The organism is Alcanivorax jadensis T9, from assembly GCF_000756655.1.
Classification (GTDB): Bacteria; Pseudomonadota; Gammaproteobacteria; order Pseudomonadales; family Alcanivoracaceae; genus Alcanivorax; species Alcanivorax jadensis.
On the sequence record NZ_ARXU01000003.1, the window covers coordinates 115,343 to 171,849 of the forward strand.

Annotated in this window: 56 protein-coding genes (2 of these 56 running past the window's edge); 25 read left to right on the forward strand and 31 right to left on the reverse strand. The window is 59.3% G+C overall.

Going from position 1 to position 56,507, the window contains the following annotated elements; all coding sequences use genetic code 11:
• The 4 genes from lpoB to T9A_RS16775 form a co-directional block, all read left to right on the forward strand.
• Positions 1–284, forward strand: partial view of a penicillin-binding protein activator LpoB gene (lpoB, locus tag T9A_RS05155; RefSeq protein ID WP_035245737.1) — the end only. The gene continues 310 nt to the left of window position 1, outside the view; only the last 284 of its 594 coding nucleotides appear in the window; its start codon lies beyond the left edge, outside the window; its stop codon occupies positions 282–284.
• 61 nt (positions 285–345) lie between these two features.
• Positions 346–1,641: a CsgG/HfaB family protein gene (locus T9A_RS05160; RefSeq protein ID WP_035245740.1), complete on the forward strand. Its 1,296-nt coding sequence runs from the start codon at positions 346–348 to the stop codon at positions 1,639–1,641.
• A gap of 49 nt (positions 1,642–1,690) precedes the next feature.
• The gene (locus T9A_RS05165) at positions 1,691–2,098 is read left to right on the forward strand and encodes a DCC1-like thiol-disulfide oxidoreductase family protein (protein WP_035245743.1); all 408 of its coding nucleotides are present in this window, start codon (positions 1,691–1,693) and stop codon (positions 2,096–2,098) included.
• Between the two features lie 104 nt (positions 2,099–2,202).
• Positions 2,203–2,646: an REP-associated tyrosine transposase gene (locus tag T9A_RS16775; protein ID WP_035245745.1), complete on the forward strand. Its 444-nt coding sequence runs from the start codon at positions 2,203–2,205 to the stop codon at positions 2,644–2,646.
• Positions 2,647–2,768: 122 nt separating this feature from the next.
• On the opposite strand, the gene T9A_RS05175 is transcribed toward T9A_RS16775, so the two are convergent.
• Both T9A_RS05175 and T9A_RS05180 read right to left on the reverse strand, forming a co-directional pair.
• On the reverse strand, positions 2,769–4,028 hold the full coding sequence (locus tag T9A_RS05175) for a PepSY-associated TM helix domain-containing protein (RefSeq protein ID WP_035245747.1): 1,260 nt from the start codon (positions 4,026–4,028) through the stop codon (positions 2,769–2,771).
• A 73-nt stretch (positions 4,029–4,101) separates the two neighbouring features.
• A complete protein-coding gene (locus T9A_RS05180) occupies positions 4,102–4,704 on the reverse strand; it encodes an HPP family protein (RefSeq protein ID WP_035245749.1) in 603 nt (200 codons plus the stop codon).
• A 153-nt stretch (positions 4,705–4,857) separates the two neighbouring features.
• Here T9A_RS05180 and T9A_RS05185 point away from each other — a divergent pair, with 153 nt between their 5' ends.
• Together T9A_RS05185 and T9A_RS05190 are read left to right on the forward strand one after the other, a co-directional pair.
• Entirely contained in the window at positions 4,858–6,630 is a 1,773-nt protein-coding gene (locus tag T9A_RS05185) for a monovalent cation:proton antiporter-2 (CPA2) family protein (protein WP_035245758.1), read from the forward strand.
• 123 nt (positions 6,631–6,753) lie between these two features.
• On the forward strand, positions 6,754–8,874 hold the full coding sequence (locus T9A_RS05190; protein ID WP_035245759.1) for a TonB-dependent siderophore receptor: 2,121 nt from the start codon (positions 6,754–6,756) through the stop codon (positions 8,872–8,874).
• 140 nt (positions 8,875–9,014) lie between these two features.
• Here the strand turns inward: T9A_RS05190 and T9A_RS05195 are convergent, their stop codons facing one another.
• The 6 genes from T9A_RS05195 to T9A_RS05220 form a co-directional block, all read right to left on the reverse strand.
• The gene (locus tag T9A_RS05195) at positions 9,015–9,434 is read right to left on the reverse strand and encodes an SRPBCC family protein (protein WP_052042504.1); all 420 of its coding nucleotides are present in this window, start codon (positions 9,432–9,434) and stop codon (positions 9,015–9,017) included.
• Between the two features lie 216 nt (positions 9,435–9,650).
• The gene (locus T9A_RS05200; protein ID WP_035245764.1) at positions 9,651–10,685 is read right to left on the reverse strand and encodes an NAD(P)H-dependent flavin oxidoreductase; all 1,035 of its coding nucleotides are present in this window, start codon (positions 10,683–10,685) and stop codon (positions 9,651–9,653) included.
• A gap of 94 nt (positions 10,686–10,779) precedes the next feature.
• Positions 10,780–10,977: a hypothetical protein gene (locus tag T9A_RS05205; RefSeq protein ID WP_052042506.1), complete on the reverse strand. Its 198-nt coding sequence runs from the start codon at positions 10,975–10,977 to the stop codon at positions 10,780–10,782.
• 21 nt (positions 10,978–10,998) lie between these two features.
• Positions 10,999–12,672 (reverse strand): gamma-glutamyltransferase, encoded by a 1,674-nt coding sequence (gene ggt, locus T9A_RS05210; RefSeq protein WP_035245765.1) that lies wholly within the window; start codon positions 12,670–12,672, stop codon positions 10,999–11,001.
• 256 nt (positions 12,673–12,928) lie between these two features.
• Complete coding sequence (coaD, locus tag T9A_RS05215; RefSeq protein WP_035246259.1) at positions 12,929–13,423, reverse strand: pantetheine-phosphate adenylyltransferase; 495 nt, start codon at positions 13,421–13,423, stop codon at positions 12,929–12,931.
• Positions 13,424–13,519: 96 nt separating this feature from the next.
• A complete protein-coding gene (locus T9A_RS05220; RefSeq protein ID WP_035245767.1) occupies positions 13,520–14,584 on the reverse strand; it encodes an SDR family oxidoreductase in 1,065 nt (354 codons plus the stop codon).
• Positions 14,585–14,665: 81 nt separating this feature from the next.
• Between T9A_RS05220 and T9A_RS05225 the strand changes: the two genes are divergently transcribed.
• Both T9A_RS05225 and T9A_RS05230 read left to right on the forward strand, forming a co-directional pair.
• Positions 14,666–15,049, forward strand: coding sequence for a MerR family transcriptional regulator (locus T9A_RS05225; protein ID WP_035245770.1), 384 nt, complete (start codon positions 14,666–14,668; stop codon positions 15,047–15,049).
• A 254-nt stretch (positions 15,050–15,303) separates the two neighbouring features.
• Positions 15,304–15,882 (forward strand): DUF4334 domain-containing protein, encoded by a 579-nt coding sequence (locus tag T9A_RS05230; protein WP_084573399.1) that lies wholly within the window; start codon positions 15,304–15,306, stop codon positions 15,880–15,882.
• Between the two features lie 210 nt (positions 15,883–16,092).
• Here the strand turns inward: T9A_RS05230 and T9A_RS05235 are convergent, their stop codons facing one another.
• From T9A_RS05235 to T9A_RS05250, 4 genes are all read right to left on the reverse strand, one after another.
• A complete protein-coding gene (locus T9A_RS05235; protein WP_035245773.1) occupies positions 16,093–16,956 on the reverse strand; it encodes a PA4780 family RIO1-like protein kinase in 864 nt (287 codons plus the stop codon).
• A 127-nt stretch (positions 16,957–17,083) separates the two neighbouring features.
• Positions 17,084–18,700, reverse strand: coding sequence for a GMC family oxidoreductase (locus T9A_RS05240; protein WP_035245775.1), 1,617 nt, complete (start codon positions 18,698–18,700; stop codon positions 17,084–17,086).
• Positions 18,701–18,793: 93 nt separating this feature from the next.
• Positions 18,794–19,375 carry a twin-arginine translocation signal domain-containing protein gene (locus T9A_RS05245; RefSeq protein ID WP_052042507.1) on the reverse strand — a complete coding sequence of 194 codons (582 nt, stop codon included), beginning with the start codon at positions 19,373–19,375 and terminating at the stop codon, positions 18,794–18,796.
• Between the two features lie 215 nt (positions 19,376–19,590).
• Entirely contained in the window at positions 19,591–21,033 is a 1,443-nt protein-coding gene (locus T9A_RS05250; protein WP_035245777.1) for a coniferyl aldehyde dehydrogenase, read from the reverse strand.
• 313 nt (positions 21,034–21,346) lie between these two features.
• Here T9A_RS05250 and T9A_RS05255 point away from each other — a divergent pair, with 313 nt between their 5' ends.
• From T9A_RS05255 to T9A_RS05275, 5 genes are all read left to right on the forward strand, one after another.
• Positions 21,347–22,048 carry a TetR/AcrR family transcriptional regulator gene (locus T9A_RS05255; RefSeq protein WP_035245778.1) on the forward strand — a complete coding sequence of 234 codons (702 nt, stop codon included), beginning with the start codon at positions 21,347–21,349 and terminating at the stop codon, positions 22,046–22,048.
• Between the two features lie 452 nt (positions 22,049–22,500).
• On the forward strand, positions 22,501–23,208 hold the full coding sequence (locus T9A_RS16555) for an HNH endonuclease (protein ID WP_052042509.1): 708 nt from the start codon (positions 22,501–22,503) through the stop codon (positions 23,206–23,208).
• A 77-nt stretch (positions 23,209–23,285) separates the two neighbouring features.
• Positions 23,286–23,624, forward strand: coding sequence for a hypothetical protein (locus T9A_RS05265; protein ID WP_035245779.1), 339 nt, complete (start codon positions 23,286–23,288; stop codon positions 23,622–23,624).
• Positions 23,625–23,710: 86 nt separating this feature from the next.
• The gene (locus T9A_RS05270) at positions 23,711–24,034 is read left to right on the forward strand and encodes a hypothetical protein (protein ID WP_035245780.1); all 324 of its coding nucleotides are present in this window, start codon (positions 23,711–23,713) and stop codon (positions 24,032–24,034) included.
• Positions 24,024–24,431: a hypothetical protein gene (locus T9A_RS05275; protein WP_035245781.1), complete on the forward strand. Its 408-nt coding sequence runs from the start codon at positions 24,024–24,026 to the stop codon at positions 24,429–24,431. The genes T9A_RS05270 and T9A_RS05275 overlap by 11 nt, the downstream gene beginning before the upstream one ends.
• Before the next feature lie 134 nt (positions 24,432–24,565).
• On the opposite strand, the gene T9A_RS05280 is transcribed toward T9A_RS05275, so the two are convergent.
• Positions 24,566–25,552 carry a YheT family hydrolase gene (locus T9A_RS05280; protein ID WP_035245783.1) on the reverse strand — a complete coding sequence of 329 codons (987 nt, stop codon included), beginning with the start codon at positions 25,550–25,552 and terminating at the stop codon, positions 24,566–24,568.
• Between T9A_RS05280 and T9A_RS05285 the strand changes: the two genes are divergently transcribed.
• From T9A_RS05285 to T9A_RS05315, 7 genes are all read left to right on the forward strand, one after another.
• Entirely contained in the window at positions 25,551–26,366 is an 816-nt protein-coding gene (locus tag T9A_RS05285) for a 16S rRNA (uracil(1498)-N(3))-methyltransferase (RefSeq protein ID WP_232222020.1), read from the forward strand. The two genes, T9A_RS05280 and T9A_RS05285, sit on opposite strands and share 2 nt — an antisense overlap.
• A 135-nt stretch (positions 26,367–26,501) precedes the next feature.
• On the forward strand, positions 26,502–27,671 hold the full coding sequence (locus T9A_RS05290; RefSeq protein ID WP_035245787.1) for an AAA family ATPase: 1,170 nt from the start codon (positions 26,502–26,504) through the stop codon (positions 27,669–27,671).
• 12 nt (positions 27,672–27,683) lie between these two features.
• Positions 27,684–28,346 carry a DUF1294 domain-containing protein gene (locus tag T9A_RS05295; RefSeq protein WP_052042511.1) on the forward strand — a complete coding sequence of 221 codons (663 nt, stop codon included), beginning with the start codon at positions 27,684–27,686 and terminating at the stop codon, positions 28,344–28,346.
• Positions 28,347–28,409: 63 nt separating this feature from the next.
• Positions 28,410–28,649, forward strand: coding sequence for a hypothetical protein (locus T9A_RS05300; RefSeq protein WP_035245789.1), 240 nt, complete (start codon positions 28,410–28,412; stop codon positions 28,647–28,649).
• A gap of 34 nt (positions 28,650–28,683) precedes the next feature.
• Entirely contained in the window at positions 28,684–29,109 is a 426-nt protein-coding gene (locus tag T9A_RS05305; RefSeq protein ID WP_035245790.1) for an MAPEG family protein, read from the forward strand.
• The gene (locus T9A_RS05310) at positions 29,109–29,435 is read left to right on the forward strand and encodes a TfoX/Sxy family protein (RefSeq protein WP_052042512.1); all 327 of its coding nucleotides are present in this window, start codon (positions 29,109–29,111) and stop codon (positions 29,433–29,435) included. Before T9A_RS05305 ends, T9A_RS05310 begins: the two co-directional genes overlap by 1 nt.
• Positions 29,436–29,726: 291 nt before the next feature.
• The gene (locus T9A_RS05315; RefSeq protein WP_198030619.1) at positions 29,727–30,302 is read left to right on the forward strand and encodes a DJ-1/PfpI family protein; all 576 of its coding nucleotides are present in this window, start codon (positions 29,727–29,729) and stop codon (positions 30,300–30,302) included.
• 33 nt (positions 30,303–30,335) lie between these two features.
• Here the strand turns inward: T9A_RS05315 and T9A_RS05320 are convergent, their stop codons facing one another.
• From T9A_RS05320 to pilG, 18 genes are all read right to left on the reverse strand, one after another.
• Entirely contained in the window at positions 30,336–31,409 is a 1,074-nt protein-coding gene (locus tag T9A_RS05320; protein WP_052042514.1) for a DUF3541 domain-containing protein, read from the reverse strand.
• A gap of 108 nt (positions 31,410–31,517) precedes the next feature.
• Positions 31,518–32,189, reverse strand: coding sequence for a YoaK family protein (locus T9A_RS05325; protein ID WP_232222021.1), 672 nt, complete (start codon positions 32,187–32,189; stop codon positions 31,518–31,520).
• 54 nt (positions 32,190–32,243) lie between these two features.
• A complete protein-coding gene (locus tag T9A_RS16560; RefSeq protein WP_052042516.1) occupies positions 32,244–32,729 on the reverse strand; it encodes a helix-turn-helix domain-containing protein in 486 nt (161 codons plus the stop codon).
• Positions 32,730–32,860: 131 nt separating this feature from the next.
• Positions 32,861–33,409 carry a lactoylglutathione lyase gene (gene gloA / locus T9A_RS05335; RefSeq protein WP_035245792.1) on the reverse strand — a complete coding sequence of 183 codons (549 nt, stop codon included), beginning with the start codon at positions 33,407–33,409 and terminating at the stop codon, positions 32,861–32,863.
• A 328-nt stretch (positions 33,410–33,737) separates the two neighbouring features.
• The gene (locus T9A_RS05340; RefSeq protein ID WP_035245793.1) at positions 33,738–34,697 is read right to left on the reverse strand and encodes an SPFH domain-containing protein; all 960 of its coding nucleotides are present in this window, start codon (positions 34,695–34,697) and stop codon (positions 33,738–33,740) included.
• Between the two features lie 58 nt (positions 34,698–34,755).
• Complete coding sequence (locus tag T9A_RS05345) at positions 34,756–35,229, reverse strand: NfeD family protein (RefSeq protein WP_035245795.1); 474 nt, start codon at positions 35,227–35,229, stop codon at positions 34,756–34,758.
• A gap of 266 nt (positions 35,230–35,495) precedes the next feature.
• Positions 35,496–35,984: an FKBP-type peptidyl-prolyl cis-trans isomerase gene (locus tag T9A_RS05350; protein ID WP_035245798.1), complete on the reverse strand. Its 489-nt coding sequence runs from the start codon at positions 35,982–35,984 to the stop codon at positions 35,496–35,498.
• Between the two features lie 71 nt (positions 35,985–36,055).
• Positions 36,056–36,604, reverse strand: coding sequence for a cytochrome b (locus T9A_RS05355; protein WP_035246274.1), 549 nt, complete (start codon positions 36,602–36,604; stop codon positions 36,056–36,058).
• A 64-nt stretch (positions 36,605–36,668) separates the two neighbouring features.
• Positions 36,669–37,667, reverse strand: coding sequence for a lysophospholipid acyltransferase family protein (locus T9A_RS05360; RefSeq protein WP_035245800.1), 999 nt, complete (start codon positions 37,665–37,667; stop codon positions 36,669–36,671).
• Complete coding sequence (locus T9A_RS05365) at positions 37,664–38,659, reverse strand: MBL fold metallo-hydrolase (protein ID WP_035245802.1); 996 nt, start codon at positions 38,657–38,659, stop codon at positions 37,664–37,666. The genes T9A_RS05360 and T9A_RS05365 overlap by 4 nt, the downstream gene beginning before the upstream one ends.
• The gene (locus tag T9A_RS05370; protein ID WP_035245803.1) at positions 38,656–39,111 is read right to left on the reverse strand and encodes a chemotaxis protein CheW; all 456 of its coding nucleotides are present in this window, start codon (positions 39,109–39,111) and stop codon (positions 38,656–38,658) included. Before T9A_RS05370 ends, T9A_RS05365 begins: the two co-directional genes overlap by 4 nt.
• Positions 39,112–39,153: 42 nt before the next feature.
• Entirely contained in the window at positions 39,154–40,179 is a 1,026-nt protein-coding gene (locus T9A_RS05375) for a chemotaxis protein CheB (RefSeq protein WP_035245805.1), read from the reverse strand.
• Positions 40,176–47,258 carry an Hpt domain-containing protein gene (locus T9A_RS05380; RefSeq protein ID WP_035245807.1) on the reverse strand — a complete coding sequence of 2,361 codons (7,083 nt, stop codon included), beginning with the start codon at positions 47,256–47,258 and terminating at the stop codon, positions 40,176–40,178. Before T9A_RS05380 ends, T9A_RS05375 begins: the two co-directional genes overlap by 4 nt.
• Before the next feature lie 64 nt (positions 47,259–47,322).
• Entirely contained in the window at positions 47,323–48,201 is an 879-nt protein-coding gene (locus T9A_RS05385) for a CheR family methyltransferase (protein WP_035245809.1), read from the reverse strand.
• Positions 48,202–48,232: 31 nt separating this feature from the next.
• Positions 48,233–50,257: a methyl-accepting chemotaxis protein gene (locus T9A_RS05390; protein WP_035245811.1), complete on the reverse strand. Its 2,025-nt coding sequence runs from the start codon at positions 50,255–50,257 to the stop codon at positions 48,233–48,235.
• Positions 50,258–50,316: 59 nt separating this feature from the next.
• Positions 50,317–50,865: a chemotaxis protein CheW gene (locus T9A_RS05395; protein WP_035245813.1), complete on the reverse strand. Its 549-nt coding sequence runs from the start codon at positions 50,863–50,865 to the stop codon at positions 50,317–50,319.
• 15 nt (positions 50,866–50,880) lie between these two features.
• Positions 50,881–51,249, reverse strand: a complete 369-nt coding sequence (gene pilH / locus T9A_RS05400) for a twitching motility response regulator PilH (RefSeq protein ID WP_035245814.1) — start codon at positions 51,247–51,249, stop codon at positions 50,881–50,883.
• Between the two features lie 32 nt (positions 51,250–51,281).
• Positions 51,282–51,665, reverse strand: coding sequence for a twitching motility response regulator PilG (pilG, locus tag T9A_RS05405; RefSeq protein ID WP_035245815.1), 384 nt, complete (start codon positions 51,663–51,665; stop codon positions 51,282–51,284).
• Positions 51,666–51,909: 244 nt separating this feature from the next.
• Between pilG and gshB the strand changes: the two genes are divergently transcribed.
• The 5 genes from gshB to T9A_RS05430 form a co-directional block, all read left to right on the forward strand.
• Positions 51,910–52,863: a glutathione synthase gene (gene gshB, locus T9A_RS05410; protein WP_035245816.1), complete on the forward strand. Its 954-nt coding sequence runs from the start codon at positions 51,910–51,912 to the stop codon at positions 52,861–52,863.
• A gap of 64 nt (positions 52,864–52,927) precedes the next feature.
• On the forward strand, positions 52,928–53,803 hold the full coding sequence (locus tag T9A_RS05415) for an energy transducer TonB (protein ID WP_035245817.1): 876 nt from the start codon (positions 52,928–52,930) through the stop codon (positions 53,801–53,803).
• A gap of 313 nt (positions 53,804–54,116) precedes the next feature.
• Entirely contained in the window at positions 54,117–54,677 is a 561-nt protein-coding gene (locus T9A_RS05420; RefSeq protein WP_035245818.1) for a YqgE/AlgH family protein, read from the forward strand.
• A gap of 175 nt (positions 54,678–54,852) precedes the next feature.
• Entirely contained in the window at positions 54,853–55,254 is a 402-nt protein-coding gene (gene ruvX / locus T9A_RS05425; protein ID WP_035245819.1) for a Holliday junction resolvase RuvX, read from the forward strand.
• 26 nt (positions 55,255–55,280) lie between these two features.
• Positions 55,281–56,507 carry the 5' portion of a hypothetical protein gene (locus tag T9A_RS05430; protein ID WP_156964834.1) on the forward strand. The gene runs 150 nt beyond the window's last position, so the window shows 1,227 of its 1,377 coding nt (coding positions 1–1,227); it begins with the start codon at positions 55,281–55,283; the stop codon falls past the right edge of the window.

Genomic DNA, 56,507 nt, shown 5'->3' on the forward strand with positions numbered 1-56,507 from the left:
GTTTTGTGGACATGTCCGTGGTCGATCGTGTGCGTCAGCAGCTGGACTACCAGAGCGATTCCGGCCTGGTGGATCCGTCCACTGCCGCCGCCATGGGCCGCCAGATCGGCGCCGAAATGATGATGTACGGTAACTTTTCCTCCATCGTCAAACGCGATGGCAGCACCAAGGACGTCTACTACAAGTTCACCCTCAAGCTGCTCAACATCCAGACCGGCATCATCGAGTGGACCAACGAAAAAGAAATCCGCAAGACTCGCAGCAAGAGCCTGTTCGGGTTGTAAGGACGCTGCACGCCACCGGTATTCCCGGTGGCGTGCATGCTAACCAGACATGGAGGCCGTTATGACCAAGCACCTGTTCGCTCCGTTGTTTTTCATCCTGTTGCTGTGTGCGTCACTGGCCCAGGCAGCCACGGAAACCATTTCCGTGTCGGCCCGGGGTTACGGCGACAACCCGGAACAGGCCATGACCAATGCCCTGGTGGCGGCGGTGCGACAGGCTGGCGGGGTCAGCGTGGCGGTGGACCCGAACTTCCGCACCAATGTGCTGGAATGGGTGGTTCGCCAGCAGGGTGACGTGAGCACCTGGATCGGCAACAAAACCTCCGTGCCGGAGCCGCAGCTGCCTACCCTGGGCAATATCAAGAGTTACCAGGTGCAGTCGGTGAAGCAGGTAGAAGACGGCCTGTGGCAGGCCAACGTGCAGGCGGAGGTGCTTCGTCCCAAGACCCTGGGTGCGGACCGCTCGCACCTGCCCGGCATTGCCATCACCACCTTCGACAGCCGCAAGCCCCGCTATGATCTGGGCGACCTGCAGGTGCCGGCCAGCCAGGTGCAGCGTCAGTTGCGCGATGATCTGGTTACCGCCTTTACCCAGTCCGGACGCTTCCGGGTGCTGGACCGGGCCAACCTGGATGCCATCGACCAGGAGCAGTCGGTGGTGCAGGAAGGCAGTGTGGCGCCGGAAGAGCTGGTCCGTCTGGGACAGCGCAAGGGGGCCGATCTACTGCTGGTAGGCACCATCGAGGACTTCAGCATTGGCGACAGCCAGCGGGAATTCTACGGTGCCAAATTCTCCGGCTACGAACCGCGTATTCGTGTTCGTTATCGGCTGATCGACACCACCACCAGTGAAATTCTGTGGGCAGATCTGTTCGACTGGAACAAGTCGGAAGCCTCCATCCGTGAAGTGGCCCGTCAGCTCAATATCGACGACCGCAACCACCCGGAACGGCTGGCGGATGAGCTTTACCCGGCCATTGCCCGTGCCATGGCCGGTGCCGCCACGGACGTGCTCTACCCGGTGCAGATCATCAAGGTGCAGGGCGATACCGTCTTCCTCAGTCAGGGTCAGGGCCGGCTGGAGCAGGATGCCAGCATGCAGGTCTACCGCCCCGCCGGGGAAATGAAAGACCCGGACACCGGCCTGACCATCAAGCTGGAGGGCAACGCCCTGGCCACCCTGACGGTCACCGACGTGCGCCCGGATTATGGCGTAGCCCGTCTGGAAGGCCCGGCCAGTAGTGCTCTACAGGCGGGAGACCGGGTGCGAACCTCGCACCAGTCCAGCGCCTCGACGGCTCAACCTGCCGGGCAGCCGCCCAGCCCGGGCTCGTCGGAAGCACCGATTCAGTGGTAACGACAAGCACCCTTCCCGGGGGCTTTTTATTGGCTCAGCCGGAGATAACGTGTCCCGCCCCGACATCTTGCTGGTCTACGACAAGGAATGCCCGGCCTGCCATGCCTACTGCCAGGTGGTGCGGATTCGCGAAAGCGTGGGCGAGCTGCGCATCGTGGATGCCCGGGAAGACAGTGAGGTGATGCGCGAGATTACCGGTGCCGGCATGGATATCGATCAGGGCATGGTGCTGAAGATGGGCGAGCAGCTTTACTACGGCGCCGACGCCATCCATGCCCTGGCCCTGATCGGCAGCCGCTCTGGCGTGTTTAACCGCTTCAACTACTGGATGTTCCGTTCCCGGCGCGTGTCGACAGTGCTCTACCCGCTACTGCGTTTCTTCCGCAACCTGCTGCTGAAACTGCTGGGCAAAACGCGCATCAACAACCTCAACCAGCCCGGCCGCGATCGCTTCTGATGCTTGCTGTTGAGTGCCTGCTCTCGTTCGCTTGATCGTGCCGCCTACAGAAAATTCAGCGATATCGACTTTGCTGCCTTGTGCTTGGGCGCAATCCTTTTTGCATGGCGAAGCGATATCAGGGAAACCGTCTCAGGCAGGGGCGTTACTCCGAGGCGGGAAGGATTTATCACGTCACTGTGGTGACCAATGGGCGGCATCCTTGGTTTGAAGACGCACAGCATGCGCGAACCATGTGCCGGACATTGCTCTGGTCCGATAAGCAAGGCATGACATCCTCATTCTGTTTTGTCGTGATGCCGGATCATATCCATTGGCTCTTTACGTTGGAGGGGAAGTACCCACTTTCCACAACCATGAATCTCGTCAAAGGTAGGAGCGGTCGTTTGTCAGGGGGGCGCATCTGGCAAAGGGGCTACCACGACCATGCGATCCGCTACCAAGAATCGATCAAGGATATTGCCCGTTATATCGTTGCCAATCCCTTGCGTGCCGGCCTGGTCAAATCCCTCAGATATTACCCTTACTGGAATGCGATGTGGCTTTGAGGTTTGCTGTAGGAGCGCCACTTGAGGCGCGAAATATGCTTGCGACAAGACGATAGAACGGAGTGGTAAACCACACGGTTCGCGCCTCAAGTGGCGCTCCTACAGGGCGGTTAGCAGGCCGTTCAGGTTGCTGATGTGGCGGCGGATGTGTTGATCCGCTTACGCTTTTTAATGGCCACCCGTGCCTTGCGCTTCTTCCACCAGATCACTACGCCGGTAATCGACAGCATGGCCACGGCGATGCCCATGATCGATACGATGATGCGCCCTGGCATGCCGGCGATGCGCCCGGAGTGAAGCGGGAACTGAAGCTGGTTGAAGACGTCGGCGGCAGTGCCCTGCCAGGGGACTTCATCACCGATCAGATTGCCGTTCTCGCCGTCGTAATAGAGGCTTTTGACTTTCATGCCGCCGCTGTCATGGTCTTCGCCCGGGTAGTAGAAGCGCACCCCGAAGACGGCAAAATTGTCGCTGTAGAAGGTGTCGCCGATGGGCTCTTGCCAGTTGCGGTTATCCGCTTCGGTGCGGGCCTTATCAAACAGGGCCGGCCAGCTTACCCGGGGTTCCACCGGGTCATGCAGGGCGGTGGGGGTGCGGGTCTCGAAAGGCCCGGGGGTGGTCTCTGAAACCATGGACATCACCGGGTAGAAAACTTCCCGATACAGGTTCAGGGAGAAAGAGGTAAAGGCCAGGATGAGTAGCAGGCCGAACACCCACAGCCCTACTGCCGTATGCAGGTCAAAATTCAGTTTGTAGGCGCCGGCGCCGCGACGAATCATCCAGGCAGGCTTCCAGCGTTGCAGCCAGCTCTTGCCGCCCGCTTTGTGCGTACGACGCTTGCGCGGCAGGGTCAGCGCCATGGCGATAAAGGTATCGAACAGCCACACCATGGCTGCGGCGCCCATCAGCCAGATGCCCCAGCGGTTGATGCCGTTCCACTCCGGCAGGTGCAGGGTGAAGTGCAGCTTGTAGAGGAAGGACATCAGGTGTTCCGGGTGCAGGGAAATCTTGCCCCACAGGCGTTTGCCGACGATCTCGCCGGTGACCGGATCCACGAAGGCGTGGTCGTAGTCCAGATCATAGCGCTGTCCGGTTTCCGGATTCTCCCGGGCATCTACCCAGATCTCAGCGTTGTGGCCGGGTTCGGCGCCCAGGCTGAAGAAGCTGGCGCGCACCCGGGGGTCGGCCTCTTCCACCCGACGTACCAGTTCCAGCATGGGCAGGGGTTCCCCCTGGCTCTGGCTTTCAAACAGGTGCGGGTTGAGCCACTCGTCCAGTTCGTGGTCCCAGGAAATCAGTGCCCCGGTGAGGCCGGCAATAATCAGAAAGCCGGCGATAAAAAGGCCGAACCAGCGATGAAGAACCACCAGAATTGCGCGCATGATGCACCTGTCACGATCAGACTGAGCGCAGCAGTCTAACAGTAATAAAAGTAATTCTCATTACGAAAGTGACTCAGTCCTGTTGCTTGCGACTGCGCCACAGAGGATAGGGAATCCCGGCTACCCGGTTGATGATGAAGGCCTGGGCGACCAACAGGGCCACGGCGCTGATCAGTACCGGCAGTTGCTGCAGTTCGTGCATCAGGCCCAGGGAAACAATCAGTGATGTGGCTCCGGCCGGCGGATGGGCGACCCGGAACAGGATCATCAGCGCGCTGGTAAAGCCCAGTGACAGGCCGGCGGCCACCACCCGTGGCCATTCCACCCCGGTCAGGAAGGCGGCGGGGGCATCGTGCAGCCCGCATACCCACAGGGCGGCCCAACCACAGAGGGCGCCAATCACGTGGCCGCTGAGTACATTGCGCGGTGAGGCCGCTTCCGCCAGGGGCAGGTGGAATAACAAAAAAGCAGTGGCGCCCAGGGACGGAAAGATAAACGACTGCTGGGTTATCAGCGCGACGATGGCGATCAGGGCAATACTCAGCCCGCCGTTGACCAGATTGAACAGCGCCAGCACCAGGCGGGGGTTGAACCGCTGGCTCATCACATCCAGATGCAGTTGCCGCAGCAGGCCGCCGACCAGCTGCTGGCGCAGCCGGTCATTCTGTTCACTCATCTCGTGCACTAATCCGGGGCGAATAAAGAGCGCGCATGGTAAGGCTTTGGTAATGGTTGAGCAATTTTGGTGCACGGCAGGCCGATAGCGCTTTTTAACAACGGCTAATGGGCAAATCCGCTAGCATGAGCGGATCAGAAAAAGGAGATCACCGTGGAAGGCTTTTTCTCTCAGGCGCTGGTTCTGCTGGCGGCTACGCTGTTGTTATTGCCGCTGTTCCAGCGATTGGGTCTGGGCAGCATTCTTGGCTATCTCGCCGCCGGGATTGTCGTGGGGCCTCTTGGGCTGGCGCTGGTCAGCGGCGGCACCGATGTGCTGCACTTCGCCGAGCTGGGGGTGGTGCTGATGCTGTTTCTGGTGGGGCTGGAACTGGCGCCGCAACAGCTGTGGGCGCAACGCCAACGGCTGGTGGGGCTGGGTGCCAGCCAGGTGATTCTCAGTGCCCTGCTGCTGGCCGGTGCCTTCCTGCTGCTGGGTTTCGAGACCAACGTTAGCCTGGCCATCGGCTTTACCCTGGCGCTGTCATCCACGGCTTTTGTGGTGCAGATGCTGGTGGAGAACAACCAGCTGGGCACGCCCCAGGGCCGCTCGGCGTTTTCCATTCTGTTGTTCCAGGACCTGGCGGTGATCCCGATCCTGCTGCTGTTGCCCCTGCTGGCCGGAGCGCAGGCGGGGGATGACAGCCCGCAGTTGCTGGCGGGGCTGGCGGCGCTGGCGGGCATGGTGCTGGCGGGTAAATACGCGCTGAATCCGTGGCTGGGCTGGCTGGCCAAACTGCGCAACCGGGAACTGATGATCGCCAGTGCGTTGATGCTGGTGCTGGGTGCCGCAGCACTGATGGAGCACCTGGGCCTGTCCATGGGCCTGGGGGCCTTTGTGGCCGGGGTGCTGCTGGCCAACTCGCCCTACCGGGAGCAACTGGAAACCGATATCCAGCCGTTCAAGAGCTTGCTGCTGGGCCTTTTCTTCCTGGCCATCGGCATGACCATGGATCTGCGTTTGCTGGTCGACAACCCTGGCGACATTGCGCTGTATCTACTGGTACTGCTGGGCGTGAAGGCGCTGGTGCTGGCGGTGATCAGCCGGGTACGCGGGGTGGAATGGCGCAATACCGCCCTGTTCGGCATCCTGCTCTGCCAGGGTGGTGAATTTGCCTTTGTGCTGTTTACCCAGGCTCAGGCGCTGAATCTGCTCGACAACACCCTGGTGGGTCAGCTCAATCTGGTGGTGGCCCTGTCCATGGCAGCCACCCCGCTGCTGTTAAAACTGGTGACCCTGCTGTGGCCGGAGCGCCGCACCAGCAGCTCCCGGCCGGATCTGGAAGCGGAAGATATGCCCGACCACCACCCGCGGGTGGTGATTGCCGGGCTGGGCCGTTTCGGCCAGATCACCGCGCGTATTCTGGTGGCACGCAAAATTCCCTTCACCGCGCTGGATTCCGACCCGGACGAAATTGACATGCTGCGCCGCTACGGCAACGAAGTGTACTTCGGCGATGTGACTCGCCTGGACCTGTTGCGCAACGCTGGCCTGGAACACGCCAAAGTCATGGTGCTGGCTGTGGACGACGTGGATGCGTCGCTGAAAGCGGCGGAGCTGGTACGCCATCATTTCCCTGACGTGACTATCGTGGCGCGGGCCCGGGACCGGTTCCACGCCTACAAACTTCATGCGCTGGGGGTGGAGCAGGTGATCCGCGAAACCTTCGAGTCCGCCCTGCTCAGTACCCGGCTGACGTTGATGCAACTGGGCGTGCCGGAATCCACTGCCATCGATCTGGTGCGCAGTTTCCGCGACCTGGACGAAAACCTGCTGCGTGAGCAGGTGGAACACCAGGACGATGGTGAAAAGTTGGTTGAGGCCAACCAGCGTGGGCGTGCGGAACTGCAGTCTCTGCTTTCCCAGGATGACGGCAATAGTCGATAACGCTATTGAGAACGGTTATCAAAATCATTATGATCCTTCGTCAGTTTCGGCTCACGGTGTTGTGGGGGCAGCGACCTTTCTGCCTGCGGGGCCGATATGTGTTTGAACTGACTGGGGTCTTCAATGGGAAAGCGAATTCTGATCGGGGCTGTCAATGCTTCGCTGTTAATCCTCTCGCCCAGCCTTCTGGCTGATGAGGCGAATACGTCAGCCCATGAACTGGGTGAAATTTCTGTTGGTGCCTCCGCACCGGGAACGGTGTCCGATGATACCGAGAGCTATGCTCCCAAAAGAGCCGTCTCCAGTGCGACAGGGCTGTCGATGAGCCTGCGGGAAACCCCGCAGTCCGTGTCGGTCACCACGCGTACGGAGATGGATGATTTTGGTCAAAACACCATTAATGATGTGTTGGCCAACACCACCGGTATTACCGTGCAGAAATATGAAACCGACCGGGCTGAATACAATGCCCGCGGTTTTGATATTGATACGTTCAAATATGATGGTGTGGGTTCACCATCGGGCCGGCCCGGCGTGCGAGGTGAGCTGGATACCGCGCTGTTTGAACGCGTGGAAGTGATTCGTGGTGCCAATGGTCTGATGACCGGAGCGGGCGAGCCTTCCGCGGTGGTGAACTTTGTCCGCAAGCGTCCCACCCGTGATAGTCAGGCCTCTGTGGGTTTGACCGGAGGGTCCTGGGATACCTATCGCGCCGATGGCGATGTGTCCGGCAGCCTGACTGATAATGTCCGGGCTCGTGTGGTGACCGCGTACCGGGATGGCAATTCCTATCTGGACCGTTATGAAAAAGAGCGTGGCGTCCTCTATGGTGTTGTCGAAGCGGATTTGACCGAGAACACCTTGTTCACCGTTGGCTATTCTCGTCAGGAAGACAAAGCGGACCAGAATATGTGGGGCTCCTTGCCGCTGTTCTACGCAGATGGCACCCCCACTGACTTTAGCACCTCTACCAGTACCGGGGCGGATTGGGCCTTCTGGGATACGGTCAAGGAAGATGCCTTTGTCGAGCTGGCCCAGCAATTTGATAATGGCTGGGAAGGGAAAGCGGTCTACCAATACCGTAAATGGGAAGGTGACTCGAAGTTGCTTTATCTCTTCGGTAATCCCACCCGTGATCTGGATGGCATGTTTGCCTACCCCAGCAAGTTCCAGAGTTATGAACGCCAGGAAACCGTTGATCTGTCTGCCCGGGGCCCCTATGAGGTCGGTGGCCGTGTGCATGAAATGGTCATCGGCTTTAACCGTGGCAAAGTCCGGCCGAAAGAAATGTCCTTCTTTGCTGATTTCGGCGGTTCGCGCTTTACACCGATTGACTCGGAGCAAGTATTCACCGGGGACTTCCCTGAGCCAGCCTTTGACGGGGAGCAAGAAGGCAGTGACTGGGTCGATCGGTACCTGGGGGGTTATCTGGCAACCCGCCTGAATCTGGCTGATCCGCTGACAGCGGTGCTTGGTGCCCGTTATCAGGACGTGGAAAGCGAGGGCGAAGCCTACGGCGCTTCACGCACCAGCAGTGCATCCGAACTGGTTCCCTATGCCGGTGTGATCCTGGATCTTACTGAACAGCACTCTCTGTATACCAGCTATACCACTATCTTCAATCCGCAAACGGAACTGACGCCGAATGGTGACCGTCTGGATCCGGTTGAGGGTGTGAATATTGAATATGGGCTGAAGAGCGAATGGTTCCAGGGTCGACTGAACACCTCTTTGGTAGCATTTGAAACGGAACAAAAAAATGTGGCTGAGCAAATCCCCAGCAACCAACCACAAGCGGAATTCCGTGGAGAGGACTTCGACAGCGGCGGCTATGAAGCGGAAGTGTCCGGCGAAATTCTGAATGACTGGAATATCACTGCCGGCTATTCCTACCTGGATATCGAAGACGATGATAAAGGGAATGCGCTGAGAACCTACATTCCTGAAGAAACCTTTACCCTGGCGACCACGTATCGCCCGGTCGGACTGAAGAAGCTGAAAGTGGGAATGACCGTTAACTGGCAGAGCCGTGTGACCAACACTAGCGGTGGCAACGAAACGAAACAGGAGAGTTATGCACTGGTTAACCTGATGGCCGGGTATGACTTTACTGACCACTTCAATGCCAAATTGCGGGTTAACAATGTGACCGACGAAAAATATCTGAGCAGTCTGCGTTACTTTGGTCAGAGCTATTACGGCCCACCGACCAACGCAAATCTGAGCCTGAACTATACGTTCTAGCTACTTAATCACTGTAGCAACCGTTTAACGCCGACATCTGTGCAAGCAAGGGTGTCGGCGTTTTTTTATGTCTGAAAGCCCGTGTAGGAGCCATGCTAAGAGGGTTCGCCATGCGAGCATGGCTCCTACAGAGTGCTGCCTTACAGCTTCAGCTTGTTCAGGCCGCGGCTGATGGCCTGACCCAGACCGGCTTTTACCACCGGGCCAAGCAGTGGCAGTTTGCCTTCGAACTCAATCACGTAATGAAGCTGGCTGCCGCCATTGCCGTTTTCGGAAAAGCGCATGGTGCCCTTGTGGTTCTTCAGCGGGCTGCCCTTGCTGATCTTGTATTCGATCAGCTCGTTGGGGACCACCTTGGTGACCGTTTCTTCGAACGGCGGCGCGATCAGGATGCGCATACGGCGGGTGGAGCCCACGCCGTTGGGGCTGTCGATGCCGGGCTTCACCCGCTTGATCTTGGCCGGGGCGAAAATCACCTCCAGGTTCTCGTGGTCACTGAGAAAGTCGAACAGCTTGTCCACGGAAAACGGGAAGGTCTTGGTAATCTCGATACGCTGCATGAAAAGCACTCCGCTAGGGCCCGGCAACGGGCCGGGCAAATCTCACACCGGCCTGGCCGGTAAACAGGATGTCGATTCTGACCGCTGCCCCACAACCTGCAAGGTTAAATCGGGCCATAGGAGAAGCGGCCCTGCCAGGTTTTCTGTAGGAGCTATGCTTGCATGGCGAACAGGTTCTGAATTCTTCGCCATGCAAGCATAGCTCCTACGTAAAAACTAACTCCAGCCTTCGGCCAGCCACCGGGTCACTTCTACTGCCGATACATCCCGGCAAGCACTGGCAAACTGCCCTGCCCACAACGGTGAGCAGTCACCGCTGCCCTGGGCTTCCGCAGCGGCGCGCAACGGGCCGATGGCATTGCCCGCTAACGGGAAGGCCGGTGCGGCTTCCGGCAGAGGGCCCAGCGTATCCATCAACCGGTTCATCATTCCACGGGCGGGGCGCCCGGAAAATACCGTGGTCAAGGCGGTATGGCGGGCTCGGTCACTCTGCAGCCATTGCCGGTGCACGCTCTTGGTGGTGGCCTCCGGGCATAGCAGATAGGCCGTGCCTACCTGAACGGCGCTGGCGCCCAGCGCGCGGGCAGCCCGGACCCCTGCCGGGGTGGCAATGCCACCGGCGGCGATCACCGGTAGGGAAATGGCGTCGGCAATCTGTGGCAGCAAGCTTAAGGTGCCCTGCTGCAGGCTGAGGTCGTCACTGAGGAAGTGCCCCCGGTGTCCACCGGCTTCCAGTCCCTGCGCAATCACCCCGTCGGTGCCGTTCTCTGCCAGCCAGATTGCCTCCTCCACCGTGGTGGCGCTGGACAGCACCCGGGCCCCTGTAGCTTTTACTCGCGCCAGCAAGGCCGGGTCCGGTAAGCCGTAATGGAAACTCACCACCGCCGGGCGAAACCGTTCCAGCACCGCCGCGCTGTCTTCGTCGAAGGGTTGCCGGGAGGGGCCGTTGGCAATGGCCGAGGTATCCGCTGCGAATTCGTCATAGAAAGGCTGCAGGGCGTCCACCCAGCGCTGCTCCCCTTCCGGGTCCGGTGCAGGAGAGGTGTGGCAGAAAAAATTCACATTCCAGGGTTTGCTGGTGGCCGCAGACAATTGCGTCAGCTGTTCTTCCAGCCCCTGGGCATTGAGCATCCCCGCCGGCACCGAGCCCAGCCCCCCGGCCTCACAAACCGCCGCCGCCAGGCGCCAGTCCTGGACGCCGGCCATGGGTGCCTGGATCAGGGGAAAAGCGGTATCAAAGAGGGACGTCATAGGGAGCTCCGGTTACCGTCACGAAAGCTCAACGCTAACCGGAAAGCGGGGGTGTCGCTACCGTTTGCGAGATACAACCGCGAGAGCGGAGCCATCAGGAGCCCGTGGCTTCCTGGCGCTCCCGCTCATACTCTTCGTAAGGCTTGCTGGCGCGGGACATGCAGTCGTCGTATTCCGACAGTGGCACCTTGTCGCACTGGAGGCGGTTGTTGAGCTGGATGTTGTCATAGAGCGCTTTCTCGCTGCAGGCAGAAAGCAGTATGGCGGCGGTAAGCAGCAGGATTTTTTTCACAGCATCAGCTCCTGGTCAGCCTTAATCCGTGCCGGTTTTCTTCAGCGCGGCCTGTCCGCTCACCTGGGCACTGCCAATCCCGCGCGGGTCGCTGGCGGCGGTGACCTCATTGCTGCCCTTGCGCCACAGGATCGCCTGCATGTTGCCGTAGTCGCGACCGGTGGAGACCACATGGTGGCCGCGTAGCATCAATTCCTTGGCCGCTTCGCTGCCGACAAACTCCGGCTCCGCCTGCACTTCATCGGGCAGGTACTGGTGGTGGAAGCGGACCCGGTTGACCCAGGCATCCACCGGCTGGTTGTTGGCCGCTTCCAGCACGCCGAGCATGACCATGGTGATGATACGGCTGCCGCCGGGGGTGCCGAGGATGGCCACGCGGTCGTCGAATTCCACGAAGGTAGGCGTCATCGACGACAGGGGGCGCTTGCCGGGGGCGATGGCGTTGGCCTCGCTACCCACCAGACCATAGGCGTTGGGAACGCCGGGTTTGGCAGAGAAGTCGTCCATTTCGTTGTTGAGCAGCACGCCGGTGCCCGGGGCCACGAAGCCGCTGCCGAAGGGCAGATTGATGCTCAGGGTGGCGGCGACCCGGTTGCCGGCCTTGTCCAGTACCGACAGGTGGGTGGTGTGGAAGCCCTCTTCCACGGTGAGCGGTTCGCCCAGGGTGTGGCTGGGGGTGGCCTCGTCCGGGTTGATGGTGCTGGCTCGCTGCTTGGCATAATCGCTGCTCAACAGCTTATCCACAGGGATATCCACAAAGTCCGGATCGCCCAGGTAGCGGGCCCGATCCTGGTAGGCCCGGCGCATGGCTTCCACGATCAGGTGGGTATCCGGTTCGCCATCGAACTGACTGAGGATATTGAGGGCCTGCCCCATCACGATGCCGCCGGCGGAGGGCGGCGGTGCCGAAACGATACGGGCATTTTTAAAGGTGCTCACGGTAGGTGAGCGCTCAATCACTTCGTAGTTGGCCAGGTCGTCCAGGCTCCAGATACCCCCGGCCTGCTCCACGCCATCCACTAGCTGTTGGGCCACGTCGCCCTGATAGAAGCCGGCCTTGCCCTTCTCGGCCAGCAGGGTGAGCACCCGGGCCAGATCCGGTTGCTTGATCACATGGCCCGCGGGGGGCACCTTGCCGTTGTGCAGGAAGATGGCGGCAGCTTCCGGAAAGCGGTTGAGCACATCTTCCCGGTAACCGGCCAGTTTACGGTAATGCGCTTCCACCTCGAAGCCGTCTTTGGCCAGCCGGATGGCAGGGGCCAGGGAGGTCTTCAGGGGCAGCTTGCCGTAGTTCTCCGCCAGGTGCACAAAGGCGGCGGCCTGGCCGGGGATGCCGGCGGCGCTGGGGCCGTTCAGTGCCCAGTCACGCACTACCTTGCCATCGCGATCCTGGTACATGGTGGGGATGGCGGCGTCCGGGGCGGTTTCCCGGGCATCCACGAAGGTCTGCAGGCCGTCACTTTCCCGATGCAGCAGCCAGAAACCGCCGCCGCCCATACCCGCTGAGTAGGGCTCGACGACCGCCAGTGCCGCGGCCACGGCGATGGCCGCATCATAGGCATTGCCGCCCTGCTTGAGGATCTCCATGCCCGCTTCGGTAGCCAGTGGGTGAGCGCTCGCTACCGCGTTCTTGCCCGGCCCGGCGGCCTGGGCAGTAATGGTGATCAGCAGTAGCAAGGGAAGCAGAATGCGCATGGTTCCTCCGTGGATGCGGATATTTCTGTAGGAGCGCCGCTCGAGGCGCGAACCTGCTTGGGAAAGGTTTCCCGGGTTCGCTTCGCGCCTCGAGCGGCGCTCCTACAGCAGTTTGTCAGCGTTATTATTATTGAGTGGCTATTCTGACAACGCGATCCAAGGCTACCGCTTCTGAAAAGCCGCTACCCGCGACTGGTTCCGGTTCGCGGGGTTGGCCTGGCTGTATGCAGGGGCTGACTCGCGCTGTCGGGTGCCGCTATCGTTTCTTTCTTTCCTGGCGTTTCTGCTCCAGCGCTTCCGCGACCAGCGGCGGCACGAAGTTGCTCACATCCCCGTCCAGCAGGGCGATTTCGCGAATCAGCGAACTGGAAATAAAGGACAGGTGCTCCGCCGGGGTCAGGAACACGGTTTCCAGGTCCGGTGCCAGTTGCCGGTTCATGTTGGCGAGCTGGAATTCGTATTCGAAATCACTCACCGCCCGCAGGCCCCGCAGCAGGATGTTGCCTTCCTCTTCCTTACAGAAGTGGGCCAGCAGTTTGGAGAAGCCGGTGACCCGTACATTGGGCAGATGGGCCAGTACCTGATTGGTCAGGTCGACACGTTCTTCCAGGTTGAACAGGGGCCCTTTCTTTTCACTGGCGGCAATGCCGACGACCACTTCATCAAACATCTTGGCGGCCCGTTCGACCAGGTCCAGATGGCCGTTGGTGATCGGATCGAAGGTGCCTGGGTAGATTACGCGGTTGGTCATGCTTGGCTCGCTTTGTCGCTGAATACCGTACCCGGCGCCGGGCCGGGCACCCACAATGCCCGCAAGCATACCCCAAGCGCCAGCAAAGATGCAGGGTCAGGCCGGTTGCGGGGCCGCTGGATTGCCATGGTGTTGCTGGTACCAGCGGGCGCTGCGGGCAATAACCGCCTCCATGGCAGGGCGTGCCAGGCCCTGCTGGTTCAGGAAATGGTCGGTGTCGGTGGTGTCGAAGCGGGTGGGCTGGATAAAGTGCAGGGCCTCCGGCCAGGTGTTCATCAGCCTTGGCATCCCCGGCAGGCGCAGCAACGCCGCCAGTACTGGTATCGGCAGGTGCCGCTGCGGCGCGCGCCGGTCCAGCATATCGGCGGCGATGGCCAGCAGGCCCTGCAAGTTGGGCGTGGTCGGGTCCAGGGCCAGTAGCCGCTGCGGGACGCTGTCAGCGGTGGCGGCCACTGCAATCAGGGCCGCCAGATGATCCACGGCCACCAGCGGCAGCCAGTGCTCGGGGCTGCCCGGGACCATGGCCATCCGCCCCCGTGCCAGGTTGTCGAGCAGGGCAAACAGTGGCTGGGCACTATCCAGGGCGCCGGTACGACTGTGGCCGGCGACGGTAGCGGGTTGCACTTCCACCAGGTTCAGATCGTGGGTTGCCGCCAGGGCGCGTACCCGGATTGCCGCTTCCAGTTTGCTCGCTTCATAACCGCCGGCCCGGCGGTAGACGTGCTGCCAGTCCACCTGATCCGGGTCGTCGCTGGTGATACTCAGTCGTTGCAGATGCTCCCGGTTTTCCAGCATGAAGCCACTGATAAAGACCAGGCGGCTGCCATGGCGGCGGGCCAGCTCGGCCACCGCCAGGCTGCCGGCCACATTGGTGCGCTGGGCGGTGGCGCGATCCAGTTGCCAGGCAAAGCGGGCGCCCAGGTGAATGATGGCCTGAGGTGCAGCGAGATTCTCCGGCAGGCCCAGGCTGGGCAGATCCAGGTCGCCCTGCACCGCCTGCAGGCGCTCGCCCTGCCCGCCCAAGGCATTGACCTGTTGGCGCAGGGCGGGAAGCTGGCTATCCGGCTGGCGCAATACCGCCAGAATGTCATGGTCATGGGTTAACTGGGCGCAGACATGGCGGCCGATAAAGCCGGTGGCGCCGGTGATGAGCAGGGTCATGGCAGGTCTCCGTGATGGGGTATGCCACCACCCTAAAGGGTAGAGTATGCTCTAAGGTCAACAGCAAATTGAGAGGCGGCCATGCAGATCGCAGAACTGGAACAGCGCACCGGCGTGAACCGCCACACCCTGCGCTATTACGAAAAGGCCGGCCTGCTCCAGGAAGTGGAACGGCGTGGCAATAATTACCGGGACTATCCGGAAAAGGCGGTGGAACGAGTCGCCATGGTGCGTCAGCTCAAGGCATTGGGGTTTTCCCTGCGTGAGATTCGAGAAGTGCTCGATGCCTTGCGCAGCGACAGCATCGATTGCGAACAGGGCGCAGTGCTGATGGCGGAAAAGAAGGCGGCGGTGGACGACAAGATTCGCGAGCTGAAACAGGTCAGTGCCCTGCTGGGCCGGGAACAGCAACGGCTGGAAGACAGCGCGGCGGCATTGCGCGAAGAAGGACGCTGCAAGGGGTGATTGTTACCACAGTGGGCACAGAGTTCACTGAGGAAAACACAGGCTAAAGATGTCGATGCTGCCGGGTGTGCAGTAAACAATATCGTATGATTTTTCTCTTTTTCTATCCGTTTTTTAGCAAAAGACCGTTTTGGTCAATCAATGATGTTTTTGGTGAACGTCATTGCCTGACAATAGCGCACAAGCGCTGGTGATTCCGCCGCACTCTGCTTAGCGTAAGAGCCCATCATTAACACGGTTTCCGGGAGTAGAGCATGGGTGCGTCACAGGCAGATCAAAGCAAATTGAAAACAATCAGTTTTGCAGCGGCGCAACAGGCCGGCCGGGTATCACCGGACGATGCACTGGCCCTTTATGATGCGCTGGAGCCTATTGAGACGGATTTCATGATCGGTGCCTGGAAAGGCGAAGGCTTCGAAACCGGTCATCCGCTGGATGGGGTGCTGGAGCGTTGTCACTGGCACGGCAAGCGTTTTGACAGTGCGGAGCATGTGCACCCGCTGGTGTTTCGCAAGGCGTCCGGTGAGCTCACGACGGTGAAACCGCTGCTGGTGATGCCGGGGCTGGGCCTGCTCGACCGGTTGCCGTTCCTGAAGTCAGAACGGGTCGGCAAGTTGTTCCAGTGGATGCTGCCACTGCTGTCCGGGCGCCAGTCCGCCGCCCGCCTGCGCATGGTGAACTACCGGGGAAAAACCTCCGCCACCATGTCCTACGACAACCTGCCCATCAATGATGTGTTCCGCAAGGTAGATGCCAACACCGTGCTCGGCATCATGGATCTGAAAGGCATGAAGCAGCCGTTTTTCTTTGTGCTGCGTCGCGACAATTACTGAGCCTTCTGTCCCGTGCCGCCTGGGTGATCGGGAATGTCTGCGGCAGGACGGTTGCGTATGGCACCACCATTAGCCGTTGGAGCTTTGCTCGCAAAGCGAAAGGCGTGGCCGATACTCAAGCGGTTCGCTTTGCGAGCAAAGCTCCAACGGGTAACGGAATAGCAGGGTGAGTCTTGACCGAACGTGAGGCCTTGGTTGAACGGTATGGGCTCAGTAACCACTGTCCTCTGCGTCGCCGCTGAGCCGCTCTCGGCGTTCCTGTTCTTCCTCGAATGCCGCCTTGATCTCTGCCAGCACGTCTTCCACATCGGCGATGTGGCCGTCGTCTTCCACCTGGCCGGTGAGTTCGCTGTCCGGGGTCAGTTCACCGCTTTCATACAGGGCCCAGATTTCCTGACCATAACGGCTGCCACGGAGTGACGGAGCGTACTGGCCGTAATAGCGGGTCATGTTGTCCACGTCCCGGTAGAGCATGGCTTCGGCGCTGTTGTTGGCGGCGGCGTCCACGGCCTGGGGCAGGTCGATGATCACCGGCCCGTAGTCATCCACCAGTACATTGAACTCGGACAGGTCGCCGTGGATGATCCCGGCGCACAGCATGCGCACCACGTATTGCATCATCAGGGCGTGGTCTTCTTCCGCCTGCTCGGCGGACATCACCACCTCACTGAGGCGCGGGGCCACGTCGCCTTCATCGTCGGTGACCAGCTCCATCAGCAGCACCCCTTCGAGCATGTCGTAGGGCTTGGGCACGCGCACGCCGGCTTCGGCCAGCAGGCGCAGGGCATCCACCTCGGCGCTCTGCCAGATCTTTTCCTGCTGTTCCCGGCCGAACTTGGAGCCCTTTTCCATGGCCCGGCTGCGCCGGCTATTACGGACCTTGCGGCCTTCCCGGTACTGGGCGGCTTTCTTGAAGTTCCGTTTGGCGGCTTCCTTGTAGACTTTCGCGCAGCGGATCTCGTCGCCACAGCGGACCACGAAGATATCGGCTTCCTTGCCACTCATAAGACGGCTGATGACTTCGTCGATGAGACCGTCATCTACCAGGGGTTGTAATCGTTGCGGGGTTTTCATGCCGCACTTATACCTTATTTGGCGTCCGGCTTCCCCTGCTACCTGAGGTTTTCGTGCTGAAATCGGGGGGACGGGTGGAGCACCCTGCTCCGTTATGGCAACCGGAGCAGGGTGAGTCAGGAGCGGGTCAGGCTTTCAGCTTGTCCGCCAGGGCGGTGGCATTGCGGGCGCTCATCCCGTAGATGGTGAGCTGCGGGTTCACCCCCAGGCTGGTGGGGAAGACCGAGCCGTCAATAATGTACAGGCCATTCAGGTACTTGTAGCTGCCGTCGCTGTTGACCACGCACTGGGACTCATCCTGACCCATGGCACAACCGCCCATGACATGGGCGCTGCCGAGGCCGGTGATCACCGGGTCATAGGCGAAGTTGTTGATGGCGTCTTTGGCGGCTTTCCAGCTTTTGTAATAGCCAGCGTGGCTGTGGCTGGGGCGAATCTCTTTGGCGCCGGCGGCGAAGTGCATTTCCGCCATGGTCAGGTGGGTACGTTTGGCGCCTTCCAGCAGATAGTCGTCAACGGGGTAGTCGATGACCGGCTCGCCATTGTCGCGAAGCTCCACACTGCCACCGGGATTGTCGGCGTGGAAACCATCGCGCAGCAAGGCGATGGAGGATGCCAGGTTCGGCAGTCGCTCGATTTCGTTACGGGCATCGCCCCCGTAACCGCCCATCAGGGCACCGGTGAGGCCCGGGTGCATGGGCATCATTTCCAGCTTGTAACCCGCCGGGCCATCCACACCATGCTTGAACACGAACTCGTCGGAATACAGGGATTGTGGTGCACCGTAATACGGCGCCACTTCCTTGTCGTAGATGCCGAAGGTGAAGGTGGTGGGGTGCAGGAAGGTGCGCTTGCCCACCCTGCTTTGGGGGTCCGGAGCCTCAGAACGCATCAATAGGGCCGGAGTTTGAATGCCGCCGCCGGAGGCAATCACGGTTTTCGCCTTGACGGTGACCGTGGCGCCGGTGGGTACCTTGTCGTTGTTGAGCGGGCGCACTTCCACGCCAGTGACAGTGTCGCCGTCGATGAGCAGTCGATGGGCCTGGGCGCTGTGAATCAGTGTGGCACCGTTGTTCATGGCCATGGGCAGGGTGGTCACCAGCATGGATTGCTTGGCATTGGTGGGGCAGCCCATGCCGCAGTAGCCGATGTTCCAGCAGCCTTCCACGTTGCGGGGAATCACCGCCCATTCCCAGCCCAGCGCTTCACAGCCCTTTTTCAGCACGTCGTTGTTGGCGTTGGGGGGCATGATCCACTGGCTGATCTTGAGACGCTCTTCCATCTTCTGGAACCAGGGGTCCAGATCCTGGCGCAGCAGGTTTTCCACCCCGAAGGTGTCCTGCCAGTACTGCAGGGTTTCGCTGGGGGTGCGGAAGGAGCTGGTCCAGTTGACCACGGTGGTGCCGCCTACCGTGCGGCCCTGCAGGATGGTGATGCCGGCATCCTTGGTGGCGCGCATGGCGCCCTCCTGATAGAGGTCCCGGTAGGCCTGCCCTTCGTTCAGGGTAAAGTCGTCAGAGCTCATCAGCTTGCCGGCTTCGATAAGAATCACCTTGAGCCCGCGCTGGGTGAGAATTTCTGCGCTGACGCCGCCGCCGGCACCGGTGCCGATGATCACCACATCCGCTTCCAGAGTGCGGTCAGCGGAAACGGTACGGCCGTCAATGACATCCCAGCCGTTCTTGATACCGGTTTTCCACGGGTCATTGATGCCCTTGATGGGCAGGGAAGACAGGTCCTGCATGGCGTTGTCCTTGTTGTTTTGCGCCGGCTGCAAGATGCCGGACGCTTGACGCTAAAACCAGATCGCCCTGCCCGCAGGCAGGGTGAAGATCCATCAGGAGGTGGCGGTTGGTGCCGTATCCGCTGCCGGGATACCTGCCTCGGGCGTGATGATCACCTGCGGCGGGCCCGGGTAACCGGTACTGCGCGCCGCCTCAGGCTTCACATACCAGGCCATGAACATGGGCTGGGTGAGGCCTTTGAAGGCCATCTGCGACAGGCCGCGATCACTGGAGGACCAGTGGGCCAGGGTCTGTTGCAGCTCGTCCTCGCTTTGCTCGGCAAAGCTGGCCCAGGTGCCGGTGATAAACCAGCGGGCAGCGCCCAGCTGCATCAGATCGAGAATCTGAAAGAGCGTGGCACGGGTGCCGGGCATGGCCCCGTCGAGCAGGTCGTCGTAGGCTTTCATGCCGTCTTCGGCACTGGCCCCCACGTCGGTGAGGGCCTTGCCCAGCACTGCGCCGACCAGGGGAGTGAGCAGGTCCACGTCCTGTTGGCGGAAATGGCGATAGCCCGCCGCCGGGCCATCATTGCTGGAACAGCCGGTCAGCAGGGTGAGGGTGGAGCCAGTGGCCAGCAAGGCACTACCGGCGGCGCCCAGCTTGAGAAAGCTGCGGCGATTGAGTCCCTGATCCATAACGCACTCTATATTGTTGTTAGTGGTTATTTGTAGGAGCGGCGCTTGAGCCGCGAACCAACAAGGTACGAGTTGCGAGAAGCGAGTTTCGAAAACCCCCAACCCGCTCTTCGTCTTTCGTAACTCGCTTCTAGTGCCTCGTTACTGCATGAGGCTGTTCGCGGCTCGAGCGCCGCTCCTACAGCAAGGTGGCGGTTACACTGTAACCGTCGTTGTTATTTCAAAAAGTACTTATCAATCATCTTGTGCATGCCACGGCCATAGGGGGGCAGGATGAACTTGGTAGCGTTGAACTTGCCCTTCTTGTAGATGCCCTTGGCCTGGGAGAAGGTCAGGAAACCTTCCGGGCCGTGGTAGGCGCCCATGCCGGAATCGCCCACGCCGCCGAACGGAATGTCGTCCACGCCCACATGGGAAATGGTGTCGTTCAGGCAGACACCGCCGGAGTGGGTGTTCTTCAGCACCCGGTCACAGTTGCTCTGGTTCCAGTCCAGGTAGTACAGGGCCAGCGGACGGGGGCGCTCGTTCACATACTCGATGGCGTCATCCAGGTTCTTGTAAGGCACCACGATCATCAGCGGGCCGAAAATTTCGTCCTGGGCAATCTGCATGTCGTCGGTCACGTTCAGCACCAGGGTATGGGGAATTTTCTGGCTGCCGGTAAAGTCTTCATTGGCCGGGTTGATCTCGATGACATCGGCGCCCTTCTCGCTGGCATCCTTCAGGTAACCCTGCAGGCGGCTGAACTGGCGCTGGTTGATGATGGCGGTGAAGTCCGGGTTGTTGACCATGGTGGGGTAGGACTGGGCCACCTGGGCTTTCCAGGCGTCCACGAATTCCTGCACCCGGTTTTCCGGGCAGAGGATGTAGTCCGGAGCCACACAGGTCTGGCCGGAGTTCAGGCACTTGCCGAAGGCGATACGCTCGGCGGCATCCTTCATGGGGAAGTCCTGGCCGATGATGCAGGGGCTCTTGCCACCCAGCTCCAGGGTCACCGGGGTCAGGTTGGCGGCAGCGGCGCGCATGATGTGGCGGCCCACGGTGGTAGAGCCGGTGAACAGCAGGTGGTCGAACGGCAGGCTGGAGAACGCCTGGGCCACATCCACCTCGCCATTGATCACCGCTACCTGTTCTTCCGGGAAGGTGTCCGCGATCAGTTTCTCCAGCAAGGCACCGGTGCGCGGGGTAGCTTCACTCATCTTGATCATCACCCGGTTGCCGGCGGCCAGGGCGGTGATCAGGGGCACCACAGCCAGCTGGATCGGATAGTTCCAGGGCACGATGATGCCCACCACGCCCACCGGCTGGTATTCCACCCAGGTCTTGCCCGGCCAGCTCAGTGCGCTGACACTACGCTTCTGTGGCTTCATCCACTTGCGCAGCTTCTTGGTGGTGTACTTGAGCCCTTCCAGGGTGATCAACATCTCGGCCAGCTTGGTTTCGTCAGCGGCGCGGGTGGTGAAATCGTTGTTGAGGGCCTCGATCCAGGCATCCAGGTTGTCCAGCAGCAGGGGCTTGATGCGGTTGATCAGCTCAATGCGCTGTTCCGCGCTGGGGTAAGGGTGCTGGCGGTAGGCCGCTTTCTGGGCAGCGAAAATCTGCTGCATGCGTTCGATGTCGGCATTGTTGCTGTGGAGATCTTTCACTTCGGCGACCATGGTCACTTGCCTCCCGAGGCTTTTTTTATCCTGAGTCCACGACTTCATCGCGGCGTCTGACGCAAGCCTTTGCCGCCACAGAAAATTTTCTTCAGTCGATCGCATTCCCTGATGCGACGCTTCTTCAGAAAATCCCCTGTGACAGCAAATTCTTACGCCATCCATCCGCGCTGAAGCCGCGGCTTCAGGATTATGTATGATGACAAGACCGGCAGTGCTGATTGCCGATCAAAAATTAACCTTGAGTCTGATTTTTAGAGTAATTACTCTAGGAGTCAACCTGCGGTAATGAAATCACAACATTTGGCCTACAATGACCAGCACCAAGGAACGCATCCTCAACACCAGCCTTACCCTCTTCAACCGCGAAGGGGAACGCAATGTGACCACCAATCACATCGCCGAGGCGCTGGGCATCAGCCCGGGGAATCTCTACTACCACTTCCGTAACAAGGGCACCATCGTGGCCGCCCTGTTCGAGCGCTACAGCCAGAACTTGCTGGCCCTGCTGGAAGCCCCCCAGGGGCCGCTGACCTGGACCATCAAGACCCATTATTTCGAGGGGTTGCTGGCGTCCATGTGGCAGTACCGGTTTTTCCACCGCGACCTGACCCACTTTCTGCATGCCGACCAGGCGCTGGCGGCGCGCTACCAGGCCTTTGTGGAGGTGGTGCTGGAACGGGGACTGGTGATTTACGGCGAACTGCGCAGCAGCGGCATTATCGACGTGGATGACGAGCAGTTACAGGGGCTGATGGTGAACACCTGGGTGCTGATGTCCTCCTGGGCGGCACTGGTGCATGGCCTGCGCCCGGATGCGGCCGCCGATGAAGCCCTGGATGAATCCCTGATGCGCCACGGCATCTACCAGATCATCTGCCTGGAAGAACCCTTCCTGCGCGGCGAAGCCCGCGAACACCTGGAAGAAATGAAGGCCCGCTACCGGGCCGTGGATACGACCTCGGCGTTGCTGCTCGGCCATGTGCCCGGGCTGGACAGAACCGGCAGCGAATAGCTGCCCTTTCCCCTCAACCGCTGTAAAAAATGGTTTACCACAGAGGGCACAGAGAACACTGAGGAGAATCCTCTTTTCCCAATGTGCTCTGTGCCCTCTTGGTGAAGACGCAGGGGCATTGCCCTTTTCCGGATACACCCCCACCACTCACCTTCAAACATAGGCGGTTGATAACCGATGGTTGTTTGCCTCTATGGGGCGGCCTGTACGCTCCTTGTGCATGGGCTGGATCCTATTCTCAATCACTCTGTCTTTATGATCAGGGTTATTGGGTCAGGGAAAAGAAGAGGTCAACATATTGAATCATGCGTAAACCGACCAGTTTGTAACTGACTGACTTTTCTGCTTTTATCTTTCGATATGCAAATTTGTATCTGGTGATATGAAGCCGGCGTGTTCATTGGATATTCGAGCCGGCTTCCTAATACCTGTTATGAGTCTTAAGGAATCTCGTGAGAATTACACAATCGCTGAAAAAACAAGTTTTCGAGGAAGCAGGATGGAAGTGTGAATATTGTGGTGTTGCTCTCAATGAGAGTAATGCCTCAATAGACCATAAAATGCCGCGAAGTAAAGGCGGAACTGATGAACGAGAAAATTTAGCTGCGGCATGTCGTCAGTGCAATACGCAAAAAGCCGACAAAATAATTGAGGCAATAAGCGCTCCTATTGCAAAACAGGCGGCAGAAGCTTGGATTCATGCGTATATAAACTCACCTAAAGTGACAAGTGCTGTATCTTTTATAGTAGGTGTGCTCGGAATAGTGCTTGCTCTCTACTTTAATGAACAAGCAACCCTAAAGCGTGAGGCGAAGCTTGCAGAAGACTTGAGTTTCACCAACCAAATTAATCAGCTTAATGAAACAGAGGAGAATGTGAAAACACTTCTGTCTTTCATTCAGCAGCAGCGAAACCAGATGGTTGATAACCAAAACTCTCTTGAAGAGTTAAAAGAAGAAAAAAGCAAGCTACAGCCATTGGTTAGCGCCGACAAAGAGATTGTAGAAACTTTATTTTCAGCACAAGAGGCGAGAGCAAAAGCGTCAGCAAAGACAGAGAGATGGATCGGTTTCGGTTTGGGGATAGTTGCATCCATAGTTGCATCGATATTTATCATGATTATTCAGTATTTTGTTAAAGCTCGGCGCCGTGACTCATAACAAGCGCAGTCACTGGGACACAATTTACGCTGCGCTCCAATTGCGCCCGTGCTGCGGGCGTTAACTTTAGGAAGGCTATGGAAGATTACTTCAATTATATTTCGGAGTGGGTTGGCTTTGGTGTATTAACGCCATTTCTATTTGTCTTCGCGATTACCGGACCATTCGCAATTGTCGTTCTAGAAGAGGTAGGTGGAGATGCGGCGGAGAGGATCAAGGTGATTGTGGGTCTTTGTGCATTCTTCGCATCATTCTTTTTGTTTATTGGCACCGCTCAATACCTCTTGGAGCCAATGAGATTGCCCGGCAAAGGGATGCTAGAGTCTTTATTGGGGATTACCGTTTGGTACTTATCAATCAAATTTATTGCAATAATAATAGACCTTAGAGAAAGGGATACGGGCAGTAAAAGTTAACAAGAAGCAGCGGGCCTACCTTCGGCGGCTGTGCTAGGCGCTAGGGCGGTCGTGCTAAAAAATAATTAAAAAAGGGGGTGGTGGACATGTTTGAAAGTAAGTCCCAGCAAAGTGATATCAAATTATCTATGAAGCTATTTTCAATAGTTAGATGGATACGTCATTCTTTGGCGGTTCTCATCTTATTAGCTTATTTTGGAGGGCAGGAATGGGTTCTAGATATTATGCTAATTGCTGTGGTTCTACTTCTTATTTTCCCAATGGGTTTTTTTGACGTTTTTATTCAAAAGCTAGTAGAGCATAACACTTCCCAGTTAGAGGACCGTGTCAGGCTAAACGCTGAAGAGGCGAACAGTACTTTCGTTGACGTGTATTCAAAAATAAAAGTCGGAGCTGGTGATGACGATTGAGTTTCGTGGAGAGGAATACTACGACGATAGGTTGTTTGTCTTTTACATATGCAAAGTAACGGCAGAAATTGTCGATGGTGTTAAGGAGATAATCCTGCATCATGATGAAGCCCCTGATGATCACGTGTGGGCGCTTGTCCTTTATAAGAATACGGGGCGAATGATGGCTGCCAAAGTGAACTATTTTAGAATCAGGGAAGATGCTGAAGAGTACTACAGGGATATAGCTCCCCAAGTTCCGCGTATCTCTTTAAATGGCGAATCACCGCTGCATCCACCATCCTTCAAAGAGTATTCTGATTGGATGGCAAGGGAGGGCCTTTCTGAATACGACAAAAAAGCGTTCTATTCAAGCAGTGGGAGCAATCAAAAAGAAGTAATATATGAGCAATTATGAGGCGGGCACCCCCAACAAAACGTGGCAGTTCGAGGGTACGGGGTCAAACCTCACATTTCACTGGCTTCCATTGCGATCTGGCATGACCCCATATTGTTATTGGGTTAGCGCAGCCCTGCCCCCTCTCGCACCTCTCAACGAAACCCAAACCCCTGCACAAACGCCATCAACCGCTGCTCCAGCCAGAAGCGCTGGGGGCCGTGGTTGATAAAGCCCACGTGGCCGCCGTACTCACTCACTTCCAGGGTCACCGCCGGGCCCAGCTCTTCCTGGCGCGGCAGGGTATCCGGGGTCATGAAGGGGTCGTCACGGTTTTGCAACATCAGTGTGGGGGTGCGGATCTGCAGGAGTTTGGGCCCGGCAGAGCATTGGGCGTAGTAATGGTAGGCTCCCCGAAAACCATATAGTGGCGCGATGATCTGGTCGTCGTAACGCCAGAAGGAACGGATACCGTTCATGTTCAGCCGGTGCAGGCGTTTGGCCTCCGGCGGGTTTACCTTGTCCAGATGGCGCTTCTTGTCACCGAGCTGGCCGAGCAGGGTCTTCAGAAGATGTTGGCGGTACAGCTTTGACAGCCCCCGATCCAGCCGATTGGCGCACAGGTCCAGCCGCAAGGGCGCGCACACCGACGCCACTGCGGTCAGTTTGCCGTTGTCCCGGTGAGCCAGCCAGTTCAGCAGCCGGCTACCACCCAGGGACACGCCGATGGCGATGCGATTGCCGGTGGGGTCCTGGGCAAAGACATGCTCGATCACCGCATCCACATCGTCGGTTTCCCCGGCGTGGTAGCACAGGGCGGTGTCATTGGGCTGCTTGGCACCGCGACTGTTGATCGCCACCGAGCGCACCCCGGCATCGGCCAGCGCCTTCTGAATGCCACGCATATAGTGGGAATCGCTGCAGCCAGAGAGGCCGTGGAGCAGGATCACGGTGAGCTGACCGGGGTGGGGTTGCGGCCCGGCCCAGTCCAGCAACAGCTGGTCACCATCCGCCAGCGGCAGCCATTCGCTGTGCCGCTCCACCTCCGGCAACGCCCGGCCCAGTGGCCCCCACAGGGTTTGCAGGTGCGGGTTGCGTAGCCACACAGGGGGCTGGAACGGGGAACGAACGATTTCGCCCATGAATCTCTCACTCGATAGCAGTCTCTTCGACCGGCGCTATGGTAGCCTTTTGCTTTTCCCACTGGCACCCATTGATGACGGAGATCCCATGGCCCGCCGCTTTTTCGACGATCAGGAATTTCAGTCCGGCCTTGCCACCGAGCTGGGCGCCAATGCCAGTCATCATATTGGCAAGGTGCTGCGCATGGCGGTGGGCGACGAGCTGGTGGTATTCAATGGGCACGGCGGCGAATGGTCCGCGCGGATCCTTGCCGTGGGCAAGAAGGCGGTGACCGTGGAGCCGCTGGCGTTTGTGGCGGATGACCGCACAGCGCCGCTGGCGGTGACCGTGGCGCTACCCATGATCAAGGGCGAGCGCATGGATTATGCGATCCAGAAAGCCACCGAGCTGGGCGCTGCGCAGATCGTGGTGCTGGATACCGAACGCTGCGAAGTGCGCCTCAAGGGCGAACGCCAGGAAAAGAAGCTGGGCCAGTGGCAGCAGGTGGCCATCAGTGCCTGCGAGCAATGCGGCCTGAACCGCCCCCCACAGGTCACCGGTGTGAGGTCGCTCAAGGATTGGTTGAGCGGGGATCTGCCAGACTTGCGACTGATCGCCCACCCTGGGAAAAGCCCGTTCTCCCCTGCGGCCCTGAAAGGAACAGCGGAATTGGCCCTGCTCACCGGCCCGGAGGGCGGCTTTTCCGATGAGGAACTGCGCGCGGCGGAGGAAAACGGCTTTGTGGCGTTTGCCCTGGGCAACCGGGTGTTGCGTGCCGAGACCGCGCCGGTGGCCTTGCTGGCGGCGTTGTGGGCGTGGGAAAGCAGTGACTAGCTTCGAGCTGCTAGCTACCAGGCGCGAGCTTGTTCCTCGTAACGTATTGCTTAGTGCCCGCGCCTGATCGGTGGCGGCATCCTGCTAGTAGCTCGAAGCTAGTCGCTAGACGCTGAATAACAACAAGGACAAGACATGCTGACCACCCTGGCCATCAGTAATTACCGCTCCGCCCTGGAGCTGGTATTGCCGCTCGGGCCGTTGAATGTGATTACCGGGGCCAACGGTAGCGGCAAGTCCAACCTGTACCGGGCCCTGCGGTTGCTGGCAGCCACGGCGCAGGATGATGTGATTGCGGCGCTGGCCAGTGAGGGCGGGCTGGAGTCCACCTTCTGGGCCGGGCCGGAAACGCTCAGCACCGCCATGCGCAAGGGGCTGGTGCCGGTGGAAGGCGGGCCGCGCCAGCATAGCCGTCGGCTGAAGCTGGGGTTTGCTGATGAGGATTTCGGTTATCTGATCGAGCTGGGCCTGCCGCGACCGGACAGCACCACCGCCTTCAACCTGGACCCGGAGATCAAGCGGGAAATTATCTGGGCCGGCGGCGCCTATCGCCCGGCGGCGGCGCTGGTGGACCGGCGTGGCCCACTGGTGAAAGCCCGTGTCGATAACGGCTGGTTAACCCTGGCCGACCATCTCAATACCTTCGACAGTCTGTTCAGCCAGGTGGCCGATGCGCGCACGGCGCCGGAGGTGCTGGCCCTGCGTGAACGCATTCGTGGCTGGCGTTTCTATGATCATTTCCGCACCGACCGGGAGGCGCCGGCCCGCCAGGTCCAGATCGGCACCCGCACGCCGGTGCTGCATCACGATGGTCGAGACCTGGCGGCGGCGCTGCAGACCATCCGCGAGGTGGGCGACAGCATGGCCCTGGACGCCGCCATCGAAGATGCCTTCCCCGGTGCCAAGCTGAACATCGAACCGTTGCCGGATGGTCGCCTGAAGCTGGAGTTTCACCAGTATGGTCTGCTACGACCATTGTCGGCGGCGGAGCTCTCTGATGGCTCCCTGCGCTACCTGTTGCTGATCGCCGCCCTGCTCACCCCTCGGCCACCCTCACTGATGGTGCTCAACGAACCAGAGAACAGCCTGCACCCGGACCTGTTGCCGGCACTGGCCCGCCTGATCGAACAGGCCAGCCAGCACAGCCAGTTATGGGTGGTCAGCCACGCCAATCGGCTGGTGGCGGCGCTGAATGAGCACCCGGATTGCCATGGGGTAGAGCTGACCAAGGAACTGGGCGAAACGCAGGTCGTTGGTCAGGGGTTGTTGAGTACGCCTAACTGGCATTGGTCTGAATCCCACTGACATGAAGAAAAAATGAAAAAACAAAGCGGTACGCTACAGCGTTGGGATGATGCCCGGGGTTTCGGTTTTATTGTCGACCGAAAAGGGCGGGACATTTTTGTGCACATCACTGCCTTCGGAAAAATCCGGTCGCGTCCGAAAGACGGAGACAAGGTCCTGTTCCGGGTAGAGCCCGATGCCGCCAAAGGGGTACGCGCCATCGATGTGGAACGATGCTGGCGGCCGGCACATCTGTTGTTACCAGAGTTTCTGTTGCCGCTGCTTGTGGTGGCCGTTTTCTATGGTGCTTTCTGGCTATTTTTCTCGAAAAATGCGTTATGGTTTTTTCTGGCGCCGTTGCTGATTTTTATCGCGGTTCTGACATTCATCATGTTCGCACTGGACAAGCGAGCGGCGCTTAACGAACGTCAGCGGGTACCGGAAAATACCCTGCACTTTCTATCACTGGCAGGCGGTTGGCCCGGCGCCCTGTTGGCGCGCCCGCTTTTCCGTCACAAGACCCGAAAGCAGCCCTTTCGCACTATTTTCTGGCTGGTAGTGGTGATAAATATTGCCCTGGTTGGCGCATTTGTTTTCAGCTTTCAGGCCGCACCTCTGCGGGACTGGCTGGATGGGCAGGCGCTGAGTTGGCTGATCACCCTCAAGGAGTGGGGATGGATACGGGGTCCGGTTTGAGAATGAAAATCTTATGAAAGAACAGCCAGTAGAATAAAACCATAACCAGGGAAGGAAAACGGTATGCGGTTACCGCAAGATGTGGAACGCTCGCTGAAAGTGCATGGAAAAAAAGCGGCGATCAGACAGTTATGCCGACAGTATAAAATGAGTCGCGGGGCGGCAGCAGGCTGGGTATCAGCCTGCGGCGACAGACATCTGCAAGTGACCGAAACGTCGCTGACTAAGCCAAAAATAGCCGCCATTCTGATCGCAGCCTTTCTTGTTGGCATGCTGCTGGCGGCTCTGGAAAAACTGGTCTGAGCGCTTCAGCTGAGACGGGACACGAGGAAAAGACATGCAAGTGACAAGCCCTATTATCGCCCCGGTCGTGGTACTGGTGGCCTGGACCATGGTCATGTGGCTCTGGATGTATGTGGCCCGATTGCCGGCCATGAAAGCCGCCAAGATGAAACCGGACCCGATGGCGCCCCGGGGCGAACAGATGAGCACCCTGCCCGCTAGGGTTCGCTGGAAAGCGGATAACTATAATCATCTGATGGAACAGCCTACGGTGTTCTATGCCGTGGCCCTTTCGTTGGCGCTGCTTGGCCAGGGTGACGGTATCAACCTGACGTTGGCCTGGGCCTATGTGGGTATCCGCATGGTGCATTCGGTACTGCAGGCGCTGATCAACAAGATCGAGCTACGTTTTGTGTTGTTTGCCCTGTCTTCGCTGGTGTTGATCGGCCTCACCGTCAATGCGTTGCGCGCCGTTTTCTGATGGCGTTTGATGCGGAGCTGGCGGAGCGTGTCCGTGAAGGATTGCTGGCGGTCAGTGGTGCCCTGCCCGATGAAAAACGCATGTTCGGTGGCCTCTGTTTCATGATTGCCGGCAACATGTGTTGCGGCATTCTTGGTGACCGGCTGATGGCCAGAGTCGGGCCGGATGCCTACAGCACCCTGCTTGCCAAGCCAGGCGCCGGCGAGATGGATTTCACCGGCCGACCTATTAACAGGCTGCTGAAAAGCCCTTTGCGTACTCAGCGTGGCCTGAAGGGTGCAGCTGTTGCGTTTTGTCGCGACGGACAGGGTGGCTCCCTTTCCTAGCGACAAAGCGCAGCAGATGGGCCCTTCAGGCCGCGCCCTCCGGGTCTTCCAGGCTGGCCCGCACTCGTTGTTACAATGTCTCGATGGGTGGACACACACCTTCAACATTGCGCCTAGATTGCGAGCCAGCCTGAAAGACTGAGCATGCAAAGGGCTTTTCAACAGCCTGTTAGGGCATGCTGATGATCGACGCCGATACCGCCGCCGATGATGCGGCCCTGCAGGACTGGTTATCTCACTGCTTTGCCTTTGTGCGTACCCTGCCACCCAAATGAATCATCAGGAATGACCATGCTGCAAATCGGGATTGTGATCTACGATGATGCCGAAGTGCTGGATTTTGCCGGCCCTTTTGAAGTGTTCTCTACTGCCGCCCGGCTCTGTGATAGTGCGCCCTGGCAGGTGTCCCTGATCAGTGAAAACCGTGAGGTGATGGCGAGAGGTGGCTTCCCGGTGAAAAGTCACTTCACCCTCGCCGACCACCCGTCTGTGGATGTATTGCTGGTCAGCGGTGGTGTGCATTGCGCTGGCATGGAAAACCCTACCCTGTTGAAAGCCATTCGCGAGGCCGGTGATGCCGCCAGCTGGGTCACGTCTGTCTGTACTGGCGCCTTTCTGCTGGCCGAGGCCGGTTTGCTGACGGATCAACGGGTCACCACTCACAGGGAAGATAGTGCTGATTTACGACAGCGTTTCCCTGCGCTGGATGTGCAGGAAAATGTCCGCTGGGTAGAAGATGGCAATCGCCTCACGTCGGCGGGCATTTCCGCCGGCATCGACATGAGTCTGCATCTGGTGGAGAAGCTGCACAGCCGGAAACTGGCGGATGACACTGCCAGGCAGATGGACTATGCCTGGCAGCAGTGATACCCGCAGGTTGATGGTGCCGGTGAGTAAGGACTAATACTGCGGCGCGAAATAGTGTTCCCGGTAAAGCGGGTAGCGGCTCAGATCCGGCCCCGGATGCAGTTGCTCCGGCCAGTGATACAACATGATCGCCAGCACGTTGCGGTGTTCCCCCTTGTTCATATCAGTGCCCCACTGCGGCGAAGGGATCATGCCGGCCTGTGGGTCGTAGCGCTGCTCCAGTGCCTGGCGAACGGCCCCGACAACCGGGCTGGTGCTCTCCCCTGCCAGCAGAAAGCACAGGGCCATTTCCGTATAGATGTCCGCTTTGGTATGGACGATCAGCTCCCGGTGATGGCGCTCCAGATAGTCGAAAATCCAGGCGAAGTCCTGACGGCGGATCGGCTTCTGGTAGTAACCGCTGGCCGCGATGATCACATGGGTCATGCCGTAGACCCGGGCATCCAGAGCCGGCCCGGGTTGTGGCGGCTGGTCCGGGAATACATGACGAAAGGTCTGCTGAAAAGGTTCCCGCAGATCACGAATACCCAGGTCGTGCAGGTAATAGACCATATTGGCCAGCTGCGGTGAGTAGGCGGCGATTACCTCCGGGTCGAGAATGAAGCGGGCAAAGTCCACCTGGCGCAGATAATCCAGACCCTGCCCCGTTTGGGTAAAGGGTGGTTTCCCGGCAAGACCGAGCTGGTCCACCTTGTTCAGGTAATAGAGCAGGTTCTTGGCAAAGGGAATCTCATCGTGGGCCAGCAGTAGCTGTTTACGCCGCTGGTGTTTGTCCGTGTCATCCCGGTAGGCGCGAGCGATCTGTCTGGCCCGGCTCAGCCGGTACTCGCGGTTGTGTAACTGGCTCAGGTCCTGTTGCAGGGAATCGGCGTTGCTGATCAGGTGCTGATAGATGATGGCCAGGTAATCCTGGTCTCCGGTGATTCGGTAAAGGCGGGTGGCGTAATGGCGCTGCTTGTTGGGAAGAAGATCTGGCAGCGCTCGCTCGTAGCGATCACGAATCTGTTCGCCGATAGACTGTGTGGCGGGTGGAGAAATTGCCGTTGGCTGGCAGGCAAGCAACAGGGCGATAAGCATACCGAGCCAGGCAGACTGAACCCATCCCATAGCGCACCACCGTGTCAGCTTGTTTGCGGACCTTTCAATTTAGGCCTCTCAATAAAGCAGTCTGTGCCAGCGCCAGCAATGGTGCAAAGCTTTACAGGGATTAACGTTTTACCGGTAGCGGCGGCTATAACGCCAGTACACCACTGCCAGCGATGCAGCCAGGGCGGCCGGGGCCATCAGCGCGGTGAAATGCAGCAGCCGGAACAGCAAGGTTCCCACCGCACCGCCACAGACGAAACCGCCAATCAGTAAGACGAACAGCAACAGCCGACGGCCGTTGAGGGGAATGCCTCGCAGCCGGTTGCCGAGCATGATGCCAAGATCCGTGAAGATGCCGGACAGGTGGGTGGTGCGGATGATGGAGCCGCTGTAGGTGGTGACCATGGCGTTCTGCAGGCCGCAGGCCATGGACGCCAGGTAGATGCCGAGATCACTGCCCCGTTGCAGTGACAGCATGGCCATGACCAGCAGCGCGGCTTCGATCAACAGGGAAAAACCATAGTGGCGGCCCAGCTTCAGGGCGGTGCTGGTGATCAGCATGCCACTCAGGGCAGCACCGGCGAGAAAACTCAGCAGGGTGAAAAGCAGGTGCAGCGCATTGCTCAGGGCCAGATCTGCCAGTGCCAGGCCCAGTAGCGAGGAGGTGCCGGTCAGGTGAGAGACGGACTGGTGGCTGAAGCCGAGCAGTCCTACCGCATTGACACTGCCCGCCAGAAAGGCGAGCAGAAAGGCTCCAACTTCTACCCAGGGTGGAAGACGCGTCAGCAAGAAAACCCCCATGCTTATCCGTGGTGATGCGCCAGTGTAACATGCGCGCCGGTGGGGGATTTTTGGCTATTTCTTTTTCTTCTTCTTGCTACCTTTTGAGCCTTTCTTGCCGTCGCCCTTTTTTCCGGACTTTTTCTTGTTGTCCTTCTTGTCGCTCTTCTTGCCCTTTTTGCTGGTGCCCTTGGTGCTTTTCTTGTCTGCTTTTTTCTCAGACTTTTCGCTTTTGGCTTTGACGGGTTTCAGGGCTTTGGTTTTCTTGCCGGTTTTCTTTTTTTCTTTATCAATTTTTTTGGTCTTGCTGTCGCCCTTCGGAGCAGAGGTGGAGGCCGGGCTATCCGTGTCGAAGATGTCCAGAGCCACGGTCCGGAACCGGCGCAGACAGTAGCGCACCTGACCGAGACTGAGCCCGCTTTGTTCGGCGGCCTGCTGCTGGGTGTTGCCCTGGTCCAGCGCCAGCAATGCCTTGGCACGGGGGCCGTTCGGGGCCGGCTGGTCGGATCGGGCCTGGCAAGAAGTACGCTGTGCGCTGGTAAGAAGAGAAGACTGACTCATTATAGGTGATCCCCTGAGGTGAGCCCGGCGAGGGTGCCGGGCCTTGGACAAAAATCACGAGCCTTACACAATACGAGACAGCCAGAGAGGAAAGCAAAAAAACAGATTGACTGTCAGAAAAGTGACATCTTTCAGTCGTTCTTTTGCTGCTTTTCCATCATGTCAGCCTGCAGGATCTCGATCCAGTAGCCATCCGGATCCTTGATGAACGCCAGACCTTTCATCTTGCCGTCATCCGGTTTCTTGACGAATTCGACCCCCAGTTTTTCAAACCGTTCGGCGGCGGCGTAAACGTCGGGGACGGTGATGCCGATATGACCAAATCCCTGGGGCTGGGCATTGCCGTCATGGTAGGCAAAGTCCGCATCGTCTTCGGTGCCCCAGTTGTGGGTCAGTTCCAGCATGGCCTCACGGCCAAAGGTGTAGGTGAGTCGTTTGGCATCGTCCTCTGGTACCTGTCGCGCTTCCTCTTCACCCAGGTAGGCCAGGAAGTAGAGGCTGAACTTCATCTCCGGAAAATCCAGCTTGCGCACCAGGCGCATGCCCAGCACCCGGGTATAGAAATCCAGGCTGGTTGTGGGGTTCTTGATACGCAGCATGGTCTGGTTGAACAGGAAATCGCGGGTGGCATCGTCCGGAGTTTCACAGAGGCCGTCGGCCTGTTCGAAATGGCGGGACATGGGGGCTCCTGAATCTTTGAGGCTTGGGGATCTTCAGGATATTGGGATGGGGTGAAAGGAATGCAAGCCTTGTTGCAGGTGCGTCGCTGGCGGCGCGATCCCCCAAATACCTGAAAAGACGGATCTACCACAGAGGGCACAGAGCACACAGAGAAAAACCCGTCTTTTCCTCAGTGATCTCTGTGCCCTCTGTGGTGGAAGTGCTTTTGATCCTGGTTTTGGGGGCGCCCTGGCAGCGTTACCTCAACGGTCGCTCCGGTTCGCACCTCAAGCGGTGCTCCTACAGAGAGGGTGGAGCTTGCCTGGGCAAGCTCCTGAGGGGGGTAGATCAGGCCGGGGTTTTTTCCACGGTCTTGAGGACTTTCTGCAGGCCGGCCACGGCGCCACCGATGTCGCTGAGGCCCTGGGGCAACAGCAGGGTGGTGGATTCCTTGGCGACTTTTTCGAAGGCGGATACGTACTGCTCGGCGATGCGCAGGCTGACGGCTTCTTCGCCGCCATCCTCTTTCACGGCACCGGCCACCTGGCGCAGACCTTCAGCGGTAGCGGTGGCGATCAGCTCGATCTGACGGGCGCGACCTTCCGCCTCGTTGATCTGCTTCATCTTCTCACCTTCGGAGATATTGATCATCTCCTGCTTCTCACCTTCGGAGCGGTTGATGGCGGCCTGGCGATCACCCTCTGAACGGTTGATGGCGGCCTGGCGCTCACCCTCGGACTCGGCAACCACGGCGCGACGTTCACGCTCGGCGCGAACCTGTTTCTCCATGGCGTCCTTGATGGACACGGGCAGGTTGATGTCGGCCACTTCGTAGCGCAGCACTTTCACGCCCCAGGGCTGTGCGGCTTCATCTACCGCCTTGACCACTTCCATATTGATTTCGCCGCGTTCCTCGAAGGTCTTGTCCAGATCGATTTTACCGATCACGGAACGCAGGGTGGTCTGGGCCAGTTGCTGGGCGGCCATCACGTAGTCGTCCACACCATAACTGGCGGACTTGGGATCGATTACCTGCAGGTACATGACGCCGTCGATGGAGACTTCGATGTTGTCCTTGGTGATACAGCTCTGGCGCGGCACGTCACGGACGATTTCCTTCTGGGAGTGCTTGTAAGCAACCCGGTCGATGAAGGGCATCAGGAAGTGAAGGCCCGCCTCCAGGGATGTCTGGTACTTGCCCAGCCGCTCCACCACATACACCTGCCGCTGCGGCACGATGCGAATCACCATGAAGAGCAGAATGACAACGCCGAGGGCGATGAGAGCGGAAATAATTAAACCTGCCATGGATAGGGTTCCTTGTTATTGCTAGCGAGTTGAGATGAAAACGGGTTGGCGATAGGGGTCATTCAGCCGGTGGTGTCTGCGGCCCTGGCATCCAGGGCTCTACGGTGAGCCAGAGGCCGTCGTGCTGGGTGATGCGCACCATGTCGCCGGGATGCAGGGGCTGGGCACACTGTGCCTGCCAGCGGGCGCCCCGGTAGGAAACGGTGCCCACGCCGTTGTTGAAGGCGTCTGCCACGGTGGCGCGGCCACCGACCAGGCCGGCACTGTCTGCCTCGCCCTCACCGCGGGGCCGCTCATTGCCCATCAGCTTGTCGTTGATCACGCGACGGACAAATACCAGCAACAGCAGGCTGGTAAGGGCGAACAGGGTCAGTTCCCAGGCGGTGTCATCCAGCAGTCCGAGGAACTTGAGGCTGCCTACCAGCAACGCGGCGATCCCGAAGAAAATCACGACCAGCCCGGACACGGCGAATTCCGCGATCACAAAGGCGAGCCCGGCGATAATCCAGTAACTGTATTCTGGCAGATCCATTCCTGTGCCCCTGTAGCGTGTGCATTATTTTGATCAACTAAGATAGCACGTTGGTGACAGGTTAGTCGGTAGGAAAAGGCTGAAAATCAGAAGTCGCAAGCGACAAGCTTCAAGCTGCAACGCGGTTAAGGTCAGCTGTGCAGGGAGAGGTGGTCAGCCGCGGACCAGGCGAAGGGAATTTAGTTAAAGAGATAAGCGAAAGGGGTGGGGCGCGGAGAAGGCCTTTGCGCCAATCAGGCCTTCTCCGCGTTGCAGCTTGAAGCTGATCAGTGCTGATGCCCGCCTACGCCATGGGCATGTTTGTGCGCTTTTTCTTCTTCGCTGGCATCACGGATATCGGTGATTTCCACCACAAAACGCAGGGACTGGCCGGCCAGCGGGTGGTTGGCGTCCACGTCCACGGTTTTCAGGCCTACCTTGAGCACGGTGAGCATGCGCGGGCCTTCGTCGGTGGACACCGTGACCACCTTGCCGGGGCTGAGCTTGCCGGCGTGTTTCAGATACTTGCGGGAGATGCGCTGGAACAGGGTGTTGTCGTATTCGCCGTAGGCGTCTTCCGGACTGACGGTCACATCGACTTCGTCGCCAACAGCCTTGCCGGTGAGGGCGGCTTCCAGGCCCTTGATGATGTTGTTATAGCCGTGCAGGTACGCCATGGGCTCGCCGGTTTCCCGGGAGTTTTCAATTTCGCTGCCGTCGTCGGCGTTGAACAGGCTGTAATGCAGGGTAACGACCTTGTCGTTTTCGATGGTCATGCATGCTCCGGTTGTCAGGCGATCGGGATGGTGGGCAATTGTGGCGCCTTCATCGCCGCCGGGCAATTACCTCAGTCGCTGTGTTTGCCGGGGAGCATGCGTTTCAGGGTAGTGTCCCTGTCGATGAAATGGTGCCACAGGGCGCCTGCTACATGGATGGCTATCAGGGTCAGCAGCGTGGTCCACAGCACCTCCTTGTGGATGAAGGCGATCTGTTTGGCCAGGTCAGTATTGACCGCCGCCAGCTGGGGCACGTTAAAAACCCCAAATATTTCAATGGTCTTGCCGGCGAACTGGCGCATGGCAAAGCCGCTGAGGGGCATGGCGAGAAGCACCCCATAGAGCAGTCCATGAACAAGACGGGATAAGTGATGCTGCCAGGCGGCGCCAATGGGTGCCGGGCGCGGGTACAGGGCGCGGCCATAAAGCCGAATCAGTATGATAGCCAGCGTGGTGAGTCCCAGGGAAAAATGCAGCATTTTCCACCATTCGCGCATGGGGTCACTTTTTTCGTAGAACTCATGGAGCTCGACGGCTCCCCAGACCATGACCAGCAACAAAACCACCAGCCAGTGAAGTCCTTTGTGTAATGCATGCCAGCTTGTTGGTCGTGTTGCCATGATGCGCTCCCGTTCCATTGACCGAAGTATGCCGGATAAAGATTAACCGGGGCTTAACGGGCATTCACTGATCCTTGTCAGTGTCCGGGTGCATGCCCAGGGCTTTGCGATCCTCGCCCTGCGCGATCCGCGCCAGCAGGTCCCTGGATTGCCGATACCAGCGACGCCGACCATTGGGGCCCCATTTGAACCTTTTGTAGGTCCACTGATACTGGGCCAGGTTGCGGTCGATATAGCACTGCAGGCCGGTGTTCATGGCGGTGAGGATCTCGGTGGTGTCACTGGCCTGTTCGATGTCCGGGGCGGATTCGAAGTGGAGGTGGATGTCTTTCACGCCGCCCTGGCCACGAATGCAGGAAACAATGAACACATGAGGCCGGTAGCGTTGCACCAGCTTGTCGATCAGCGCCGGGGTGGGGACCTCGTAGCCGAAAAAAGGCACGCAGGGATTGCTGCGGTTGCCCGGGTTGTGGTCGGAAAGAATGCCCAGGGTGCCGCCGCTCTTCATGGCGGCGAGGGCCTGTTTGACCCCCTGGCTGTTGGTGGGGATGAGCACCGAGCCGGTACGCTCCCGGGCTGCCTTGACCATGGCATCCATCAGTGTGGCGGGATGGGGCTGGTACATGATCAGGGTCTTGTCGCGGTCGCCCTTGTCACCCACATAGAGGTTGCTGATTTCCCAGCTACCCTGGTGCAAGGACAGCATGAGTACCGGCCGCTCGCAGGCGCAGGCATCCAGAAAGGCTTGTTCGCCGTGGATATGGGTGATCCTGGCCAGGGTTTCTTCCACCGGGCGATGCCAGACATGGCTGAATTCGGTGAGGGTACGGCCCAGTTCGGCCATGCTCTGGCGGCCGATGCGTTTGGCGTCCGCCAGGCTCATGGCCGGGTGGGTGGCCAGCAGATTGATCAGCACCACCCGGTAGGCACTGGCATAGCGCAGTGGCACCAGCGTGATCAGGGTGGCAACAAAAGCCCCGAAGGCGGTGACTAGCGGCAGTGGAAGCCAGGCAAGCAGACGGACCACCAACCACAGGCGGCGGCCTTGATATTGTTTACTCATGATGGCAATTCAATTGTCAGGGTCTCGCCATGCTGCGGGACCCGAAATGTCTCGGAATCGATCTGTTGTTCTTGCAGCGCCAGGGCCAGGGCCCGGGGCGGCGCGTCCATGGGCTCGTCGGTGAGCACAAAGGTGCCCCAGTGCATGGCTACCGACTGGCGGGCGCGAATCTCCTGGTGAATTGTAACCGCTTCTGCCGGGTTTATGTGTACCGGGGACATAAACCAGCGGGGTTCATAGGCGCCGATGGGTAACAGGGCCAGGTCCACGGGGCCGAAAATGTCGCCAATTTCATCGAATAGCGGGGCGTAGCCGGTATCGCCGGCAAAATAGAGGCTGAAATCGGGGAAGTTCAGGCGCCAGCTACACCACAGGGTCCGGTTATGATCGCCGGGGCCACGGCCGCTGAAATGCTGGGCGGGCAGACAGAAGGCTTCCACCTGGCCGTGGTATTCACTCTGCCACCAGCCCAGTTCGATAATGCGCTCCACGCCCAGGTTACGTAGCCAGGAAGCCACGCCCGTCGGAACGAACCAGAGAATCTCGCGACCAAACCGGGCCTGTAGCTGTTTTACCGAAGTCCGATCCAGATGATCGTAGTGGTTGTGGGAGACCAGCACCGCATTGATCGGCGGCAGATCATCGACGGTAAGGGCTGGCGGTACCGCCCGTTTCGGGCCGGCAAAGGATAGCGGTGAGCAGCGCTCGGAAAAGACCGGGTCGGTAATCAAATTCCAGCCCCGGTGCTGAAACAGGAAGGTAGCGTGGCCGATCCAGGTCAATTGCGGTTGTGGTCCCGGGTTGGCAAGACGTTGCTGATCCGGCTGCTGCAGAGGGAAAGGCTGATGGCGCGGAAACTGGCCCCGGGTGTCCCATTGCCAGCGCAGGAAGGCACCCAGGCCATGGCGGGGAGTAGGGAACCGATTGCGATACACCCCGGCGCGGGCGGGGTGTTCTGCTGCCAGAGCGGCCAGCCGTTCCCGGTCGATCATGCGCCGTCCCGCAGTCCTGCTACGGCGCCTTCAATGGCATCCAGATCCGGAATCACCGCCAGGTCGCCGCCCACCTGGATGTACATGGCTTCCGCGGGGCCGGTGTCTACCGGTTCTTCCACCGGATCGTCCTTGGCCACTTTCATCATCCGCGGAATCCCCTGCACGATCACCGCATAGAAGGTGCTCTTGCCGGCCACGGTATTCAGTACCGCGATGCGGGCATCCTGGCCAATGGTGATCTGCCCGGACTCGTTGAGTTTCTCAAAGGACAGCAGCGGAATGTTCTGATCCCGCCAGCTCAGCCAGCCCAGCAGCCATTCCGGCCCATGACCGGGCCGATCCGGTTGCCGCAGGGGGATGATTTCGGCGACCACGATGTTGGGGATCAGCCAGGGTCGCCCCTGCATGGGGATCAGCAGGCTGGAAATGTCGGATGGCAAGCTGCTCATAGTTAACCTCAAAGTGTAAGCCGGAGTATGCAGTAGCCCGTGTCAGGCACCCGGCTTCTGTACTTCTGCTTTTAATTCTCTTCTTAACCGTTCCACCAGCTGTCGTGCAAGCTGTTCCGGAGAGCCGCTATAACTGACGCAGCCCGTCTCACGGGTAGAATCGGGCTGGCTGCTGACGGCGCAGGTATCGGCGCTCTGTGCCCATACGGGGCAGCCACTGGCGGCCAGCCGGGGGGCGGCGATGGCGCCGTCATTGCCCATGCCGGAAAACAGGATAGCGCCGCAGGCGTTACCGAAGCCCTCGCCCACGTGCTGTATCACCTGATCAATGGACGGTGCATAGGGCCCTTCCCAGGCCTGACCAGTGCACTGGATGCGACCGTCGTGGCGAAATTTCACCGCGTATTCCACCGGCGCGATGGCCAGTTCGCCATGGCGCAGGGCGCTGCCGTCCACGCCTATTTTGCAATCAATGTTGTTGTCCCGACCCAGCACGCCGCACAGGGTGTCCAGGAAACTGTCGTCGATATGCTGGGCCAGCACAAAGGCCACCGGCAGATTGGCCGGCAGGCAGTCGAGAAACAGTTTTACCGCTGCCGGACCGCCCAGGCTGGCCCCCAGTACCCAGACCCGTTCGGGGCGGTCGCCGGGGCGAATGGTCTCGAATTCCCGCGGGGTGGGGATTTTTACCTGTGGCGGGCGCTGGGGAATCACGTCCAGCCGCTCTTCTACGGCCGGCTTGCCGATGTAATCCACCAGCTTGGTCACCAGCCGCCGTTCCCATTTCGGGTAACGGGCATCGGTACGCGCCGGGGCCTGACCATCACAGAACAAAATGGGGGCGGCGGCGTCTTCCAGCAGGTTATCCAGAAAAGCCTGCCAGCGATCCTCGCTGGACAGGTCTACGACCCACAGATCCAGAGCACCCTCTTCCAGCCAGCGTTTTTCCAGGGCTTCCGGATCGGTGTTGACGACCACCTGGTAGCCCTGACTCTTCACTGCGCTGGACAGCAGGTGGCCCTGCAATGTGCTGTCGGCGATCACGCCGACCCGGCCCGGTGCGGTCATTCGTTACCCGTTTCCTGCAACTCGCCCAGCAGTTCACGAATGGTGGAGAGCAGTTCGTTCTCCTGGAACGGCTTGCCCATGTAACAGTTCACGCCGATATCGAAGGCCCGTTCGCGATGTTTTTCGCCGGTGCGCGAGGTAATCATGATGATCGGCACGTCTTGCAGGCGGCTGTCGTGGCGCACGTGGGTGGCGACTTCGAAGCCGTCCATACGTGGCATCTCGATATCCAGCAGCATCACATCCGGGCGGATATCCTCCAGCTTGGCGATGGCATCCATGCCGTCCTTGGCAGTGACCACTTCGTAGCCATTGCGCTCCAGCAGGCGAGTTGTCACCTTGCGCACAGTCACCGAGTCATCGGTGACCATGACCAGCGGCGTATCGCGCTTGAATTCGGCTTCTTCGTCTTCCTGCACCGGTTCCTGGGGCAGTACCGGAATGTCTGCGACACCCAGGGTCGGCACCTGCACGTGGGCAGCACGGATCAGCGAGTGGATATCGAGAATGATCACCACGGAGCCATCCCCGAGGATGGTGGCACCGCTGATGCCGGCCACCGATGCCAGCTGCGGGCCGACTGATTTCACAACCACTTCGCGGGAACCCACCAGGTTGTCCACCACAATGGCCACGGTGTGTTCGGTGCTGCGGATCAGCAGTACCGGCATGGGAGTGGTGTGGCTTTCCAGGTGCGGGCTGCGGGTGCCATGGACGAAATTGCCCAGGTATTGCAGTTCGTAGTCCTGGCCCACATAGGTGTAGACTGGGTTGTCTTCCTCGAAATAGTGCTGCAGCTCGAAGGGGCTGATACGCACGATGCCCTCGATCTGGTTGAGCGGGATGGCATAGGTATCTTCCGCCGCCTTCACCATCAGGGCCCGGTTCATGGCCAGGGTGAACGGCAGACGGATGATGAAACGGGTGCCCTGCCCCTTGTGCGAATCGATGGTCACCGAGCCGCCCATCTGCTTGATCTCGCTGGCCACCACGTCCATGCCCACGCCACGGCCGGAAATCTGGGTGACAGCGGCGGCGGTGGAGAAGCCGGCGTGGAAGATGAACTGCTGGATTTCCTGCTCGGAGAGTTGCGCGTCCGGGGCGATCAGGCCGCGCTCCACGGCTTTCGTGCGCACGGCGTCGGTGTCGATGCCCTTGCCATCGTCGGACAGGGTAATCACTACCTCGCCGCCCTCGCGGCCCAGTTCCAGGTTGATGCGGCCGGAGTCGTTCTTGCCGGCGCTCTGTCGACCTTCGCGGGTTTCGATGCCGTGATCCACGGCGTTACGCAGCATGTGCTCCAGCGGGGCGACCACCCGTTCCATCAGGGAGCGGTCCAGTTCGCCTTCCGGGTTGAGCACATCGAATTCCACTCGTTTGTCCACTTCACCGGAAATCTGCCGGACGATACGGCGCAGACGCGGTACCAAGCGGCTGAAGGGCACCATGCGGGTGCGCATCAGTTTTTCCTGTAGCTCGGTGTTGATCCGCGATTGCTGCAGCAGCAGGGTTTCGGTGTCCTTGGTGCGGTCCAGCAGGGTGTTCTTCAGATCCAGCAAATCCGAGGCGGATTCCGACAGCTGCTTGGTGATCTGATGCAGCTCGGAGTATTGATCCATTTCCAGGGGATCGAAGTCTTCGTCGATTTCACCCCGTTCCACGCCCTGCTGATAATTGGACATGATCTGCGCTTCGGTTTCCGAATCCAGACGGCGCAGCTGTTCGTAGAGGCGCTGTACCGTGTTGCCCATTTCCTCCACGTTGAAGGTGAACTCGGAAATCCCCTGCTCTACCCGGCCGCGGTTGATGGAGGTTTCCCCGGCCAGGTTCACCAGCGCTTCCAGAACGTCGGCCCCGACCCGCACCATTTCCTGGGGTTGCGCCTGATTTTGACGCTGGCGGCGGTCATCCTGTTTTGGCTGTTGCGGTTGTGGCTTCTCGGCCGCCGGTGCCATGGCCGTGCCGCTCTCTTGCGGGGCGGTGACGGGCTGGCGGCGGGCGCTACGGGCCACTGATTCCATGCCCCGGACAATCTGGTCGTACCAGTTGATCATGGGCTGGAAATCTTCCTGGGTGGGCGCCTCGCGGCGCCTTTCCAGCTGTAGCAGATAGGTTTCGAAGTCGTGACTGATGTCGCCCAGCGGCTTCAGGCCGGCCAGTCGTGCGCCGCCCTTGAGGGTATGCAGGGCGCGTTTGAGGTCATCGGTGAAATCGGTGCTTTCCGGGTGGTCTTTCCAGGAAGTCAGGCAGGCATCGATGATTTCCGCCAGCTCATCGGACTCTTCCAGGAAGATTTCCAGAATTTCCGGGTCGCTGTCCGATTCCCAGTCGCTGTAATCCTCGTCCGGCTGTTCGCGGGTGGCCGTCGGTTCTTCCCGGTTGGTCGGCGTCGTTGGCGAAGCTTCTGCGGGTGCTGGCGCAGCAGACGCAACAGCGGGCAGGCTGAATCCTGCCGGGTCGGCCACATAGCCGTGGATCGCCTGGATCAGGGTGTCGCCCTGGGGCAGCGGCCGGCCGGCCTTGAGTGCCTCTACCATTTCCGCCAGTTGGTCGTGGCAACGATGCAACAGATCGAACAGGGTCGGTTCAATGGCCAGACGGCTTTGCGCCAGGCCTTCATAAAGCGTTTCCAGCTCGTGGCCCAGATCGCCCAGTTCGCTGACTTCCGCCATGCGCGCGCCACCCTTGAGGGTGTGAAGGTCACGCTGCAGGGATTGCAGTTCGATCAGGTTGTCCTGCTCGCCGATCCACTGCTCCAGGCTACTGCCGGCAGATTCCAGAATCTCGTCAGCTTCTTCCAGAAAGATTTCTACCAGCTCCGGGTCACGCTCCGGTTGAGGGGGCGCCGGAGTGGCGGGCGCGTCCTCAACCGCAACGGGCGCGGGGCTGCCGGTGTCTTCGGCAAAGTCGGAAGCGGCTTCGTGAGCCTGGGGTTCACTGTCGAGGGAGGCACTGGTGTCCGGCGTGCGGTCGCCGCGCAGGAAAGCCTGGATGGCGCTGACCAGTTCCGGGGCGTCGTCCGGGGTTCTGCCGCCGCGCAGGGCGTCAATCATTTCGGCGAGCCGGTCGTGGCAACGGTGCAACAGGGCAAACAGGGCCGGGTCCGTTTGTTGCTGGCCGTTATGATGCGCTTCGTAGAGATTTTCCAGTTCGTGGGCCAGATCGCCCACCGGGGCCACGGCGGCCATGCGGGCCCCCCCCTTGAGGGTGTGAAGGTCCCGCTGCAGACCATCCACGTTGCCGGCATCTCCCTGTTCCCACTGGTCCAGGGTATGGCTGGCGGATTCCAGAATATCTTCGGCCTCTTCCAGGAACAGGCTGACCAGTTCCGGATCCATGTGGGCCTGATATTCACCACTGCTGGCCCAGCTGTTGGTATCCGGGGTGCTATCCACAGCCTGGGGATCCGCGCTGCTGTGAGAGAAGGCATCGTCCCAGTGTGGTGAACGTCCGCCGGGGCCAGGGCCATCGCCGTCCGGGCCGCTGTTTTCTGCCAGTTCGTGAAGCGAATCCACCAGCCCCAGTTCCGGGCGCACGGTCTGGCCGGCGGCCAGGCAGTCCATCATGTTGACCAGAGCATCCTGGCCTTCACCAGCCAGCGACAGCATCTGTTCGCTGCAAGCCAGGCGGCCGGATTCCACCGCGCTGTAGCAGGCGGCCAGGGCCGCGGCCAGGGCGTGAATTTCGTTGAGACCGGCGGTGGTGGCGCTGCTGGAAAGCAGTTGCAGTTCGTCGCGCAGTTTTACCAGTTCTTCGGTCTGTTCCGGATGCTGGGCCCACTGGTCCAGTAGTTGTTCCGCGTCCACGATCAGGTCCATGCCTTCGGAAAGGAACACGGAAAGGATGTGTGGATCCGGGCCGGAGTCATTTTGGTCGGCCAGCCCGTCGCGGTGTTGCTGTAGCGCGGCGATCAGGGCATCGGCGCCGGGCAGATGGGGTTGAGCGAGCTGTTCCAGGTTGTTGAGCACCAGGCGATGAGCCTGTCGCAGCAGTCCGGCCTGCTGGGTGGTTATCCGGCGGTTGCTGCTGATCAGGTCGCGGACCAGTTTTTCAGCCGGTTCCGCCACTTCCGCCACCGCTTCGATTTCCGCCATGCGGGCACTGCCCTTGAGGGTGTGCAGGGCGCGGTGGACGCTGTCGTCCAGGGTGTGTTCGGATAAATCCGGGTCTACGGTGTCCAGCCACTCATCTATCAGTGCCAGGTTGCGACGGGCTTCGCTGGCGAAGATCTCCAGCAGCACCGGGTCGGGTCCCTCCTCGCCGTCGGCATCCGCTGCGGCGTCGTCACCGTCACTCATGTCCGGAATGTCAGAAAGACTGTCGATACCGTTGTCGGCGCTGTCGCTATCTACGGACGCGGTTTCGCTGGCGGGTTCGGCTGCTTCTTCATCAGGCAGGCTGAATTCGATGGCGCCATCATCGATATCGTCGTTGTCTTCCCAGGCAAGGTGGGCATCGCTATCGTCGGAGGCGTCGTTGAAGGCAGCCAGATCCTCCATGGACAGGCTATCGTCATTGTCGGTGCTGCTTTCCGCGAACGAATCGCTGTCCGCGGGCAAGGGGATTTCCAGCGTGTCGTCGCTTTCCGTGTCATCGCCGAGTGCAGCAAAGTCGGTCTGGTTGTCAGCCTTGCTGGTTTCGCTGCCAGTGATGGCCGGTACCTGATCAATCTGGCCGCCGGCGGCCAGGGTGTCGGCGGCGTCGGCCAGCGGTTGCACATCGAACGGATCTGGCTGTCGCAGGGTAAAGGCATCCACCAGAGCGGGAACGCGATTGCGCACCTCCTGTACCAGCGCAATCAGCACCGAAGTTGGTTCAATGCTGCGGTCAATGACCCGGTTAAGCATGTTCTCCACGGACCAGCCCAGCTCGCCCACGGTGCTGGCACCGACCATGCGGCCGGAGCCTTTCAGAGTGTGGAAGGCGCGACGGAATTCCACCAGGGATTCCTCATCGCTGGTGTTGGCGGCCCAGCGCGGGAAAAATTCATCCAGCGCGTCCAGGACTTCGCTGATTTCTTCCTGGAAGATTTCGATGATTTCGTCATCGATCAGATCGTCATCATCGTCAGAGGGACTCTCGGCGACCGGTTGCGGCTCGTCGTCGGATTCCTGCGAAGCGGACTGTGTTTCCTGTTCGGTGGAGGCCGGCCCGGTAATTTCTAGAGTGCGGTCGCCTTTGTCGAGGCTGCCCTGCAGGGCATCGTTGCTGTCGTCGAAAGCTTCTTCCAAAGCGAAGTCTTCATGCAGATCGTCGCCGTCGAGACTGTCGTCGGCATCAGGCTCAGCATGCAAAGAGATGGACTCGTCGACGGTGTGGCTGTCAGTCCGGGCCTCTGCGTCCAGCTCAATGCGTTCCACTTCGAACTGGTCATTGCCGAAATCACTGCCCTGCTCCAGCGGGTAGCCGAGAGCGTCCACACTGGCACGGGCCAGTTGCAGGATATCGTCGGTGGTTTCCGGATCGTCGCTGAGACGTTCCAGATAGTACTCCACCGAGGTGATGGCATCGGCCAGGGTGTCCATGCTGCGCCAGTCCGGTTTGGGCTGGTCGGCGTCAAGCAGCTTTTCCTGAATGAAGAGCACGCATTGGCGCAGAATCACCGCAGGCTTGCTGAGCTGGATCACTTCCAGACCGCCGCGCACGGCATTGAGTCGCTCCGGCACCGGCTCCAGGTGCTCCGGGTTCCACTGGGAAGCAATGAACTCGACGATGCCGTCCTTGGCCTCTTCCAGGCCGGCACGGCATTCGCGCAGTACCGCATCCATGGCCTGGCCCACGTGGCCGGGCATGTCGCTCTGGTCGCCGGGGTAGGACTTGCCGCGACGGTCACCGCCGCTGATACCCGCCAGGGTGGCTTCCACATAAAGCAGGGCGCCGGCGATATCCATCAGGGTTTCGCGTTCGGCGGGACGTTTGCCGGCGACAATGTCTTCCACCGCGTGGAGCTGTTCTTCTACCAGGGTGCGAGGCTGGCCAAGGCCAAGCACTGCCACGGTGTCGGCTACCTGTTTCAGGGTGACCGTCTGCGGCTGCAGTTTGCTGGCGTCGCTTTCGCCACTGTGGACGAAGGTTTCCAGGGCATCCTTGACGGTGGTGATTTCCTCGGACAGGGCCTTCACGACGGAATTCATGGCTTCGGCATCCGGGCCGGTCATGCGGGCCCGTTCTGCGTTGACCAGGTCATCGGAAGGGAGTGCATCGTCCAGGCGGAAACGGGCTTTGACATCGCGAATGCGCGGGCTGTCTACCTCTGCCTTGGCCACGTAATAAAGCAGGTTCTTGATCAGTTCGGTGGGCGCCGGCTGGTTCAGGCTATTGGCGCCGTCGATGACCAGTTCACGCAGGTTGCGGTCCACATGACCGAGCATCAGTTTTACCGAGGTGCCCAGGGTAATGGCGTCTTCCGACAGGCCTTCCACCAGGGCGTTGCTGATGGCCCATAGCGGGGCACGCGGAGCGTCACCAGTGACTTGCTCAAGTTTGCTAAAGACCTTGGCCATATAGCCCAGGTTCTCACCCATGTTGTCGTTGCGCAGCACGCCGAGCAGGGCAATCTGGAACATCTGGCGAATTTTCTTGGCCAGCTGAATAAAACGGGGATCGTTGAGCAGGTCATCCGGTATCTGACCACTGCCGGTGGCGTCGGTCAGGTCCGGCTTGAACAGGGCGGTTTCCGACAGCAGCGGTTCGCCGCGGGCGGCGCGCAGGTCGTTGAGTAGCGGCAGCAGCACCACCGGCAGGTCACGACGGTTGGTGGCTACCCGATCCAGATAGGGGGGCAGCTGCAAGATGGCCCGCATCAGGGTTTCCTGGCCGTCCCCCACATTGCCTACCCGGCCTTCAAGCAGGGCCTGGGCCAGCTTTTCCATTTCCTCGGCGAGCAGAGCAGCACCGTAGAACTCCACCATTTGCAGGGTGCCGTACACCTGGTGCAGATGGGCCTGGCAAAAACGCATGCGGGTGGCGTCGTCCGGGGTATCCACGAACGCTTCCAGTGCCTGCTGCGCCTGGTTCAGGGTTTCCTGGATCTCCCCGCGAACCCAGTCCAGAGCCAGATAGTCGTGACGGTCACTCATGACGTCTCCTGTCATACTCAAACCTGCCGTCACTGCGGGCAGGTTTTTTTATTATCTACAGCGCTTATCGACAGCGCCGGAAGGCCAGCGTATCGGCGAAATGTATACGTTCCAGATCCGGATGTTGCCAGTCGGTCACTTCCCCGGGACCGAGCACCAGAATGCCACCGGGAGCGAGTCGTTCCGCCAGACGGTTGACGATCTGGCGTTTCCGCCAGCGGCGAAAGTAGATCAGCATGTTCTGGCAGAAAATCAGATCCATGTCGTTCATTGGCGCGTTGCTCAGATCCAGCACGTTGAGCCGGGCAAAGCAGATGCGCTCACGCAATACTGGCGTCACGGCCAGAGTTTGTTCATTGCCGCAGGGCTGAAAATATTTCTCCCGCAGTAGCGGGTCCACCTGCAGTACCCGGCGCGCCGGGTATTCCCCTTTGCGGGCCTTGGCCAGGGTGGGCAGGCTGATGTCGGTGGCGGTGATTCCGTAGAATAGTTTGCGGCCGCCGCCGTTGAGCTGCTCATTGATCATCATGGCGAGGGAATAGGCTTCCTCGCCGGTGGAGCACCCCACGCTCCACGCATCCAGGCTGGCACCGTCGGGCTGCTCGGCCTTGAAGCGCTGTACGAATTCCTCCACCAGGGCATAGGAGCTTGGGTGGCGGAAAAAGCTGGTTTCCTGCACGGTAAGCCGGTCTACCAGTACCGACCATTCCATGGCCCGGGATTCTGTGGAGCCCACCATCAGGTGTTCGTAATAGGTGTCGTAGTCTTCGATGCCCAGCTCGCGCATACGAATGCTCAAGCTGGTTTCGAGGAAGGTCTTGCGCTCGTTGGACAGGGTCATGCCGGTGCGCTCTTCCAGCAACGCCTGCCATAGCTGGAACTGCTCCGCATCCATGGCGGGCGTGCTTTTGATGGACCAGCGGTCTGTCACTGCAGCACCCATAGCATCACTCCTTTAGCCGGCGCGAGCCGGATCAGGAGTGCTCCGGCAGGCGGAAGCCGGCAACAGAGTTACGCATCTCCTGCGCCATCTCGGCCAGGTTACCAATGGATCGCGCAGTCGCGGTGGTACCGGCGGAGGTCTGCGAGGTAATTTCCTGGATCACGTTCATGGTGTTGGAAATGTGACCGGCAGACGCTGCCTGCTGGCGCGCCGCGTTGGAGATGTTCTGGATCAGGTCCGCCAGGGTTTTCGATACGTTCTCAATTTCTTCCAGTGCCACACCAGCGTCCTGCGCCAGACGGGCCCCTTTTACCACCTCGGCGGTGGTGGCTTCCATGGAGATTACCGCCTCGTTGGTATCGGTCTGAATGGTTTTTACCAGGGTCTCGATCTGCTTGGTCGCGGCGGCGGAACGTTCCGCCAGTCGCTGTACCTCATCCGCTACCACCGCGAAGCCCCGCCCGGCTTCACCGGCCATGGACGCCTGAATGGCGGCGTTCAAGGCGAGGATGTTGGTCTGGTCGGCAATGTCGTTAATCAGGGATACGATGTCGCCAATTTCCTGGGAGGATTCACCCAGACGCTTGATCCGTTTGGAGGTTTCCTGGATCTGTTCGCGAATGGTGTCCATGCCGTGGATGGTGGCCTGTACCACTTCGGCGCCCTTGTTGGCGATGGCTACCGCTCGTTCCGCTACCGCCGCCGATTCGGCGGCGTTGGCGGATACCTGGTCAATGGACACCGCCATTTCGTTCACAGCGGCGGAGGCGCCGGCAATTTCCTGGGCCTGGTGCTCGGAGGCTTCGGCCAGATGCATCGCCGTGGACTGGGTTTCCTGGGCGGCCGAGGCCACCTGTACCGCCGAGTTGTTGATGGTTTGTACCAGGCTGCGCAGCTGGTCAATGGAGTAGTTGATGGAGTCAGCGATGGCACCGGTGAAGTCCTCGGTTACCGTCGCCTGTACGGTCAGGTCGCCGTCCGCCAGGTCACCCAGTTCGTCGAGCAGTCGCAGAATCGCCGCCTGGTTACGCTGGTTCTCGCTTTCCAGCTCGTCCTTCAGCGTTGCCGCCTGACGGTTACGCTGGGCCATGATCAGGAAGAACAGCAGTACCGCGATGGCAGCAGACAAGCCACCCAGGGTCACTGACGGGAAGAAGGTGTTGGTGGAGCCTTCAAACTGGGTGTTCAGGTTGCTGGATTCCTGCAGCAGATCCTGGGAGCGACGGAAGATGGTGTCGGCCGCGTTACGTACCTGGAACAGTTCGGGAGCCGTTTCCAGGATTTCATCCACGGACTGGTTAACGAATTCGTCGAACAGGTCGGCAATCTCGGCCAGGTAATCCAGGGCATCCGGGTCGTTGACCTGGTCAATGCCCATGGCTTCGTCGCCTTCGATCATGCCGTTCATGACCCGGCCAAACAGGCTGGCATCACGACCAAAGGCATCCGCCGCAATCACCGCGCCGTCGCCACCTTCCAGCACTTTGGAAATAGAGCTGAGAATCCGTTCGGCCAGCAGGGACTGACGCTGGGCAAAGGCGATCTGATCCGGCTCGGCGCCGGTGGCCACCAGAATGTCCACCACGCCTTCATATTCTGCCTGCAGGGAAGGAATGGTCTGGGCCAGGGTGTCTGCCACTTCGTGCAGATCCAGAACCGTATCTTCCCCGCGCAGGATGATGCCCGCGTTGCTGTTCACTTCGGACCACAGGCTGCTCAGACGTTCTTTCACCTCGGTATTGTCGACCGGTTCGTCTTTAACGTCATCCCAGGCGGATTGAAAGCTCTGCTGGGATTTGGCCAGCAATTCGAAGGCGTCGGCGTTACCGGCAGCGGCCTCAAGGGAGTTTTTGGCGATCTGCTGGGAGATAACCCGCATATCAGAGGCCAGGGTAATATTCTCTTGGGCCTGGTTCGCCGTGGTTGCGGAGAGCAGGAAATTCACCACCGCCAGAACGATAAAGACGGCAAGGCCGATGTACAGCGCGATATTCAGCGTGCTGCCTTCCGCGCCCCCCCGCAATTTGTCAAAGATTGCTCCCGAATTGAACTTCATAGTCTGGCTCCTGGCCTGGCGTTCGCTCTTCTTATGTACCCCAAATGCTTATATACAGCTCAGCCGGTGCGGGCGACCTGCATAAAGCGCGGATCCTCTGCCAGCCGGGTCAGGCTGAACACGGACCAGTACTCCCCGTCCCGCCGGTAGGCGCCGCGCACAAAAGGTGTGACGCTGGCATCGCTGACCGGCAGTGATTCCACAAATTCATCAATGGGGAAATGTTGCATCCCCAGTACCTCGTCCACCGTCATGCCGGTGTACAAGTCATCCTGGTCCAGGACCAGCAACCGTCGGCGCTTTTCCTGGACCGGCGAATTCTTTTCCAGAAAGCCACTGAGATCCATCACGGTCATCAGCCGGCCCCGGACATTGGCCACGCCCTTCATCCAGCTGCGTGCGCCGGGAATGCGGGTGTAGGCCGGCACCGAGAGGATTTCGGAAACCTCATCCAGCGGTGCCACGTATTTCTTGCCATCCATCACAAAGCCCACGCCGCTCCAGTAGCTGACCGCATCCTGCTGCATAGGCAGGTCTTTGGCCTGCTCGCGGCAGCGACGGTTGTAGTCGGCCAGTTGAATATAGGCGGCGGAAGCAGTTGCGCTCATCAGGGGCTCCGAATATCAGCCGTCGGCCAGCATGCGCTCGACAGTTTGCAGGAGCACATCCTCGTCCACCGGTTTGGTCAGGTAGTCCTTGGCGCCCTGGCGTTTACCCCAGACACGGTCGGTTTCCTGATCCTTGGTGGTTACGATGACGATGGGAATGTGCGCGGTATCGGCACCCTTGGTGAGCTGGCGGGTCGCCTGGAAGCCGTTAAGGCCCGGCATTACCACATCCATCAGAACCAGTTCGGGCAGCTCGGAGCGGGCCATGGCGACGCCATCGGCTCCATTGGCGGCCTCGAGCACCTCGTGGCCGTGCTTTTCGAGTATCTCCCGCAACTTGTAGGTTTCGGTGGGAGAGTCATCCACAATCAGAATACGTGCCATCTTATCCTCTTCAGGCTCAGCGACGCTGTCGCTTAACCGCTGATATGCTGTCGAATCGCGCCGAGAAGCTCGTCCTTGGAAAACGGCTTGGTCAGATACTCGTCGGACCCCACTATCCGCCCCTTGGCCTTGTCGAAAAGGCCGTCCTTGGATGACAGCATGATCACCGGGGTGGCCTTGAAGGCACTGTTGTTCTTGATCAGGGCGCAGGTTTGATACCCGTCAAGGCGCGGCATCATGATGTCGACGAAGATGATATTGGGTTTGCTGTCGGCGATTTTGGCCAAGGCATCGAAGCCATCGGTGGCGGTGATCACTTCACAACCTGCTTTCTTCAACAAGGTTTCCGCGGTGCGACGGATGGTTTTGGAATCGTCGATCACCATTACCTTGAGGTCTTGGAAATTGTCAGTCATGGAAACTGCCTTTAACCGTGAACCGTTGTTGGCCGCAACTTATTGTAATTTTTGGCCTTTCTAGTAATTCGATGGGCGGGGGGTGTAGCGAGACAAGCCCAAACGAAGTTTTTAACACAGATTCTACAATCAATCTATAAGACCCTATGAAACTTGAGAAAATGCCCCGCGCATCCCTGCATAGCGGTGGGCAGTCAGCGCTGCTAACATTGCCCGGCCTGATCCCGATGTCTGTGGAGACCCCATGAGTCTGCGTATTGGTGTGGTGATGGACCCCATCGCCAAAATCAAACCCTGGAAAGACAGCACCTTCGCCATGCTGCTGGAAGCGCAACGACGTGGCTGGTCATTGCTCTACATGGAGCCGGCGGATCTATACGTGCGAGATGGTCGCACCTTTGCGGCCACTCGGGCACTGTCCGTCACCGACAATAACGACGATTGGTACCGTCTGGCCGACGCCGTGAATTACGATCTGGCCGATCTGGATATTATCCTGATGCGCCAGGACCCGCCGTTCAATGCGGAGTACATCTACGCCACCTACCTGCTTGAAAAGGTGGAGCGTGAAGGCGTGCTGGTGGTGAATCGGCCTGGCAGTGTCCGCGACAGTAACGAAAAACTGTTCGCCACTGACTTCCCGCAGTGTTGTGCTCCGACGCTGGTCTCCAGCCAGTCCGGGCTGCTGCGCGATTTTGTACGGGAGTTCGGTGACACTGTGATGAAGCCACTGGATGGCATGGGTGGCAGCAATATCTTCCGGGTGCGCCAGGACAGCCCCAATATCTCGGTGGTGATCGAGGTGCTGACACAGCACGGCAAGACGCCGATCATGGCTCAGCGCTTCGTGCCGGAGATCACCGAGGGCGACAAGCGCATCCTCATGATCAATGGCGAGCCGGTGCCCTATGCGCTGGCGCGGATCCCCAAGGAAGGTGAGCTGCGTGGCAATCTGGCCGCCGGCGGCACTGGTCAGGGCCGCGAGCTGACCGACCGCGATCGCTGGATCTGTGAGCAGGTGGGCCCCACGCTCAAGCGCAAGGGGCTGTATTTCGTGGGCCTGGACGTGATCGGTGATTATCTCACCGAGATCAACGTGACCAGTCCCACCTGCATTCGCGAGCTGGACGCGATCTTCGGCATCAACATTGCCGGTCAGCTGTTCGACATGTTGCTGGAGTTGCGGCAGCCATCATAGACGATGAGTACGGTCCGGGGCACACTCCCTGGCCGTTTAAAGGCAGTAACAAAAAGAAGAAATCATGGCAGCCAATTCACCCGTCAGCGCCTCCGACCGCCTCACCTTTACGGTGTTCCTGGCGTTAGCGTTCCACGGCATTCTCATCTTCGGGGTCAGCTTTGCCCCCGAGAAGCAGCGCGCCGCCCCGCATACCCTGGAAGTCACCCTGTCCCAGCATCGCAGCGATGACGAGCCGGATGAGGCGGACTTTATTGCCCAGAGCAACCAGCAGGGTTCCGGCGATCTGGCCGAGAAGCAGGAGCTGACCACCACCGAGCAGGTGGATTTCGCCGACAACAAGCTGGACAAGGTGCAGCTCAAGGAAAAGACCACCCGTGAGCGTCGTGACCGCCAGTCCCAGTTGCTGGTCATCACCACCGCCCGTACCAGCGATCACCAAATCAAGGCGGACGAGCAGGAGAAAACCGATCCCAAACCGTTCAAGGTAGCCAAACAGGAGAACCTGCAGGACCTGAGCCGCGAGATCGCCAGCCTGCAGGCCCGCCTGGATGCCCAGAAACAGGCCTATGCGAAACGTCCGCGCATTCGCCGCCTGACCTCGGTATCCGCCAAGGCCCACTACGAAGCCCAGTACATCGACAACTTCCGTCGCGAGGTGGAGGCCATGGGCACCCGCAACTTCCCGTCCCGGGCGCTGAACAGCAATACCTTCGGTGCGGTGCGGCTGGTGGTGGCGATCCAGAAGGATGGTCAACTCAAGGAAGTGCGCCTGCTGAAATCTTCCGGCCACAAGTTCCTGGACCAGGCCGCCATCCAGAGTGTGCGCCTCGCGGCCCCCTTCGATGCCTTCACCCCAGAGATGCGCAAGAACATGGATGTGCTGGAAATCATCCGCACCTGGAAGTTCGACAAAAACCAGCGGGTGTCGTCGAAATAAAGCCCGCGCTCGCTACAACGCAACTGTAGGAGCGCCTCTCGAGGCGCGAACCGCGCTTGCGCGGAAATCGCCCGCAGGGTGATCAGGCCTGTCAGCATTCGACAGGTGTCTTTAGAAGAATCCGGTGGTTACCGTTATACGTTTCCTTCGCTGTCGCTCGGATTCGCACCTCGAGAGGTGCTCCTACATTCGCACCTTGAGAGGCGTATTCGCTACGTTTCGCCCTGCAGGGAATCTGCCCGATACCGGGAAAGGGCTCCTATCTAGCCTCCCGACGCTTGCAGCGCTCCCTCCTGCCCCGGATACTGTTCCCATGGACAATACGACCCTCAAACATCAGTTGCTGGTGGCCATGCCGCAGATGGCTGACCCCAACTTCGAACATTCCGTCACCTATATCGTCGAATACAGCAGCGAGGGGGCCATGGGGCTGACCCTCAACCGCCCGGTGCAGATCAGTCTGGGTGATATTCTCAGCGACATGGACATCGAGATTGAAGTGCCGCCGTCCGAGCGTCACCGGGTGGTGGCAGGTGGGCCGATTCAGCAAGAGGCGGGGTTTGTCCTGCATGCGGCGTCGACGCACTGGCAATCCAGTGTGCCGCTCAGCGATGGCCTGATGCTGACCACCAGCCGCGATATTCTGGAAGCCATTGCCATCGGCGAAGGGCCGGAGCAATCGCTGATCTGCCTGGGCTATGCCGGCTGGGACGCCGGTCAACTGGAGCAGGAGCTGGTGGAAAACACCTGGCTCAGCACCCCGGCAAGCCGTGAGCTCGTTCTCGACACCCCCTTCGAACAAACCTGGCAAGCCGCCGCGGCTCGAATCGGCGTGGATATGAGTCTGATTGCGACCCAGGCGGGGCACAGTTAATGCAGTTGATAGTTGACAGTGGACAGTGGACAGCTACGCGACCTCGCCCCTTTTTTTTCGCCCATAGTAAAGATTTCGCGCCTGATCTTTGGGCGCGGCTTCCTGGATTTAAGAGCTGCATCATCCCGTTCCGCGACGCTGTCCACTGTCCACTATCAACTGTCCATTATTATTCATGATCCTCGCCTTCGACTACGGCACACAAAAAATCGGCGTGGCCAGTGGCAACAGTCTGCTGGGTACTGCCACGCCCCTGAAAGCCCTCTCCTGCAAGAACACCCAACCCAACTGGGATGACATTGCTGCCTTGCTGAAAGAGTGGGAGCCGGAGGAGCTGGTGGTGGGTCTACCGTTGAACATGGATGGCAGCGAAAGCGAATCCACGGCGCGGGCGAAGAAATTTGCAGGCCGTTTGAAAGGCCGGTTCGGCATGAAAGTGTGGCTGGTGGATGAACGCTTGAGCACCCGTGAAGCGCGGGAGCGTACCGGGATCCAGAAAGCCGACTCGCGAGTGGATTCCATGGCAGCGGTGATTATTGCCGAAGGCTTCTTCGCGGGCGAGGCACAGGTTTTTTAATACCAATTATATGGGGGAAAACAGGTTTGAGAGAAAAAACGGAAGTTAAGTCGTTGACCCTTGTGGTTGTTCTTTCAATTCTGATTGCAGGCTGCGGTGGCGGTGGCGGAGGTGATGGTCAATCTGCTACCGGGTCCTATGCGCCGGTTCCCGATACCGTGACCTACCGGGAGGGTGGCGATGTTAAAGGTATGCAGGTTTTCGACTACAGCGTAAGCAATGTTATTCGATCCCGGTTTGTTGTGGATCCGGGTACTGATGGCCGATGGGGGACAGGCGATGATGTGCGTGCGGGAGGCCTGACATGCCGATATCAGCCATCTAAAAACCCTCTCCCTCCTGCGCTTCTGTCCGTAGTGCAAAACATGGGAACAAATGGTGATGGGAATTTCGCCCTTCAACAGCTTGATATTGAAAGTGACGGTCGACTTTCAGTGTGTCCGCGCTGGAAAGGAAAGCAACTCGTTAGGGAAGAAGTGCTTTGCAAGGGGGCATTTTGTCCAGCCAGGTACCAACTTGGTTACAGGATGACGATAATCCAGCAGGCGCTGGAGTACGGCGGCTGGAAGCAATCCCAGCATGTGGTTTTCTACGGAGAGAATGATCAGATAACAACGGCGCCCCCTTTTCTTTCTCACATTCAAACCACCGAGTTATCGGGAGACTCGCAGGCCGGTTTCGAATTTGTTGTCACGGTAGATCCATCTCCCGAATATTCGGATTCCGTCAGCCTGCCGAATATTGCCGTCTATTCCGGCAATGGCTACCAGAAAAAAGTGGCCAAGTGGTTGCCCGGAGATCTGGAAAGCCGGGTGATCATTGATCGCTATGGTGACAATGATAGCTATGTTGATACCCGTTACCGGACATTAACCTGGCTTCCAGAAAAAGGTGAGTTGCAGGTGAGTGAAGCCAGCCAGAACCCACCTGCTTCGAATCAGTTGATGAAGGTTTATGTCTTTGATGGAGAAGAGAAGCCTATCGGGGAGATCTTCCTTGGTGCAGGTAATGACGAAATATGGTTCAGCATTGATGACGTGGTCGAAGGGTTCCCCGAATTTGTTTACGACGAAAACGGCCAGCTTCTGTCAATGCTTGATACACAGGAAAATCCGGAGCGCGAGTTCACCTATGATGGAGATAAAGTAAAATCCATTCATGTCCGGGATCGGAAAAGAAGGGAATACCAATATTCAGATGCAAAGCTTGCCAAGATAAGTCTTTTTTCTCGTAGTGTTGAAAGGGAGGAGATC

Bases quoted from the DNA above. Each gene is read 5' to 3' on its own strand.
- T9A_RS05160 (WP_035245740.1), top strand. From the start codon at position 346: ATGACCAAGCACCTGTTCGCTCCGTTGTTTTTCATCCTGTTGCTGTGT.
- T9A_RS16775 (WP_035245745.1), top strand. From the start codon at position 2,203: ATGGCGAAGCGATATCAGGGAAACCGTCTCAGGCAGGGGCGTTACTCC.
- T9A_RS05175 (WP_035245747.1), bottom strand. From the start codon at position 4,028: ATGCGCGCAATTCTGGTGGTTCTTCATCGCTGGTTCGGCCTTTTTATC.
- T9A_RS05180 (WP_035245749.1), bottom strand. From the start codon at position 4,704: ATGAGTGAACAGAATGACCGGCTGCGCCAGCAGCTGGTCGGCGGCCTG.
- T9A_RS05190 (WP_035245759.1), top strand. From the start codon at position 6,754: ATGGGAAAGCGAATTCTGATCGGGGCTGTCAATGCTTCGCTGTTAATC.
- T9A_RS05195 (WP_052042504.1), bottom strand. From the start codon at position 9,434: ATGCAGCGTATCGAGATTACCAAGACCTTCCCGTTTTCCGTGGACAAG.
- T9A_RS05200 (WP_035245764.1), bottom strand. From the start codon at position 10,685: ATGACGTCCCTCTTTGATACCGCTTTTCCCCTGATCCAGGCACCCATG.
- ggt (WP_035245765.1), bottom strand. From the start codon at position 12,672: ATGCGCATTCTGCTTCCCTTGCTACTGCTGATCACCATTACTGCCCAG.
- coaD (WP_035246259.1), bottom strand. From the start codon at position 13,423: ATGACCAACCGCGTAATCTACCCAGGCACCTTCGATCCGATCACCAAC.
- T9A_RS05220 (WP_035245767.1), bottom strand. From the start codon at position 14,584: ATGACCCTGCTCATCACCGGCGCCACCGGCTTTATCGGCCGCCATGTC.
- T9A_RS05225 (WP_035245770.1), top strand. From the start codon at position 14,666: ATGCAGATCGCAGAACTGGAACAGCGCACCGGCGTGAACCGCCACACC.
- T9A_RS05230 (WP_084573399.1), top strand. From the start codon at position 15,304: ATGGGTGCGTCACAGGCAGATCAAAGCAAATTGAAAACAATCAGTTTT.
- T9A_RS05235 (WP_035245773.1), bottom strand. From the start codon at position 16,956: ATGAAAACCCCGCAACGATTACAACCCCTGGTAGATGACGGTCTCATC.
- T9A_RS05240 (WP_035245775.1), bottom strand. From the start codon at position 18,700: ATGCAGGACCTGTCTTCCCTGCCCATCAAGGGCATCAATGACCCGTGG.
- T9A_RS05245 (WP_052042507.1), bottom strand. From the start codon at position 19,375: ATGGATCAGGGACTCAATCGCCGCAGCTTTCTCAAGCTGGGCGCCGCC.
- T9A_RS05250 (WP_035245777.1), bottom strand. From the start codon at position 21,033: ATGGTCGCCGAAGTGAAAGATCTCCACAGCAACAATGCCGACATCGAA.
- T9A_RS05255 (WP_035245778.1), top strand. From the start codon at position 21,347: ATGACCAGCACCAAGGAACGCATCCTCAACACCAGCCTTACCCTCTTC.
- T9A_RS05265 (WP_035245779.1), top strand. From the start codon at position 23,286: ATGGAAGATTACTTCAATTATATTTCGGAGTGGGTTGGCTTTGGTGTA.
- T9A_RS05270 (WP_035245780.1), top strand. From the start codon at position 23,711: ATGTTTGAAAGTAAGTCCCAGCAAAGTGATATCAAATTATCTATGAAG.
- T9A_RS05275 (WP_035245781.1), top strand. From the start codon at position 24,024: ATGACGATTGAGTTTCGTGGAGAGGAATACTACGACGATAGGTTGTTT.
- T9A_RS05285 (WP_232222020.1), top strand. From the start codon at position 25,551: ATGAATCTCTCACTCGATAGCAGTCTCTTCGACCGGCGCTATGGTAGC.
- T9A_RS05280 (WP_035245783.1), bottom strand. From the start codon at position 25,552: ATGGGCGAAATCGTTCGTTCCCCGTTCCAGCCCCCTGTGTGGCTACGC.
- T9A_RS05290 (WP_035245787.1), top strand. From the start codon at position 26,502: ATGCTGACCACCCTGGCCATCAGTAATTACCGCTCCGCCCTGGAGCTG.
- T9A_RS05295 (WP_052042511.1), top strand. From the start codon at position 27,684: ATGAAAAAACAAAGCGGTACGCTACAGCGTTGGGATGATGCCCGGGGT.
- T9A_RS05300 (WP_035245789.1), top strand. From the start codon at position 28,410: ATGCGGTTACCGCAAGATGTGGAACGCTCGCTGAAAGTGCATGGAAAA.
- T9A_RS05305 (WP_035245790.1), top strand. From the start codon at position 28,684: ATGCAAGTGACAAGCCCTATTATCGCCCCGGTCGTGGTACTGGTGGCC.
- T9A_RS05310 (WP_052042512.1), top strand. From the start codon at position 29,109: ATGGCGTTTGATGCGGAGCTGGCGGAGCGTGTCCGTGAAGGATTGCTG.
- T9A_RS05315 (WP_198030619.1), top strand. From the start codon at position 29,727: ATGCTGCAAATCGGGATTGTGATCTACGATGATGCCGAAGTGCTGGAT.
- T9A_RS05320 (WP_052042514.1), bottom strand. From the start codon at position 31,409: ATGGGATGGGTTCAGTCTGCCTGGCTCGGTATGCTTATCGCCCTGTTG.
- T9A_RS05325 (WP_232222021.1), bottom strand. From the start codon at position 32,189: ATGGGGGTTTTCTTGCTGACGCGTCTTCCACCCTGGGTAGAAGTTGGA.
- T9A_RS16560 (WP_052042516.1), bottom strand. From the start codon at position 32,729: ATGAGTCAGTCTTCTCTTCTTACCAGCGCACAGCGTACTTCTTGCCAG.
- gloA (WP_035245792.1), bottom strand. From the start codon at position 33,409: ATGTCCCGCCATTTCGAACAGGCCGACGGCCTCTGTGAAACTCCGGAC.
- T9A_RS05340 (WP_035245793.1), bottom strand. From the start codon at position 34,697: ATGGCAGGTTTAATTATTTCCGCTCTCATCGCCCTCGGCGTTGTCATT.
- T9A_RS05345 (WP_035245795.1), bottom strand. From the start codon at position 35,229: ATGGATCTGCCAGAATACAGTTACTGGATTATCGCCGGGCTCGCCTTT.
- T9A_RS05350 (WP_035245798.1), bottom strand. From the start codon at position 35,984: ATGACCATCGAAAACGACAAGGTCGTTACCCTGCATTACAGCCTGTTC.
- T9A_RS05355 (WP_035246274.1), bottom strand. From the start codon at position 36,604: ATGGCAACACGACCAACAAGCTGGCATGCATTACACAAAGGACTTCAC.
- T9A_RS05360 (WP_035245800.1), bottom strand. From the start codon at position 37,667: ATGAGTAAACAATATCAAGGCCGCCGCCTGTGGTTGGTGGTCCGTCTG.
- T9A_RS05365 (WP_035245802.1), bottom strand. From the start codon at position 38,659: ATGATCGACCGGGAACGGCTGGCCGCTCTGGCAGCAGAACACCCCGCC.
- T9A_RS05370 (WP_035245803.1), bottom strand. From the start codon at position 39,111: ATGAGCAGCTTGCCATCCGACATTTCCAGCCTGCTGATCCCCATGCAG.
- T9A_RS05375 (WP_035245805.1), bottom strand. From the start codon at position 40,179: ATGACCGCACCGGGCCGGGTCGGCGTGATCGCCGACAGCACATTGCAG.
- T9A_RS05380 (WP_035245807.1), bottom strand. From the start codon at position 47,258: ATGAGTGACCGTCACGACTATCTGGCTCTGGACTGGGTTCGCGGGGAG.
- T9A_RS05385 (WP_035245809.1), bottom strand. From the start codon at position 48,201: ATGGGTGCTGCAGTGACAGACCGCTGGTCCATCAAAAGCACGCCCGCC.
- T9A_RS05390 (WP_035245811.1), bottom strand. From the start codon at position 50,257: ATGAAGTTCAATTCGGGAGCAATCTTTGACAAATTGCGGGGGGGCGCG.
- T9A_RS05395 (WP_035245813.1), bottom strand. From the start codon at position 50,865: ATGAGCGCAACTGCTTCCGCCGCCTATATTCAACTGGCCGACTACAAC.
- pilH (WP_035245814.1), bottom strand. From the start codon at position 51,249: ATGGCACGTATTCTGATTGTGGATGACTCTCCCACCGAAACCTACAAG.
- pilG (WP_035245815.1), bottom strand. From the start codon at position 51,665: ATGACTGACAATTTCCAAGACCTCAAGGTAATGGTGATCGACGATTCC.
- gshB (WP_035245816.1), top strand. From the start codon at position 51,910: ATGAGTCTGCGTATTGGTGTGGTGATGGACCCCATCGCCAAAATCAAA.
- T9A_RS05415 (WP_035245817.1), top strand. From the start codon at position 52,928: ATGGCAGCCAATTCACCCGTCAGCGCCTCCGACCGCCTCACCTTTACG.
- T9A_RS05420 (WP_035245818.1), top strand. From the start codon at position 54,117: ATGGACAATACGACCCTCAAACATCAGTTGCTGGTGGCCATGCCGCAG.
- ruvX (WP_035245819.1), top strand. From the start codon at position 54,853: ATGATCCTCGCCTTCGACTACGGCACACAAAAAATCGGCGTGGCCAGT.